Source organism: Enterobacter sp. LM3 (genome assembly GCF_046622475.1).
In the GTDB taxonomy this organism is placed as follows: domain Bacteria; phylum Pseudomonadota; class Gammaproteobacteria; order Enterobacterales; family Enterobacteriaceae; genus Enterobacter; species Enterobacter cloacae_P.
Genome location: NZ_JBJURN010000025.1, coordinates 1 through 43,588, shown reverse-complemented (window position 1 = coordinate 43,588; position 43,588 = coordinate 1). Strand labels below are relative to the sequence as shown.

Sequence of the window (43,588 nt, the reverse complement as noted above, 5' to 3'; positions counted from 1 at the left end):
TCAAGAACAATTACTTTTACCGATTCGTCCTCATCATTATTAGGGAAGTCAGCACTCCTTGAGGCACTTATTTTCGTATCTTCTTTATCTGGTACAACCACTGTAAATATAACCCTCAATATCAATGGCAGCATTCGTGATTTTGGAACAATCAATGTACCTGCTGGAACAGGTGGTCTTTGGATAACGGTAAGACATGCTGTGAGTAATATAACATCCAGTACAGTAACCGGAACTATTACAGTCGTAGGAACAGGAACGGCAGGTAAAACCATTTCGTCACCCACTTTGACGATAACGCGAGGAACAGGTTCTTTCGTCTGACGCAGATTTTCAATTTCACTTATAACCCGCTCTGCGGGTTTTTTATTACCCGGAGAAAATATGCTTTATAACACTGGCACCATCGCCATCAACGGAAATACCGCCACAGGGACGGGCACGAACTGGACTGCACCCGCGAGCCAGGTTCGTGCCGGCCAGACGATCATCGTCCTGTCTAATCCGGTTCAAATTTTCCAGATTTCAAGCGTGGACAGTGCAACATCGCTGACAGTAACGCCAGCTGCGTCGCCAGCGCTCAGCGGCCAGAAATACGGGATCCTCATTTCTGATAATGTCTCTATCGACGGACTTGCGCAGGCGATGTCGCAGCTCATCAAAGAGTATGACGAGAACATTGGCGCGTGGGAGACGTTTGCCACAACCTCAGCTAACCAGAGCATCACCGTGACAATCAACGGCATCGCCGTAACCATCCCCGCCATTGGTAAACTGGCTCAGAAAGGGACCAATGGTGCGCTGCCTGTAGACCAGGGTGGAACCGGCGCGACGACTGTGGAAGAGAGTCGCAAAAACCTCGGTTTGGGATATGGCGATAAAGCAGGTACTGTTGCCCAGGGAAATGATACCCGATTGAACACCGTTAACGGCAAAAGTGGCGGCACAATCAGTGGTGGAGTATCCATTAACGGTGACGCTTTATATGTTGATCATGCCTATGGACATACAACATTACTTGAAACTGTAAAACCGGGGGAGCAAGGTGCAGTATATGGGGGCATGAAACTAAAAAGACCCAATTCACAGGGGTTTATTGTTGCCGCTTATAGCACGAATGATTATGAGACAGAGCAAATATTAATTGGGGTTAATGCCCCAAGAGGCAATCCAGTCTGGAGTTTCAATGTTGATGGCCGTGCTGTCGGTAACTGGGTTAACTCATCTGATGCCAGAATCAAAGATAATATTAAAACTATCGAGGATGCTCTGGGTAAGATGAAATTATTCAGGGGGGTGGAATGGGATCGTAAAGATAACAGTCTGCATGGCTACGGCTTCATTGCTCAGGAGGTAAAAAAAGTTTTCCCTGAAGCCGTAAAAGAGTATGGAGAAACAAAACTTGAAGATGGTGAGGTTGTGGAAAAAACACTGGCCTTAGACACATCTGGTGTGGCTGCAGCTTTGCACCATGAAGCTATCCTGGCTCTATTGGGTAAGGTAGATGATTTGACGAGGAGGGTTGAAAAGCTGGAATCAGGAATCTGAATAAATTGCAGCCCATCATGTGTTACAACGGGAGTTGGCGAGCAGATTGATTATGAACGGCGTTGATAGAAAGCAGGTGGCGATCAGCACGCTGTAAAGAAACTCCCTGCTTCGAAGCCAGCTTAAAATTGCTCACATAGAGTTACGCCCATTAAATTTACAAAACTCATATTTCGATGAGACATAGAAACTTAGAAGCGAAACGGCGAAGCTTTAAACAACTATGTTAGATCCTCTGTCTTGCGTGCATACTCAAATAAAACTACTGTATATAAAAACAGTATTTGAGGTGTGTGTCATGGAATTCATCAGGCCAACAGAACTGCGAGAAATTATCGCTCTCCCGCTTTTCAGTGACTTAGTACAGTGTGGTTTCCCAAGCCCCGCAGCTGATTACGTTGAACAGCGCATCGATCTCAATGAGTTACTTGTCGCTCACCCGAGCTCAACATACTTCGTCAAGGCTGCCGGCGACTCAATGATTGACGCCGGGATCAGCGACGGCGATCTGTTGGTGGTGGATAGCTCGCGAACTGCTGAACATGGAGATATCGTTATCGCCGCGGTAGAAGGTGAGTTTACAGTTAAGCGCCTGCAGCTACGCCCGACAGTCCAGCTCATACCGATGAACAGCGCCTACAGTCCTATTGTTGTTGGCTGCGAAGATACACTGGACGTTTTCGGCGTTGTTACTTTCATCGTGAAATCGGCCAGCTGAATATGTTTGCGCTCTGTGATGTGAATTCGTTCTACGCATCATGCGAGACGGTGTTTCGGCCCGATTTGAAAGGGCGGCCAGTGGTTGTTCTGTCGAACAATGATGGCTGCGTAATCGCGCGCAGCGCCGAGGCCAAGGCGGCTGGAATTACTATGGGGGAGCCATTCTTCAAGCAAAAGGAGCTTTTTCGGCGCGCTGGCGTTGTCTGCTTCAGCAGCAACTATGAGCTGTATGCTGATATGTCGAACCGGGTAATGACCACGCTGGAGGAAATGAGCCCTCGCGTCGAAATTTACAGCATCGATGAAGCTTTTTGCGATCTTACTGGTGTTCGCAACTGTCGGGACCTGACTGACTTTGGGAAAGAAATCCGTGCTACGGTTCTGAAGCGTACACACCTGACGGTAGGAGTGGGCATTGCGCAGACAAAAACACTCGCAAAGCTGGCCAACCACGCCGCAAAGAAATGGCAGCGGCAGACGGGTGGGGTAGTTGACCTCTCAAATGTTGATCGCCAGCGCAGGCTACTTTCTGTGGTACCTGTAGAGGACGTCTGGGGTGTTGGTCGCCGAATCAGTAAAAAGTTAAACGCAATGGGTATTAAAACGGCCTTAGACCTTTCAGAGCAGAGTACGTGGATAATCCGGAAGCACTTTAACGTGGTACTTGAGCGCACTGTCCGGGAGCTGCGCGGCGAACCCTGTCTTGATCTGGAAGAGTTTGCCCCCGCAAAACAGGAAATCGTCTGCAGCCGGTCATTCGGCGAACGCGTTACCGACTATGAGCAGATGCGTCAGGCTATTTGCTCCTATGCCGCCCGCGGCGCTGAAAAGCTCCGCGGTGAGCACCAGTATTGCTGCTTTATCTCAGCGTTCGTGAAGACCTCTCCCTTTGCGCTTAACGAACCATATTACGGCAATAGCGCCTCAATGAAGTTTCTCACGCCCACGCAGGATAGCCGCGACATTATCAACGCCGCGGTAAAGTGTCTGGACAAAATCTGGAAGGATGGTCACCGGTACCAGAAAGCTGGCATCATGCTGGGTGACTTCTTCAGTCAGGGCGTGGCCCAGCTTAACTTGTTCGACGAGAATGCGCCGCGAGCCGGTAGCGAAAGGTTGATGGAAGTGCTCGATCACCTGAACGCAAAAGACGGAAAAGGAACACTCTACTTTGCCGGACAGGGCATTCAGCAGCAGTGGCAGATGAAGCGTGAAATGCTTTCGCCACGATATACAACAAGATATTGTGACCTTATTTGCGTAAAATAAGGTCACATTTATTTTAACCATCGTATGATATTTTAAAGTCTTGTTAATATTTCATTTAACGTACCGTTTAATCGTTTTATTGCGCCATATTTGAAATTTGGTTTTTTAGATCGTAAATAAATATATGTATGTATTTCTAGTCGTATTAAATGTGGTTTTTCTTCACTTAAATACTCTCTGATATTACTAAAGGCATATAGGTTAGCTAAGTAGGAATCAAATGATTCGATATCTATTGGTTTCCAGGATAATAATAGGTGTTTTAACAAGAACGAGCTGCCAATAATCTGCAAAGGTCTGAACCTTGAATAATCATCAAGGCTATCAATGCTTTTAGTGGTATCAATGCTGTACCATCCATCATAAGCAACTGCATGGCGTAGTGATTTAATTGTAGCTGCGGTAATGTGGCTTTCATATTTTTTCAGAAAAATATTCATGTAAGGATCTTGGTTCATCGATGATAAACCGTAGCGTCGCAGGTGATCAAAGCCACCTTTCTTATCAATGAAATCAGAGATTTCTTCAAGGCTAAATTCATTTGCCATTTGTTCAATGTAATCTTTGCTTAATAACGGATTCATCGGTAAATATTCATTTTCAGTGAGGAAGATGTAATTCCGTACCATTAACATCCATGAGTATATTGGCACAATCCTTTTCTTTGTAATTATTTCATGGAAACATTGGGATAATGAAATTTCATCAACATCATGGATATGAGGTTGATCTGCAATGGCAATATCTTCGAGAGACATTTTTTTTGGGGTTGAAAATATCACTTCTTGTGTTGATTGTGAAGATTCCAGCCCCATGCTGTAATCTCTAACAATATCGGGGATTGCATATTTTCTATATAATGCCCACAATTCTTTTTCAGAATATGAGTCGTTGTCGTCTTGATTTATGAGGTAATTTTTTGGTGAGTGCTTATGCAGTATTTCTATGCTTTTATTGTGGCTATGGTGGAGGATAATTGATGAGGTTATACAACCAATAACGTCACTTGAGCGAACATTCCATTCTTTGTCAGGATTGCTATTAATGTATTCATATAAAGGAAGGATTTTATCGATACATCTATTAATAATACGAAGATTAACTATGTCTTGATTTTTGATTATGTTCAAAAAAGCTTGTTTATCAGTTTCTGGAAGTGGTGATAACCTGGGGAGGATAATATCACAAAGCTCGTCAAAATTTGGTGTAAAAGATATAGTGTCAGAAATTAACTTTTCTTTATGAGTTATTTCAAAGTTGGCTTCTTTAGAGGTGTTCCCAACTACTATAAAATCTAATTCTCGGCTCTCTTTCTGAGAATAGAGTGTATGACAGTAATTAAGGATTAATGATGTGACTTCTTCTTTGTCGACGCGCTCAATATCATCTAAAATAAATATTCCAGAAAGGCTTGATAATACTTTTCCTTTGATGCTAGCCCCTATGGAGTTAAATAAAGATTTTATGACGCCAGAGTCATCAGGACTTCCGCGGAGTAAGCTGGCACTATCAGCTATTGAATTAATCTGATGTGTGATGTTTTCAGCGTCGGCAAGATAGTAACATTCAATAATCTTTGATTTAAAATCTTCTAGCGAAGAAATCCCCAAGAGAGAAATATAAAAATATGTGTTTTTATCATATAAATCCTTAAGCCTGGTTTTGATAAAATGCGTCTTTCCAGTACCCCAAGCACCATCAATAAATAATAAACCGTCTCGGTCTGTATCAATTAAAGGTATTAGTTTTGTGACAAAGGATGAGATTGAATTTTCCATAAAATGCCTCGGGCATAGGGAGTTCTATTAATGATATTTATAATATAATTAATAGAAAAGCTGATCAAGAATTAAAAATATTAGCTAAAACTATTGGATTTTGATTTTTCACATTCCCCACGGCACGCGTCACGGCGTGCCAGATAAACTTGTCGGCTGGCACAGCGCCGTCGGCTGCTATCTCCTCAGCTTGTTTACCGCCTAGGTCCTGACGCATCCACTCACGTGCCGCTTCTGCAGACAGAACCAAGGGGCGGCGGTCGTGAATGTCGACCAGTCCTTTATCAGCTGCAGACGTCACTATCAGAAAGCCTTCTGCTTCATCTCCGCGCTCAAACGGCGTGCTGCCGATTGCTGCCATGAAAATCGGCTGGCCGTCGTCGCGGTGAATGAAGTAGGGCTGTTTCTTGTCGCCTTCATTTTTCCACTCGAACCATCCATCGGCGAAGCATATGGCCCGGCCATGCTGCCAGAGAGGCTTAAACATTCGCCTTGTGGCCGCCGTCTCGACTCGCGCGTTAATCAGTGGCGGTTTATCCCACCACCCGGGCGCGTAGCCCCAGAACACCGGATCGAGATGCAGCTGCTCATCACGTTCGCTCAGCAGCAGGACTTTTGTGCCGGGCGCAACGTTGTAGCGTCCAATCGGCTCCGGGTCATAAGCAATGTCGCGATCTCCTTCATCGGCCAAATAAGCGAGATATTCTTCACGGGTTTGGGCTTGTGCAAAACGTCCACACATAGAAACCTCCAGTCAAAGCTATGACTGAAAGTATAGGGCAGGGAGAAAAAAATAGGTGCGCACCGAAAGCTTATGATTTTGAAACAGGGGCATGATGATGGATGTCAGCAAAGCAGTAAAGCGAGATGTTTCTAAACTGGAATGATCTACACAAAAGGGTGAATTTTGGGGGCAAATTTGGGGGCAAAACCTGTCTGGGGGCATGATTTGGGGCAGTAAAATGTCCGATATCGTCCGTTATTGTCCGAAAAGAATTTGATGTAAGTTTTTGATTTTACTGTAAGTCACTGTTTTAGCGGCTGTTTGAAAAATCGGTGTGTAGTTTAACGCTGATTATGTTGTTGTGGGGATAAACATTGAGTAAACCGGGGAAAAGCAACCCCCTTTCCGGGCGGAAAGGGGGGAGGGGAATTACTTCAGCTCGTCGACCATCGTCATTGCGCGGCCAATGTAGTTTGCTGGCGTCATCGCTTTCAGGCGCGTTTTCTCTTCTTCTGGCAGTTCGAGACCGTCGATAAACTGTTTCATGCCTTCGGCGTCAACGCGCTTACCGCGGGTCAGCTCTTTCAGTTTTTCGTACGGTTTTTCGATGCCATAACGACGCATTACGGTCTGGATCGGCTCTGCCAGAACTTCCCAGTTGTGATCCAGTTCGTCCAGCAGACGGTCACGGTTCACTTCCAGTTTGCTCACACCTTTCAGGGTGGATTGGTACGCGATCAGCGCATAACCAATGCCAACGCCCAGGTTACGCAGTACGGTGGAGTCGGTCAGGTCGCGCTGCCAGCGGGAAACCGGCAGTTTGCTCGCCATATGCTGCAGCACGGCGTTCGCCAGACCCAGGTTGCCTTCGGAGTTTTCGAAGTCAATTGGGTTCACTTTATGCGGCATGGTAGAAGAGCCGATTTCACCGGCGATGGTTTTCTGTTTGAAGTGGTTCAGCGCGATGTAACCCCACACGTCACGATCGAAGTCGATCAGAATGGTGTTGAAGCGTGCAACGCAGTCAAACAGCTCTGCGATATAGTCGTGCGGCTCAATCTGGGTGGTGTACGGGTTCCACTGAATGCCCAGAGAGGTCACGAACTCTTCGCTGAACTGGTGCCAGTCCACTTCCGGGTACGCGGCGATGTGGGCGTTATAGTTACCGACCGCGCCGTTGATTTTACCCAGAATTTCAACCTGCTCCAGCTGACGATACTGACGTTCCATACGGTACGCCACGTTCGCCATCTCTTTACCCATCGTGGATGGGGTCGCTGGCTGGCCGTGAGTACGGGAAAGCAGAGGGATGTCGCGGTATTCCACGGACAATGCTTTCACCGCATCAATGATTTTACGCCAGTATGGCAGCACCACGTCTTTGCGCGCGGTAGAGAGCATCAGCGCATGAGACAGGTTGTTGATATCTTCTGAAGTACAGGCGAAGTGAATGAATTCAGATACCGCGTGCAGCGCAGGAACGCTCGCGACTTTCTCTTTCAGGAAGTATTCAACCGCTTTCACGTCGTGGTTGGTGGTGCGCTCGATAGTCTTAATGCGTGCCGCATCTTCTTCATTAAAGTCAGCAACGATTTTATCAAGGTAATCGTTTGCCTGGGCGTCAAAAGCAGGAACTTCCTTGATTGCTGCCTGGGCGGCCAGCTTTTGCAGCCAGCGTACTTCTACCTGTACACGGAACTTCAGCAGGCCATATTCGCTGAAGATCTCGCGCAGCGCGCTGACTTTATCGCCGTAGCGTCCATCGACAGGGGATACGGCGGTCAGTGAGGATAATTCCATAATTCGCAACTCCGGGAGGTTAACAATGAGCAAGAATTTGTTTTGCCTGAGTCGTCAGGCGATTACGAGAAAACATTAACTGCAGGCGGCCACCGCCAACCTGATGCCACAGGACTGCGGCGCGAATGCCTGCCAGCAGCGAGGCGCGAACCTTCGCCTGGACCTGTGGACTTTGCAGCACGGCAGGGGAACCGGTAACCTGAATACGCGGCCCCAACGGGCTAATTACATCTACATAAATACCGGCCATTGCGCTCAGCAGCGTTTCGGACTGCAGATCAAAATGGTCGAGCTGACGCTGCAGACCGGCAATGCGGTCACCGAGCGTATCCAGCGCGCCTTTCGCTGCGCTCAGCTTACGCTCCAGCACCATCAGGCTTAACGTGTAGCGGGTCAGCTCCGCGTTTAACCCCTGACGGCTACTGGCGTTGAGCACGCCAAGCAACGTTTCAAGACCGAGGCGAAGATTGGTTTCACTCCCACCGAAGACACCCAGAGTCGAGCCAGGGTTGAGGTCGATAACGCTGTTGAGTGAAACGTGCAGCGCGTCAGCGTCGCAATGACCCTGATGCGCCAGCTGTTGCACCAGACGGGCAGACTGGCAAATTCCCGCCAGCGCCAGGGTGATGTCATAATAGTTCTTCGCCACACGCTCTCCTTTATGTGTGCAATCGTGTTAAACAGCAGGCAGCGGCAGGCGCTGTTCAATGATCCCACCACCCAGGCAGACTTCGCCACTGTAGAAGACAGCGGACTGACCCGGGGTGACGGCGGCAACCGGCTCGTCGAAATGCACTTCAATGCGATCGTCATCCAGGGCGGTGACGGTGCAGGGGATATCCGTCTGACGGTAGCGTGTTTTTACCGTGCAGCGCAGGGTGCCTTTTACCGGTTCGCGATCGACCCAGTGCAGCTGTTGCGCAATAAGCCCAACGGACATCAGACGCGGGTGGTCATGACCCTGCGCGACAATCAGAATATTGTTTTCGACATCTTTGTCGACAACGTACCACGGATCTTCGCTACCTTCTTTGGTACCACCAATGCCCAGACCTTTGCGCTGGCCGAGGGTGTGGTACATCAGCCCCTGATGCTGACCAATTTCGTCGCCATCCACGGTGACAATTTTACCTGGCTGTGCAGGCAGGTAGCGACCAAGGAATTCGCGGAATTTGCGCTCGCCGATAAAGCAGATACCGGTGGAGTCTTTTTTCTTCGCGGTGATCAGATCCAACGCTTCGGCGATTTTACGCACCTCTGGCTTTTCCAGCTCGCCAACCGGGAACAGGCTCTGGGCAATCTGTTCGTGGCTCAGCGTATAGAGGAAGTAGCTCTGATCTTTGTTGCCGTCCAGACCGCGCAGTAGCTGGCTTTTGCCATTCACATCTGCACGACGCACGTAGTGACCGGTCGCAATGTAATCTGCGCCCAGATCTTCAGCGGCGAATTCCAGGAAGGCTTTAAATTTGATCTCTTTGTTGCACAGAATATCCGGGTTCGGAGTACGGCCTGCTTTGTACTCTTCGAGGAAAAGCTCGAAGACGTTGTCCCAGTATTCTGCGGCAAAGTTAACGGTGTGCAGTTCAATACCGAGCTTATCGCACACGGCCTGCGCATCGGCGAGATCCGCTGCGGCAGTACAGTATTCCTCACCATCATCTTCCTCCCAGTTCTTCATGAACAGGCCCTCAACCTTATAACCCTGTTGTTGCAACAGGTAGGCGGAAACGGAGGAATCGACACCGCCGGACATGCCGACGATTACTTTTTTCTGGCTGTTATCTGACATGGAATACTCACGACATTGAACTTCAAGGCGGCGTATTCTATCACGCCCCCCCACCATTGACACCCTCTGTAAACGGCCAGTTAAATTCTCCGATGACATCAAGCGGTAAGCGACCGGCAGACTGCCAGCAGCGGATGCTTTCGGCAACCAGCGGCGAGCGCAGGTTTGGCGCATTCAGGATCTCTTCGGCAGTGACCCACAGGCAGCGATCGATATCGTTATCCTGCGGCTCAGTGGCGCACGTTTCGCTAAGCTCGACGGCAAATAAAAAGCGCAGGAAGGGGGTATGGTCAGGTGCAATCCACTGGTGCAGGCGAATGAAGTGTTGAGGCCGGGCGTGGATACCCGTCTCTTCCCACAGCTCGCGTGTGGCGGCCTGCAGCAGCGTTTCGTTCTCTTCGAGATGTCCGGCTGGTTGGTTCCACAGCGCCTTACCGTTGATGCTCTCTTCCACAACCAGGAATTTACCCTGCGCGTGAACCACGCAGGCGACGGTGACATGAGGTTTAAACATAGTGACTCCTTAAAGGGCAACGTCTCGCCATTCGCCGTTAGCCAGGGTATCCAGCGTGTAGCTGCCCGTGGCATAGCGGATAAGCCGCAGAGTGGGGAAGCCCACGTGTGCGGTCATCCGGCGAACCTGACGGTTGCGGCCTTCGTAAAGGGTGATTTTGAGCCAGCTTGTCGGAATCGATTTGCGTTCGCGAATAGGGGGATTGCGCGGCCATAGCCATTCAGGCTCGCTAACGCGTTCGATACCTGCAGGTAAGGTTGGACCATCGTTTAAGGTTACGCCATGACGTAATTTCGCCAGTGTCTCCTCATCAGGTTCGCCTTCAACCTGTACGAAGTAGATTTTCCCGGTGCGTTTGCCAGGCTGGGTGAGCTTCGCCTGTAACGCGCCATCGTTCGTTAACACCAGTAGCCCTTCGCTGTCCCGATCCAGACGGCCGGCTGCGTATACTCCCTGAACAGGAATGTAATCCTTCAGCGTGCTGCGCCCGGCTTCATCGGTAAACTGCGGCAAAACATCGTAGGGTTTATTGAACAAAATAACCCGCTTTTGCTGGTTTTCCGGCGATCTTTTGGTAGCTTGTCGCGAGCTGAATCGCTCAACCCGGTGATTTCTAAAAGAAGTTTTCTTCATGGTATTTTCAGGCTCTATCAATTGCCGCATTATAGCCTAATAACGAAGACCTTTCATGGCGTCGGACAATCAGGTACTATCGAAAGGCTCATTACAATTTATTAACATAAGATCAGTAACAACCAGAAGCGCTCGAAGGAGAGGTTAATGGAAAGCAAAGTAGTTGTTCCGGCGGAAGGTAAAAAGATCACCCTGCAAAACGGCAAGATTAACGTTCCTCACAACCCGATTATCCCGTTCATTGAAGGTGACGGTATCGGTGTAGACGTTACCCCGGCAATGCTGAAAGTGGTTGATGCCGCTGTTGAGAAAGCCTACAAAGGCGAGCGTAAAATTTCCTGGATGGAAATTTACACCGGTGAAAAATCTACTCAAGTTTATGGCCAGGACGTTTGGCTGCCAGCTGAAACGCTGGACCTGATTCGCGACTACCGTGTTGCTATTAAAGGCCCTCTGACCACGCCAGTTGGCGGCGGTATTCGTTCCCTGAACGTAGCGCTGCGTCAGGAGCTGGATCTGTACGTGTGTCTGCGTCCGGTTCGTTACTACCAGGGCACCCCAAGCCCGGTTAAGCACCCTGAACTGACCGACATGGTTATCTTCCGCGAAAACGCAGAAGACATCTACGCGGGTATCGAATGGAAAGCAGACTCTGCTGATGCAGAAAAAGTGATTAAATTCCTGCGTGAAGAGATGGGCGTGAAGAAAATTCGCTTCCCTGAGCATTGCGGTATCGGCATCAAGCCGTGCTCCGAAGAAGGCACCAAACGTCTGGTACGTGCAGCAATCGAATACGCTATCACCAACGACCGTGACTCTGTGACCCTGGTTCACAAAGGCAACATCATGAAGTTCACCGAAGGCGCGTTCAAAGACTGGGGTTACCAGCTGGCGGCGGAAGAGTTCGGTGGTGAGCTGATCGACGGTGGCCCGTGGCAGAAGATCAAGAACCCTAACACCGGTAAAGAGATCATCATTAAAGATGTGATCGCCGATGCGTTCCTGCAGCAGATCCTGCTGCGTCCTGCTGAATACGACGTGATCGCCTGTATGAACCTGAACGGTGACTACATCTCCGATGCTCTGGCTGCACAGGTTGGTGGTATCGGTATTGCCCCGGGCGCGAACATCGGTGACGAGTGTGCACTGTTCGAAGCGACCCACGGTACTGCACCAAAATATGCAGGCCAGGACAAAGTGAACCCGGGTTCTATCATCCTGTCCGCAGAGATGATGCTGCGTCATATGGAATGGTTCGAAGCCGCAGACCTGATCGTCAAAGGTATGGAAGGCGCAATTGCTGCCAAGACCGTGACCTATGACTTCGAACGTCTGATGGAAGGCGCTAAGCTGCTGAAATGTTCAGAGTTTGGTGACGCGATTATCGCGAACATGTAATCCAGATTCTGGGTTAAATGAGAACGGGAGCCGTAAGGCTCCCGTTTTTTTATGCTATAAAAGATCACGCCCCAAAATTCAATCAACCCGTTCCGGGTTTATGTCATTCGTTATCCAATATAGGGCAGAGTTAATGGATAAGAATAAATACATTAAAATAGCTGCTGCCAAATGAATCGGTGAAAGAAGCCAACACTCTACCCATTAAATAATGAGCTTCCGTAGCTGAGCTTGTTCGTTTTCATCAAGCTGCGCATAGGCCTCAACTTGTTTAATCAGCGACTCTTTGTTGTTCGACATCACCGACGAGATATAGTCCCCTGTGTTCGCATCAAACAAACTGGCAAGATAAACAGAGGATGATCTCGAAAATTGATAAAAAATCGAGATGTTATTGCTAATCTTTATTTTTTCCATGAAATAAATTCCTTAAATTAATGCAAAATATGACTTTTTTATTCTTTTTATATTCGTGATGTGAGGGTATTAGAGAGGAGCGTAGGTTACTTCAGAACTGCCAATAGTAGTAGGAATAATCTTAAGTGGTTGCTGTTTTTAGCACGATCTGAATAATGAGTACAACAACAAATAAAGACAACATCCTATGAATATTCAATCTATTACACTCGCTGCGCTGGTGGTTTTCTCTACGTCTTCATATTCAGCATTCCAGGAGCGGGAATACAATACCTGGTATGCAAAAAACGCCGTTCTCTATGATATGACGCAAACTTCTGAAGGGATGCCTGTCATGTTAAGTTTCTCTCAGTCGGGTCGTCGTTCAGCAAATATGCTGGTTTCCTATATATCTGAAGGGAGTTGCGGAGAGGGTGAGCAAACGTTGAATGTAAATGGCAAAGATGTGCCTGCGACGTATCGATGTATTACGATAGGGCAAAACAGGATTGAACATTTTGCCGTGAATGATGCTGACAGCGTCAATGATATGGTGCACCACCTGAATTCCGATTTCACTCTGCTACTGCAAAACGATATTAAGGTCTGGGCCTCAAATATCAAAACCCCGAAGTATGGTTTGGCTCCGCGGTTTTGAATCATTTTGAGTGCCCAGGCGTGGATACTCTCTTCACCGCAAGCTTGAACAGCTTGAAGAGAAAGAAAAGGCATTGGCTGAGCTCCGGTCGCGGCTGATAAATGCCCTTAACAAGGTTGGTCAACCGTGTGTCGATGTATTTTGAACGGTTTTATCCGATTGCCTCGTGAAATGTTTTTGCGTCTTGTTTCGTCTGAATACCTATACTCCATTTCATTCTTCCTCATTCATTAAGGACTGCCGTGTTAGCCACTACCCTTGTTACCGTTGTTGCTTTAATACATATCTACATTCTTGTTCTGGAAATGTTCCTGTGGAACACAAAAACGGGCCGCAAGGCATTTAATCTCAGTGCTGATTTTGCACGTGAAACCCGGGTGCTGGCTGCTAATCAAGGTCTGTACAACGGTTTTCTGGCTGCGGGTTTACTTTGGGGACTCTGGCTTGGGGAAAATGGTATTCAGGTAACCGTCTTCTTCCTGGCTTGTGTGCTTATCGCCGGAGTGTTTGGCGCAATGACGGCCAGTCGGAAGATACTGTATGTTCAGGCTATTCCGGCCCTGGCGGCATTGATAGCGCTGCTGAGCCGTTGATGGTTCACCACGAGCGGCCTCAAAATTTTGGTTCAGGGTGACCATCCAGATATACTGGGCGCGTTACCCACTAAAGCGCAGACAAGAGACCACTGATGAACAACGAAATCCCGCTTAAATTTTATGACATCGTTGATGAGTATTCGACGGAAGCCGCAGAGCCGGTGAGTGAACCAGAGCGCGATCCTCTGGCGTACTATTTCCAGCTGCTGATCACCCGTTTAATGAATAACGAGGAAATCAGTGAAAACGCGCAGCAAGAGATGGCTGATGAAGCAGGGATCCCTGTGCGTCGCATTGATGATATTGCGAACTTCCTGAACCAGTGGGGTAACGAGTAACCCGGAATACGCCGCGTTATCTGCCTCAGAACCCTTTGTTCTGATGTTTTGCCATACAGCTCAACATCACGTTATCAGACCACATGCATTTTTTCCGCAGTGCATGTGATGAGGGGTTATCCATGAACAGGGCGAAAACAAAGACCAGGAAAAAGAGTATCAGGGGCAGCACTAAAGAAATTTTCACGTTTTTGACCATATAAGAGACTGTTTCAGAGCAATCTACACTCTGATTGTGACGACTGTATTTTCCTGGAAGAAAAATGGAAACGGTCTGCATTAAAAAAATGCAGCCATTCATACATACGTTACCATCGGACAATATATCGTCAACGGGCAGAACCTTCGAGCTGCTGCGCCAGCTCACTGCAGGTCAGCGATTTTGAAAAATACCAGCCCTGAATCAGGGCATTGGGGTATCTGTTGGCGATAAAATTGTATTGTATTTCATTCTCCACACCTTCAAAAACAAGTGTTTTATTCAGTTTGACAAGAGCATCACTAAAAATGACGAAGATGTCCTGTTTATAGTGTTCACTGATACCATCGACCAGTGATTTATCTATTTTGATTTCATCGTATTCCAGGTTCGAAAGCCTGGCCAGATTAGAGTTCTGGACACCAAAATCATCTATTGATATTTTGACACCAATAGATTTTAGCTCCAGGCAGAACTCTTCAAGAATATCCGCGCTGGCCACTGCTTTCTCAGATAGCTCGACTTTAATCAATGACAAGGGAATGTTATTAAGCGAGCATTCACGGCGCAAAACGTGGATAAACTGTTTATCTTCGATCTCCGTTCTGCCAACGTTTAATGAAATCATCATCTGGTTTTCAACGGCAAGCGATGCGACTTCTGACAAGGATTTTTCAATAATATTGATATAGTATTTTTTATACAGGCCCAGCTTTGTAATTAACGGGATGAAGAGTTCAGGAGAGACTTCTGCGTGGTTATAATCACGCCATCTCGACAGAACTTCAACACCTACAATTTTTTTATCGTGGATGCGTACAACAGGCTGATAGTTGACGCTGAATGTCTTTGCCGTCACCGCATTGACCAGCGCCCGCTCCAGCGAGAAACGGTCTTCATGGAGGCGAATGAAGAACAGCGTAAGCGATATCCAGATGAAATACAGAATTGCTGAGAGAAGAACAAATACCACGATTGATAACGAAGCCAGCCCCGCATCATGATGTTTTACAATGACACACAAATCCCATTTGGTACTGCATAGGGTCATGTCTAACGTAAACAATCTAGAATGCAGCCAGTTCTGTTTTTTTTCAGGGGCGATGGAGAAAAATGTCTTGTCGAAATCTTTTGTGGCGGCGGTGAGTGAATAGTTTGCCGTAATCGGGGAAAATTTATCGTAAACATACCGGGAGGTGAAAATAATCACGTTGTTATAGATTGCCGCATTGCCTGTGAAAAAGCCCTTCAGATGAAATTGTGCTAAAACAAAACCATTTGGTGTTTTATGTAGCGCAGCGGGAAGTGCGACAGGCGTTTCCAGTTTCCCCCAAAAGGCGGTGCAGACTATTTTCCCATTTTTAATAAAGCCAACATCACCAAAATAGAGGCTACTGAGTTTTATTTTTCTGTAGCTATCAATACTGGTTTCATCGCATCCCTGTGTGGTAATACTTTTGAGTGTGCCCGCCACACTTTGAGATACCTCTTCGGAATAACGCAAAAGCGTGTGGGAGATTTCAAACTGTTTGTTCTTCTGCTGCCCAACGATAACAGCATTAACCACATAAAGAGACAGGATGACCAGAAGCGTTGAAACGATAGCAACGGCAATGATCTTCTTCATTTTCCTGTTGTTCCTCTGATCCCTGTTTTCATCGATCCTAACACAGACAGATGAAGGTACAAGCCTGATAATAACGGTAGGTAAGTTCCTCCAGTCTGACAAGCGCGCCGCGCATTTCACATTACGGCTCACGGTTAGTACCGGAGTACCAGGTTTTTAAGATAAATCTCAGCTAAGATTTATTTATCGAGGTAAATGACGCTGAGTTAGTCTGAATTTCTAATTCAACATGACTTAAATGCTTGTTTTTTCTTTTAAGGAAAAATCGTGCGCAACGTTATGGTTCCCTTCTTAAGTGCCTTACTGCTTTTTCTGGCCGGAATGCTGATCATCAACTGGCAGCTGTGGAATATGGCGACGTTGAACAATGCCGGGACCGCCAGTACCAGCACCCTGAAAATAGATGATATTCTCGCTGAAGCCGTGAGCGCGGCAAAAAAAGCGAAGGATGTTGCGGCAGAAGGGTGCTCCAGCACCGGACAGCAAGAATTGGGAACGGAAGCTGCGCTAAAACCCCATCTGCGCGCCATCATGATCCAGCAACAGGATAAAATCATCTGCACTTCTCTCCCGGGGAATGGAGTATTGATTGTTCATCCTGAAGCATTACCCACTGAAAAACTGATGCTGCTAGCTGGCAACCAGCTCGTGAATGGGGTGCCAGTGCTCATTTTCCAGGTGCCGATCCCTGAAGGGCGGGTTATCGTCAGTGTCAGCGACGCACATTTGCGTGATGTTATCGCGGGGGCTTCGGATAGTGCAGGCCTGGCGCTGGTCGTCGGTAAACGTATGCTTACCCGCCAGGGTGACGTAAGTGCATATCCACCGGCGACGGGGTCGGCCACGCTGACGCAATCAGCGCATTTCCCTTTCAGCATGGCATGGCAGACTCCTGCTTTCTTTAGTATGTCGCGCCTGATGCAGCAGGGGTGGAGCCTGGTGTTATTGATCTTCGTGCTGTCCGTCGCCGGGGGGATTCTTATTCGCCGGTACAGGGGAAAAAGCACCACATTTGAAGACGATCTGCGTAAGGCCATTCTGAGAGGGGAAATTATTCCTTATTACCAGCCAATCGTGAATGGCGATACCGGAGGACTGTATGGTGTTGAAGTACTGGCAAGATGGAAACACCCTAAATCTGGCTTTATTCCGCCAGATGTTTTTATCCCGATTGCGGAGCGTAGCGGTTTAATTATTCCTCTGACCAAAGGGCTGATGGCAAAAGTGGTTAGTCAGTTAAAGCCACTTTTACCTAAATTACCGGATGGATTTCATATTGGGATAAACATCAGCGCCAGGCATATTAATGCGCCGTCCTTTATTAGCGACTGCTCTGCTTTTGAAAAAGGGTTCAATGGCAAAAAAGTCAAACTGGTTCTCGAAGTGACCGAGCGAGAACCGTTGCTTGAACATCCCCACCTGGTGGAAAACCTTAATGCATTACATCAAGCCGGCTTCGTGATTGCCCTGGATGATTTTGGTACTGGCTACTCCGGGCTATCCTGCCTTCACGCGCTAGCCATTGATTACATCAAAATTGATAAGAGCTTTGTGAACCGGGTATCAGAGCAGAAAGACTCAACGATACTGCTGGACTGTGTTATTGAGCTGGCTAAAAAGCTCTCTTTACACATTGTTGCCGAGGGGGTTGAAACGAAGGAACAACGGGATTACCTCAACCGTAATGCGATCACTCTGCTGCAGGGGTATTATTTTGGGAAACCGGTCTCCTACATCGAGTTTATTAAGGTGATATTGTCTAAGCCCCGGGAGGAGGTCAGGATGGATCATCAGAGATGAATGTCAGGCCCGTAGGCAGGGTAGTCTAATCTGTGATGCCTGTCGCAAATTTCCTTTCGCTCATCCTGTGCTATCCTTGTCCGTGTCGTTGATTTAATGACAAAAACCATACAGAGAGGAAAGCTATGGGAATTATATCCTGGATTATCTTTGGGCTGATTGCGGGGATCCTTGCGAAGTGGATCATGCCAGGCAAAGATGGCGGTGGGTTTATCATCACCGTAGTACTGGGGATTGTTGGCGCGGTAGTCGGCGGCTGGATCAGTACGCAACTCGGTTTTGGCAAGGTCGATGGGTTCAACTTCGGCAGCTTTGCCGTTGCGGTGATTGGTGCGCTGGTTGTTCTGTTTATCTACAGAAAACTCAAAAGCTAAGTTTGCCATATGTTGAAAAAGGCTGCCTGATGGCGGCCTTTTTACTTCGCAGGGTTACCACCAGCCAAACTGTGTACCAGCAACCGCCACGATAGCCACAAGCAACATAATGAGGGTTGTTTTTCTCATCTATGCCCCAGGTGCCGCGTAACCACCGACAAAAAACCATGTCAAAAAAACAACCGCCGTTATAAAAATAACGACCGGGAAGAGGATTCCTATTCTCATGCCATCACCTGTTTTGGGTTTACACCATACCGTAGAGTGTACGAGGTTAATTCCTGGTGAGAAAGCGGGTTTTGCTTTTTTCTGATATATCGCGAGACCAGCGGCGCGTAATGTGCTGTTGATGAATATAAAAATTTGATTATATTCAGGAAGAAAACGCGGGGAGAAAAAAAAGCCCCGTTGTTGAGACCGGGGCAAAGACATCTTGATTACGGAATGATGTTCTCTGGTCATAACGAGAACAAGCGCACTATAGTGTTGAAAAGTGCAGTTAAGATGAAGAAATAATGGAGAATTCATCGTCGACTCGTTACCTTTACGTTTCAGGAATTCTAAAAGGATCAACAAGATGAGATATCTGTTACTGGCACTGGCATTACCACTAACCGCATGTACCACGGCGAAAACGCCCCCCGATGCCCCGAAACCCCCGCAGATTATAGGCATGGCGAACCCGGCTTCAGTCTACTGTCTGGAGAAGGGGGGAGTGCAGATCCCCGTTCAAAGTCCGCAGGGCGTTCGTACTGAGTGCAAATTACCGGGGGGAGAAGTGATTGATGAATGGGATCTCTACCGTCGCGATCACCCTCAGCCCGCCAGGTGACAGGGGTACTGTGATTGGGATACACTTCTCTTTAGGATTTTTCTTAGCCAGTAACTGGCGCACTTACCGCGAGAGAAGTATGTTTCAGCTTAAACCGGGTAGCCTGGCCATGATTGTGGGTGCCCGCACGGCATCTGGCCGTCGCAATATTGGTAAATCTGTGGAGTTGTTTGGTCTGTGCCAGCCTGGCCTGCGTTTTGTTAACCCTGTTAATGGCGTAATGACGCAACTTCCCGCCACGGCAGACCGCGCATTGTGGCTGGTGACGGGAGATGTCTACGCGTTTGATAATCAACAGGGCTTTGCATTTGTTCGCGCAGAGCATCTGATGCCGCTCACCCCGGATGACGCACCGCAAACGCTTGACGAGCTGATGATCAGTTGATTACAGCTGGCGCAGCCAGTCGGCTAACACCAGGGCGTGATTTTGTTCGGTATCTTTCGCGCCGTAAAGTAGCGTTACGGTCTGTTTGTTTGCCCGCTGCGCCAGGCGCAACCCCTCATCCTGATGTTGTGCCAGTTCGTCCTGATAGGCTTTGCTGAAGGCGGTAAAATCAATCATGTCGCTGTGAAAGGCTTTACGCAACTCGCTGGACGGCGTCAGGGTTTTACACCATTCGTCGAACATGAGATCGGTTTTTTTCACCCCACGTGGCCACAGCCTGTCGACCAGAACCCGGTAACCGTCCTCAGGGCTGGCCTGTTCATATACGCGTTTGCATTGAATCATGTTTTCTCCTCAACTCAGGCGATACGTTCAGCACGTTAACTATATCACTTTGTCTTTACCCTCCCAATTTAAGGTATTGTGATAATTGCAAAAGATCGGTAGTCTGAGGTTCCTTATGTTATCTGATAATACTCTGGCATAAGGACCCCCTCATGGAACACCTTCCGGTTAAAACCACGCTGCGTATTGCGCTGGTTGGCGATTACAACCCCAATGTCATTGCGCACCAGGCCATCCCACTCGCCATTGACGATGCTGCTGCTGTACTTGAACTCACCGCTGATTACGACTGGCTCGCCACGACGGAACTGACCAGCCCCGAAGATCTGGTCGGTTACGACGCAATCTGGCTGGTTCCGGCAAGCCCGTACAAGAACCCCGAGGCGGCATTTATTGCTGCACGTTATGCGCGTGAAAACAGCATTCCTTTCCTTGGCACGTGCGGCGGGTTTCAGCATGCGTTGATTGAGTACGCCCGTAATGTGCTGGGATGGAGCGATGCGGCACATGCTGAAACGGACACCGAAGGCTCGATGGTTATCGCACCGCTGACCTGCTCGCTGGTGGAAAAAACCGATTCGATTGAACTGCGCAGCAATACGCTTATTGCGAAAGCCTATGGCAAGCCGGAAATTGAAGAGGGATATCACTGCAACTATGGCGTGTCACCGGAATTTGCGCAGGAGCTTGAAAAGGGCGATATGCGTGTAACAGGCTGGGACGAGCAGGGAGAAGTCCGCGCGGCAGAACTGGTTACGCATCCGTTCTTTGTGATCACACTATTCCAGCACGAGCGTGCTGCGCTGGATGGTCGTCCTGTGGTGCTGGCGCAGGCGATGCTGCGCGCGGCGCGCGGATAAAAAAGGCAGACCGCCGGGTCTGCCATTGTATTTAGCGGGGCGTGATCTCCCGATTACGCCCGGCAAGCACGCCGCAAGCGGCCATCGCCACGGAGGCCAGCGCACAGGCTATAAGCGGTATCCGCCAGTCTCCGGCCGTATCGTGAATTTTCCCCATCAGCGGCGGCCCGCAGGCGGCCAGCAGATAACCAATTGACTGCGCCATACCGGACAGTGCCGCAGCCTGATGAGCTGAGCTGGCGCGCAGACCGATAAACGTCAGGCCGAGGATCATGGTTGCCCCGGACCCAAAACCAAACACCAGCGTCCACACCACGGCCATGTCAGGCACAAACCAAAATCCCGCGGCACTGACTGCACACATCAGGGCCATAGCGCCGGCGATCCCCCGCTGATCTTTCAGCCGGTGGAGGAGCAGCGGAACGGCGAGGCCCGGCACGGCAGTAGCCAGCTGCAACAGGCCGTGCATGGAGCCTGCCTGTGTTTCGCTGTAGCCGTGGCTGAGCAAAATAGCCGGTAGCCAGCCGATGATGACATAGTAAATCAGCGAGTTAAGGCCCAGAAAGAGCGTCACCTGCCAGGCAAGCGCAGAGCGCCAGATGGCGCGATTGTGTAGCGCACCCGCGCCAGTCAGCGTGGCGACAGGGGTTTGACGCCACTGTGGTAGCCAGAGCAGTAATGCTGCCAGCGGAAAGACCATCAGCATCAGCAATGCACCGTGCCAGCCAGCAGAGCCCAGCGCCAGCGGAACAATCAGCGCCGAGCCTAACGCGGCAGACGCGCCCATCGTCAGGGAGTACGCCCCTGTAAGTCTGGCGACCTGTCCCGGGAAGTCTCGTTTGATTAACCCGGGTAGCAGAACATTTCCCAGCGCAATGCCGCAGCCGATCGTCGCCGTACCCGTGAACAGAAGGGTTGCAGAAGGCAGGGAACGAATACCAATCCCGACGCAAATCAGCAGCAGGGCGATAAACAGGCTACGCTCCATGCCAATACGTCGGGCCACACCCGCAGCGAGCGGGGAGATAAGTGCGAAAGCCAGCAGAGGCAGAGTCGTGAGCAGACCGGTTTGCGCGGTACTTAAGCCATAATCCTGACGGATGGTGTCGAGCAGCGGGGCCGCTCCGGTAAAAGTTACGCGCAGCGTAGTGGCAATCATCAGGATGCCTGCAATCAGCAACGCGCCTTGCTTCCCTGAAGTTCGAATAGCAGTAGTCATTGTGTTCTCTTACGTTCAAGCGAGCGCACACGATACCGATTTTTACAGCGGTTGAAATCAGGCTAAAATGACAGTTTATCGCTAATATCGGACAACCTGATGATCGGTCTGGGACTGGATGGCTACGACCCCGATAGCCAGCACGATGCGGCAGTAGCGTTTCGCATCCGCGTAGTGGCGCAAGAACAGCACATACCCCGGCATCAGCACCGCAAAGGTCAACTGATTCTGGCGCTGGGTGGTGCAATCACCTGCGAAGTGGAAAATGCCATGCTGATGGTGCCGCCACAGTATGCGGTGTGGATCCCGGGGCAGATGCCACACAGCAATAAAGCCACGCCGGGTGCGCAGCTTTGCTTTTTGTTTATTGAACCCGGTGCTGTCGGTTTGCCCGAACGTTGCTGTACGCTGAAAATATCGCCGCTGGTGCGAGAGCTCATTTTGTCTCTGGCAGATAAATCGCGTGAGCAATTGCCACTTGCCGCCACATCACGCCTGGTCGATGTCCTTTTTGATGAATTGCCGCTGCAGCGCCAGGAGCATTTACAGTTGCCTGTCTCTCCTCATCCCAAAATTCGGCTGATGAGCGAGAAGATGGCAGAAGAGCCTGCTGCGTGGCAGACGCTGGGACAGTGGGCGAGTCATTTTGCCATGAGCGAACGCAATCTGGCGCGGCTGGTGGTGAAAGAGACGGGGCTAAGCTTTCGTCGCTGGCGACACCAGCTGCAGCTGATTGTGGCCCTGCAGCTATTGATTGGCGGGAAGTCAGTACAACAGGTGGCACAGTCACTGGGGTATGACTCTACCACCGCGTTTATCACCATGTTTAAGAAAGGGTTAGGGCAGACGCCAGCGCGCTATATCACCAGCCTGACTACGACTTCCCAATAAACAGCGAGACCAGCCCGGCGGCAATCAGCGGGCCAACCGGCACGCCGCGAAAAAGCGCCACGCCGAGCACGGTTCCCATCAGCAGGCCAGCCACCAGCGAGGGCTGGCTGCTCATCAGCGTGACGCCGCGTCCGCCCAGCCACGATACAAAAATACCCACTGCGATAGCGATCAGTGATTTCCAGTTCACGAACGAGTGCAGCAGCGTCGAGGCCGGGAGGGTTCCGCTGGCAATAGGGGCCATTACCCCAATGGTCAAAATAATAATCCCGATGGTGAGGCCTTGTTTTTCTATCCACGGGAAGAGGTTGTTTAACGGGGTCACGCGCACAATGATGAGCACCAGAATAGAGATGGCGACGGTGGTGTTATGGCTGATAAAGCCGAGTGCGGCCAGTGCCAGAAGGATGAGCAGAGTCGGGTCAAGCATGAGGAGTCCTTGCCAAAAAAAGTAAGCCTACCTACTTTACGCGCAAGCAAACAGATTTTTATAAAAAAAACGCTATTTTTTGGGGGGTTACCTGAGCACCCGACTCATCTGTTCATGCATGAGTCGGCGACATTTTTAGTGGCCCGTCAACGCCAGCAATATTCATCTGGCTGACCTGAAGCTGTCATTTCACTGTCATTATGCGGGGGTAAAAAAGGCTAAACGGGGCAAAAGGGGTTACATCATGAACGATCAAATGTTTGTTGAAACGCTGATTATCTCCTCATCGTTTTTCGCTATTGCCGCTATTCTCGTGGCATCGATTCTTTTTCTGGAAAAAAACGGCTGACAGTCGCGCCAGCCATCAGCGCTACCCTTTACGGAACATCACCAGTTCAGGACGAGCAATACGCAGATAATCCTGGGTGTCCATAATGACGGATTTTTCCAGAAGACCGGCGTTAAACGCAATTTCGTCAAAGCGCTCAAACAGCAGCGGGTCGGCAACCAGCGTGAGATCGGGGTGGAAGCTAAACGGTGGAATAGCACCAAAGACGCAGGCGGTCAGGGTATCAACTTCAGCCGGGCTTGCGAGAGAGGCTTTGAGCCCACCGAAATGGCTGGCAAGCTGGTTTAAATCGGCCTGTTGATCGGCGGCGAGGATCGCCAGAACGTGTTTTTTTACGCCATTTCCCTTCACTTTGCACACCAGTGCTTTTGCACCTTGCCCCAGATCGGTACCGCGAATTTCACTCACCGCCTCGCATTTCCCTACGGCCTCGTGCTCCACAACGCGGTATTTTGCCCCCTGGTCAGATAACAGCGAAATTAATTGCCGGTGGGTGGTAGTGCCTTTTATTTCTTCAGACATGCGTGAATGACCTGTAGCAAATGACATCAGATGTTTACAGTAGCACATCTCTATTTCACTCGCGCGCAGTAACTGATCGCAAAGTGAGTTAACTCCGGTATCGCGCCTGCATTCGATTCTTTTTTATTTGCCATAAAACAATCCCTTTTTACTGTGTGTATACAGTCGATAGGATCGGAGATATGGTCAATGGATAAGTAATCAAATTGAATTTGGAAGATGTAAGGGCTACAGTGAAAGAAAATTTGGGGGCAAAATCGTACTGGGGGCATGATTTGGGGCGATAAAATGACCATTATTGTTCGATAATGTCCGCACTGTAGTTTCTTAAGTTACTGATTGTTAAGTGGCTTGTTGTTTTTTTTTGGTGGTTGTATTTTTTCTATGTAGTCTAAGGAGATTTATAAAATGTATGAGTCGAAAGATATGCCATTAATCCCATTTTGTGCATTTTTAAAACGCATGCTGTCACATTTTGGCATTGCAAGTCTCTTGATTATCATTACGTTGATAATAGGAACTGTTGGACATATGATTTTTGATAATAGCATAAAATGGCATGATGCAGCATTGAATAGTGCATTTATAGCCAATGGAATTGGTCCTTACATTGTACCGCAGGGTATATCAGGAAAAATATTTTTTGCTATATATGGTATGTTTACCAGTCTGGTTTTTATGACTACATTGGGTGTTGTTTTGGCCCCAATTGCTCACCGTATATTACATCGATTTCACATTGAAAATGACAGTGTGCAATAGCATGACTGTTTCCACTGCAGCCTTCCTTTTAATATGGTTGAAAATATCTTTATTTTCTTTTTCAACCATTGAACATAAGCCATCCCAGGTGTTGGTGAAACATTCAGGGATACGGGAAGGGCTAACTTCCTGATAACCGGGAGTGACAGTGTCAACATATGCTCAAACATCTGATCAAGTCTTCCACTTTGTTCAGCCCAGGTTACAAGTTCGCTTGTGCTTATCTGAGAATGTCGTATAAGTGTTTGAGTGCATCCGTTTTTCTTGTACATTATAAACGGGCTGGAAAAAAGCGTAGCACTCAGGTATTACACTTGCCGGGATATGGGGGAAAATGCTGTGCCAGAAACCTCCGTTGTTGTAATATTCATTGACGGTTCATAAGTTACGCTTTCCTGCAACCTCTGACGCTTCGCTATGTACATAGCAATATCCGCGCGATGAAGTAAATGTTCAGGTAATATACCATCACGAGGTGAGCAGCTATATCCCAAAGAGACTCCAATATAAAGGATCTGACCTGAAATAATGATTGGACGTTCACTAAGCTGGGAGAAAAAAAGTTGACATTTTTGACGCATTAACGCTTCGCTGCCGGATACTACAAATGCAAATTCATCTCCTCCTATGCGTGATATTCGTTCCTTTCCTCCCATACACCCGGCCAGTCTGTTCGCTACAATCTGGAGGACTACGTCACCCGCTTCATGTCCCAGACTATCATTAATCGCTTTAAATCGATTAATGTCCAGTATTCCTATACTTAACTCTTGCCCCTTCTGCAACAAGGCGTTGCACATGTTAAAAAAACCACGGCGGTTTAAACAATCAGTAAGGGGGTCAGTATTCAGCGCCTTATCTTGTTTCTCTATTTTCCTTTTTAGACTCTCGTATAATAAATCACCATGCAAGAACAATAGCCATAGAATCTGGGTCGATATAATAACTAACAGCATCGAACCGTAATCCGTTAGTGATTTATCTTTAAGTGCGAATTCCTGTGTGATTAACGGGCCCCACAGACCAAAAACAATAACCTGACACCATGCTGAACGCCAGAGAAGGGTCAAAAACATACCTCCCCACAGGAACCAGTTGAAGGTATTGGTACTGATATCGGGTAAAATAAATACACTTAAAACCATTAGTGTTGAAAGAATGGCTTGTCCCTGATACAAACGCAAATGAAAATTAAAGCGGTTCATCCACGAAAAAAAGACAGGAACACCATACAAGAAAAATGCCAATAGTCCTCCCAGGAATAGCTGTTGTAACTCTTTTCCTGATAGCTGGCCAATGGCTCCGGCGGGAATTGCACTCAAAAATGTAACCGAGATACCGGCTGAAATTAACTTAATATAGGTCAACAGATATTGCGTATGGGTCTTTACGCTAGTTAATGAGTCTTGATTGAGATTCTTAAGAATAAGGAGCGTGCCAAAACTTATAGTGACAAATAAAATGTCATTAACAAGGTAACCATCAATTCCTGATAAGGTGCGAGTAAATATCCATGAAAAGAAGAGGTTTCCTCCTGGGAGGGCGATGATGCAGACTGAAAATGCGCTTACTAGCCTGGACTTAAGAGAGTGTTTAGATTCTGCTAAGAGCAGTAGCCAGCTGATCAAAAACACGTTTGGTGCCCATGCCAGGCTGTAAATATCCTTGTGTATCAATACCGTATAGTAAGTGACATTGTAAGTTGTCAATACCATGAAAAGTAATAAAGTGGCTATGCGCATAGAGGTCCCATACTCAATCAGAACAGAAGGATAGGGTTGTCCGCCGAATTTTTTATTGAAAATGAATAACCTTTTTTGCGTTACAACACCCCCTGAGGGTCAGTGTTAATGTGAGCCGATGCCGGGAACCCGATAACAAAAAATGGCAATTGGCCAAAAAGATGTTTTTCTACATATCTCCGGATTAAATAACAGCGAAGACCAATCGTTAAGACCCGGTGTTCGTGTTGAAATTTATCGCGTAAATGGGCTCAGCGGTTCGATGGCGGCAAACATATTTCTTTCTTAAAAATACGACGGGTATGAAATTAGCTTGAAAAAAGTGCAAGTCCTGAAAGGTGTTGCAATTGCAACCTACAAAAAACATTCCCAAAAATTAAAACGGATTTAATGAAAAACAGGGCAAAAATGAAGAAATAAATGAATGATAAATCAGCCAGTAAAAGTATCTTAACTGGCTGATTTATATTGATTAACTTGTTGTTGTCGAACCCTGTTTATGGAACAGTTCACGGAACACCGGATAGATATCATCCTGGTCGCGAATGTGCTGCATCGCAAAGTTATCGAACATGGATTGCAGATGTTCATATTCGCGCCACAGCGTCTGATGCGCACGCCGCGTAATCTCGATGTAGCTGTAGTAACGTACTACTGGCAGAATTTTCTTCGCCAGAATTTCGTGACACAACGGCGAGTCGTCCGCCCAGTTATCGCCATCGGATGCCTGCGCAGCGTAGATATTCCATTGCGCCGGGTCGTAGCGATCTTTGACCACTTCATCCATCAGCTTCAGGGCGCTCGACACGATGGTGCCACCGGTCTCTTGCGAGTAGAAGAACTCATGCTCATCGACCTCTTTTGCCTGAGTATGGTGGCGAATGTAGACCACTTCCACGTTCTTATAGGTTCTGCTCAGGAACAGGTAGAGCAGAATATAAAAACGCTTCGCCATGTCCTTGGTGGCCTGATCCATCGAACCCGAAACGTCCATCAGGCAGAACATCACCGCCTGGCTGGATGGCTCAGGACGTTTTTCGTAGTTCTTATAGCGCAGGTCGAAGGTGTCGATAAAAGGTACCCGATCGATCTTCGCCCGTAGCTCGGCAATCTCTTTACGCAGGCGCTCCTCTTCCAGCAGTTGTGCCGGCTCGGTGTTTTCCACGACTTTCAGACTGCTTTCCAGCTCGCGCAGTTCACGCCGTTTACCTGCCGTCATTGCTGTGCGTCGAGCCAGTGAGTTTTGTAGCGAACGCACAACGCTGATATTGGCAGGTACACCGTTCGCGGTATAACCCGCACGATGGGTTTTGTACTCGTTAAGCTGACGGTGCTGGTTCTTTTTCAGATTTGGCAGCGCCAGATCTTCAAAGAGCAGGTCGAGATATTCATCTTTTGAGATCTGGAAGACAAACTCATCCTGACCTTCACCGTCCTGGCTGGCCTGTCCCTGACCGCTTCCTGAACCACCGCCACCGCCTTGTGGACGCTCGATTCTGTCGTTCTGAACGAAGTGGTCATTACCTGGGTGTACGCGATGGCGCAGGCCGCCACGCCCCTGATGAAACATCGGTTCGCTGATGTCATCTGTGGGGATGGAGACAGATTCGCCGCTGTCGACGTCGGTCACCGAGCGTTTGTTGATGGCTTCGGAGATCGACTGTTTAATTTGCGCTTTATAACGACGCAAGAAGCGCTGGCGATTCACCGTGCTCTTGTTTTTGCCGTTAAGACGCCGGTCAATAAACCAGGTCATATACCCCCCGTACTGCATTTGCCAACGAGCAGTGTCCGTAAGTGCCGGACATTTTTGTCGGCCCGGTAGCGCTAGCGCTACCGGGCACTTGTGTTAAGACGATTTACGTACACGCAGATACCATTCGCAGAGCAGGCGAACCTGTTTGCGGGTATAGCCTTTCTCCATCATACGGTCGACAAAATCGTCGTGCTTTTTCTGCTCGTCGGTTGAGGTTTTGGCGTTAAACGAAATGACCGGCAACAGCTCTTCGGTATTGGAGAACATTTTCTTCTCAATAACCGTGCGCAGTTTTTCGTAGCTCGTCCAGTTCGGGTTCCGTCCACTGTTGTGTGCTCTGGCGCGCAGCACGAAGTTCACAATCTCATTACGGAAGTCTTTCGGGTTGCTGATCCCGGCAGGCTTCTCAATTTTCTCCAGTTCAGCGTTCAGGGATTCGCGGTCAAACAGCTGGCCGGTATCCGGGTCGCGGTACTCCTGATCCTGGATCCAGAAGTCAGCATACGTGACGTAACGGTCGAAAATGTTCTGTCCGTATTCCGAATAGGATTCCAGGTAGGCGGTCTGGATCTCTTTGCCAATAAACTCGGCATATTTCGGGATCAGATAGCCTTTCAGGAACTCAAGGTAACGTTCAGCCAGTTCTTGTGGGAACTGTTCACGTTCGATCTGCTGTTCCAGTACATAGAACAGGTGAACCGGGTTAGCCGCCACTTCCGCATGGTCGAAGTTAAAGACCCGGGAGAGGATCTTAAACGCGAAACGCGTGGACAGACCGTTCATCCCCTCGTCAACACCGGCGTAGTCGCGGTACTCCTGGTAAGACTTCGCTTTCGGGTCGGTATCTTTCAGGCTTTCACCGTCATACACGCGCATTTTTGAGTAGATGCTGGAGTTTTCCGGCTCTTTCAGGCGCGACAGAATGGAGAAGCGCGACAGTGTTTCCAGCGTGCCCGGGGCGCAAGGCGCATGCACCAGCTCACTATGGTTAAGCAGCTTCTCGTAAATTTTGATCTCTTCGGAGATCCGCAGGCAATAAGGCACTTTGACAATGTATACACGGTCAAGGAAGGCCTCGTTATTTTTGTTGTTACGGAACTGAACCCATTCCGATTCGTTCGAGTGGGCGAGGATAATCCCGTTAAACGGCAGGGCGGAAATACCTTCTGTCCCGTTGTAGTTCCCTTCCTGGGTCGCGGTCAGCAGCGGATGCAGCACTTTAATCGGTGCTTTAAACATCTCAACGAATTCCATAATTCCCTGGTTCGCCCGGCACAGCGCACCGGAATAGCCGTAGGCATCCGGGTCGTTTTGCGCGAAGTGTTCCAGCTTACGGATATCGACTTTACCGACCAGGGCCGAAATATCCTGGTTGTTCTCATCACCCGGCTCTGTTTTGGCGATGGCGATCTGTTCCAGGATGGACGGCCACACTTTGACGACGCGGAATTTGGTGATATCCCCACCAAATTCATACAGACGTTTCGCGGCCCACGGCGACATGATGGTGCCGAGATAGCGGTGTGGGATACCAAACTCTTTATCCAGAATCTGCGCATCTTCCTGCGGATTAAACAGGCACAGCGGGTGGTCATTCACCGGGCTGCGCTCACCGTTTGCACTCAGCACATAGATGGGCACACGCTGCATCAGTGATTTCAGTCGTTCAGCCAGCGATGATTTACCCCCACCCACAGGCCCCAGTAAATAGAGGATCTGTTTCTTCTCTTCCAGACCCTGAGCTGCGTGCTTCAGATAGGAGACAATCTGTTCAATGGCATCTTCCATACCATAGAACTCTTCAAACGCCGGGTATCGGGCGACGACCCGATTCGAAAAGAGACGGGAGAGCCGTGGCTCCAGGGCAGTATCAACCATGTTTGGCTCACCAATAGCCATCAATAGCCGTTCTGCCGCATTGGCATAGGCACTGCGATCTTGCCGACAAATGGTAAGAAACTCCTGCAGTGTGAACTCTTCGTCCTTGGCAGCTTCATAGCGCTGGCGATAGTGATCGAATATATTCATGGCATGCCGTCCTTTCGTTTTTTAGCACAGGATAAGAGCCGTTCGTATGAGTAGTGGAGGCTCCCGGAAGAGAATTTCTCACACCTCACTGCCAGAGCAGCAACCTGTGTGCCAGGTCTGGCGCTAAGAACCGCAGGGTGTCCAGAAAAACTCTTCTTAAATTAAAGCGTAGATGGCATTTGCAAAACTTGCATGCAGATAAATTCTAATTTCAATGACATATCAATAACTCATCCAAAAATTTCCACTGCCGTTATAGCGTGAAAGTACGTTTTTTATTCAGTAGTCACATAAATGAAAGCAGCCTGTCATCTGAAAAGTTAAAAATAACAGGTTAAGTAAAGCCATTAGTGGGCAAAAAGTTTTGGGATGTACGGAAATGGCGGTTACACTTCACCCGCTGATTATTTGACTACAGGAAAGAATGGATTGTGACCAAACTCAAACTTCTGGCATTGGGCGTACTTGCCGCGACCGCAATGAGCACCGCACAGGCGGAGAGTCAGTGGACTGCTGGTGCGGGTGTTGGCGTCATTAACAGCCCGTACAAACAGTATGACCGTGATGTCTATGCCGTTCCGGTTGTCACCTATGAAGGCGATAACTTCTGGTTCCGCGGTCTGGGTGGCGGCTACTATCTGTGGAACGATACGGCCGATAAGCTCTCCATCATGGCCTATTACGATCCGATGCACTTCAAGCCAGGTGACAGTGATAACCACGCGCTTCGCCAGCTCGACAAGCGTAAAAGCTCGATGATGGCAGGGCTCTCTTACGTTCATAACACCCAGTATGGCTTCCTGCGTACCGCGCTGGCGGGCGATACTCTGGATAACAGCAACGGTTTTATCTGGGATCTGGCCTGGCTCTATCGCTATACCAATGGTGCGGTGACCCTGACGCCAGGTATCGGTGTGCAGTACAGCAGTGAGAACTACAACGACTACTATTATGGCGTGTCTAAAAACGAATCCCGCCGCAGTGGTCTGAAAAGCTATAGCGCCGATGATAGCTGGGATCCGTACCTGGAGTTGACCGCAAGCTACAACTTCCTCACCGACTGGAGCGTATACGGCACAGGTCGTTATGTTCGCGTGAGTGATGAAGTAAAAGATAGCCCGATGGTCGATAAGTCCTGGTCGGGGATCTTCTCAGTGGGTGTGACCTACAAATTCTGATTGCGCACTCTTGTAGTGCAATCCGTGCATCATAACGGGGCGTTTACGCCCCGTTTGCTTTATGTTGGTGCCTGGTTGCGCAGTTTTTTTCCTCTCACCCAAAACGGGAGAGGGAAATGCGATCAGCGTTTAACAATGCTAATCGTCTGTCCTAAGCGAGACGGCTTCTCAGCGCTCGCTTTCTGCGGTGTACTGACACACGCGGTTTCCACACAGACAAACGTCTTGTAACCGTCGTCTGGGACGTCAGCCATGCTGATGGAGAGCGCAGGGCCAGGGTTCCAGCCCACCACGTTGCTGTGGTGATGGTGAACCACTTCGATACCACGGTTCAGGGCACTGTCGTGGATCACGCTGCACGCTTCCGGGTGCAGATAAACGCGGTCGGTGCGGTCAGGGAAGGTCTGTACGCCGTCGCTCAGTTTCCCTTCTTTTGCGTTATCCACTTTGTCGATAAAGGTATCACCAAGACCGCTCACTTTTACCGCGTTGATATCACCCACGTTGAAATAAGTGTGCAGGGCAGACGTGGTTTCAAACTCACCGTGCGCTTCCAGTTCAATTTCACAGGTCTTGCCCAGCTTGAAGCGGGCATACAGGGTGAAATCGTGCGGCCAGAGTTTACGGGTGTCATCATTGGCCTGAAGCTCGAAGGTCAGCACCACGTTGTGATCGTCTTCATTATGTGCTTTCAGCGTCCACTGCTGGTTACGGGCAAACCCGTGAGCAGGCAGACCCTGTTGTGCTGCCGGGCCGAACCACGGCCAGCAGATCGGTACACCACCGCGGATTGCTGCACCTTTTTTGAAGGAGGTGGCATTACTCAACCACAGACCTTCCTTTTCACCTTCTGGTTTCCAGGAGAGCAGGTGAGCGCCATTCAGGGCCACGGAGGCTTTTACGCGTGGATGGTCAACGACGACAATGTCGGCACCGTCAATCTGACGGAGGGAGAGCACAGGGGTAAGTTGTTCGACTACCGGAAGTGCAAAAATTTTATTAATCATTAAGCAATCCTCTGTCTTAGAAAATAAAAAAGGCGACCGAAGTCGCCTTTTTGGATCAGAATCTCATCTCAACTTATTTGGAGATGTGAGCGATCAGGTCCAGTACTTTGTTAGAGTAGCCAGTTTCGTTGTCGTACCAGGAAACCAGTTTAACGAAGTTGTCGTTCAGTGCGATACCAGCTTTAGCATCGAACACGGAAGTGCAGATTTCGCCGTTGAAATCGGTAGAAACAACGTCGTCTTCGGTGTAGCCCAGAACGCCTTTCATTGCGCCTTCGGAAGCAGCTTTGATTGCTTTCTTAATTTCTTCATAAGAAGCAGCTTTTTCCAGACGAACGGTCAGGTCAACAACGGATACGTTAGGAGTTGGAACGCGGAACGCCATACCAGTCAGTTTGCCATTCAGTTCTGGCAGTACTTTACCTACTGCTTTAGCAGCACCGGTAGAGGATGGGATGATGTTCTGAGCTGCGCCACGGCCGCCACGCCAGTCTTTGTGAGACGGGCCGTCAACGGTTTTCTGAGTAGCGGTGGTCGCGTGAACGGTAGTCATCAGACCTTCGATGATGCCGAAGTTGTCGTTGATAACTTTAGCCAGCGGTGCCAGGCAGTTGGTGGTGCAGGATGCGTTAGAAACGATGTCCTGGCCAGCATAAGTTTCGAAGTTTGCACCACGAACGAACATTGGGGTGTTGTCTTTGGAAGGACCAGTCAGAACAACTTTCTTCGCACCCGCAGTGATGTGTTTACGTGCAGTTTCGTCGGTCAGGAAGATACCGGTTGCTTCAGCAACAACGTCAACACCGATTTCGTTCCATTTCAGGTTAGCTGGGTCTTTTTCAGCAGTAACGCGGATGGTTTTGCCGTTAACAACCAGGTGGCCGTCTTTCACTTCAACGGTGCCGTCGAAACGACCGTGAGTTGAGTCGTACTTCAGCATGTACGCCATGTATTCAGCGTCCAGGAGATCGTTGATACCAACGATTTCGATGTCAGAACGTTTCTGAGCAGCACGGAAAACAATACGGCCAATACGGCCAAAACCGTTGATACCTACTTTGATAGTCATATATTCCACCAGCTATTTGTTAGTGAATAAAAGGTTGCCTGTAAAATTACAAAAACCTTACGCAGCGTCAAGCGGAATCGTGTCAATCATTGCGACAAATCAATCCTGTGACTAACGTTTGTGCGACTGACTCGCCTCACTTTCCCTTTGAGCTAGCAACCACATGGGGGCTGCGCCCGGAATTTTAAAGGCCTCTCAGGATAAAAATGTGAAGCAGATCACAATTGCCTGACCGCCTTTTCGCGACACATAAGTTTAGAACAAAAGTGCACGCGGTGGTGTTAATGTTTTGTTAGAATCTGGGCGAAAGTTGTCTGTTTCTACTGCGAGATGTAAGTATATGTCGAACCAACGTAACCCCGACGATCTGAAAAAAAACCTCACAGAAATGCAGTTTTATGTGACGCAGAATCACGGTACTGAACCGCCATTTACCGGGCGTTTGCTGCACAATAAGCGAGACGGCGTCTATCACTGTCTGGTGTGTGATGCACCGCTGTTCAATTCGCAGACAAAGTATGATTCTGGCTGTGGCTGGCCGAGCTTTTATGAGCCGGTGAGCGATGACGCGATCCGCTATCTGAGTGACATGTCGCACGGTATGCAGCGCACTGAAATCCGCTGTGGTAACTGTGACGCGCATCTCGGGCATGTATTCCCGGATGGCCCACAGCCAACAGGGGAGCGTTTCTGCGTGAATTCAGCATCAATGAGCTTCACTGATGATGAAAATGGCGATCAGACCAAAGGCTGAAAAAACGATTCAGCAAATTATTCCTTTGAAAGGGAGAAATCATGAATATTGATGACATGGTTAGCGGTATGACACCGGAGATTTATCAGCGTCTGGTGACGGCGGTTGAACTGGGAAAATGGCCGGATGGCGTGGCACTCACCCCGGAGCAAAAAGAGAACAGCCTGCAACTGGTGATGCTGTGGCAGGCCCGTCACAACACGGATGCCCAGCACATGACTATCGACACTCAAGGTCAGATGGTGATGAAGAGTAAGCGCGAGCTAAAAGAAGATTTTGGTATTACGCCAAAGCCAATTGCGACCTTCAAATAGCGGTCGCGTGAGTAGGCCGGGTAAGCGCAGTCGCTACCCGGCACAATATGCTCTAGTGTTTAATCCCCAGCGACTCTGCCAGCTGTTTCGCTAGCTGGTTTTCGTCATCCGCGCCGTACTCCCAGAACATCGCCCCGGCGAGACCTTTCTCCTTGATATAGTCCGCTTTGATGGCAACGGAACGTGGGTTTTCGTAGGAAAGGGCAAACAACGCCTTACCGCCTGCGGAATTCACCGACAACCACGGCACTTTCGCCTGATCGTCCCAGTGTTCGGTAAAGCGCTTCTGCGGATCGTTCAGTAGCTTCTTCACGATATCGTTGTACTTCACGTAGGTATCTTTGGTCAGGTCATAGCCGAGTGATTTGAACAAACCTGTCTCCTGAGGGCCGAAGTAGGGCTGCGTCACTGGATTTTTTTGCGCATCCGGTTTCGACCAGTCAACCCCTGGCTCCACGGAGCGTTTCGGGACGCGGCCATAGAAACCGATCCCAAGGTTCATCTGCTGTGGCTTCAGCCCGGCGGCCAGGTAGTTGTTAACCACAAAGTCGACGCTGTATTTATCGGCGGCGGCGACCGTTGGCCAGGCGCTGGAGTCATACAGGTTGGCGTTGAAGTACTGGGTACCGTAGGCCATGTCGTAGGTCATCAGGTTGATATAGTCGAGCAGCGGGGCGATCGCCTTTACATCCACCCAGCTTTTCGGACTTTCCGCATTTGCCCCCACCGCAATGGTGACCAGCTTTTTATGCCCGAATGCATCGCGCATCTCCTTCAGCAGTGCGGTGAAATTATCCCGATCGGCAGGCTGGCTTGCGACAAGCCCCCATGCGCCATTCACCGGATACTCCCAGTCGAGATCGATTCCGTCCAGGCCGTATTTATCGACGATCTCCTGCGCAGAGCGGATAAACACCGCGCGCGTCTCTTTGCTGGCCGCTGCACCGGAGAAACCACGTGCCCCCCAGCCACCAACGGAAAGCAGCACTTTGAGGTTCGGATTTTGTTTACGCAGGGCAGGGATTAACGCGAGGTCGGACGTGACTTTTGGCGATAGCCAGATTTGATGCAGTTTTGCCGGATCTTTCAGCGCGGCGTTGGTTTCGTCTTTCTCATTGTTATAGACCAGACCAAATGAGTAGTTCAGGTGGGTAATCTGGCGAACGTCGAGTTTATTGATGTCACCACCAGGCCCCGCAGTGACATCGCCACCTCCGTTAAAGTAGCCCACAGACATCATGGGGCTGGCGGAGGCAACTGACGCGCAAAGCAAGGGTAATGCTGCCAGCAATGGCAAACGTTTCATATAACTTCCTCTTTGACTTAATAAAATTAACCACGCCACGGAAAAGGCGTGGCGAAAAAACAGCCAGAAAAGAATAGCATTGCCGCTTCGCTGGTGATGCGAGGGAGTTCACTTTATGGGAGATCGAGGGGGGAGGGTTTTACCGGGGCAGGCGTTGCTGCCCCCGGCGAAAAGGCTTACGGTTGTGTCTCCAGCCAGTCTTCCAGCGTATACAGTGTTGCACCCTCTGCGGCCATATCCATAAACGCCTGAGCACTGTCCTGGGGGTGAATATTCACACCACGGCAGCCGTCGGTGATGACATTTACGTTGTAACCAAGCTGAAGTGCATCCAGCACGGTGAATTTCACGCAATAGTCCGTTGCCAGCCCCAGCACAATCAGTTCGGTGATTTCGTGATGGCGTAACCACGCGTCCAGCGCCGTTTTTTGACGATGTCCGTTATCAAAAAACGCGCTGTAGCTGTCGATAGCCGGGTTTTCCCCCTTGTGAAACACCGCGTCAATGGCCTTCTGATTCAGCAGCGGATGCAGCTCTGCGCCTTCGGTCTGCTGTATGCAGTGATCGGGCCAGAAGGTTTGCGCCAGACCATCGAGCTCCCCCTGGCTGTAGGGTTTAACGCCGTGCTGGCTGGCAAAGCTACCGTGGCTGGCGGGGTGCCAGTCCTGGCTTGCCACAACGGCGTCACCACGCGTTTTACACCAGGCGATTAGCGAATTAGCCACATCAATGGTGCTATCGCCTTCCGCCACGGCCAGCGCGCCGCCTGCACAGAAATCATTTTGCAAATCGACCAGTAACAGAGCGCGTTGCTTCATGAGGTCTCCTTATTCGTCCGGGGTCAGTTCACCGCGCAGGTTTTGCATCATTGCGCTGCGAATGGACTGGATGTCCAGGTTTTGACTCAGTAAATAATGAAGTTTAGTCAGCGTTGCCTCGACGGTCATATCGAAGCCGCTGATAACACCCGCATGTGCCAGCGCGTTACCGGTGGCATAACCGCCCATATTAACCTTGCCCGACATACACTGGGTCAGGTTAACCACCACGATCCCACGTTCGCTTGCTTCCTGCAGCTCTTTCAGGAATTCACCGTTCTGCGGGGCATTGCCCACACCGTAGGAGCGCAGGATCAGCGCTTTTACCGGCTGGCGCAGGAAGTTACGTACGACATCGGCAGAGATCCCCGGGTAAATCGTCACGACACCAATTGGCTGCGGGGTGATCGGGTGAACAATCAGCTCGCCTGCACTGTTTGGTGCAGGAGGTGTGCCCAGACGACGAATATGGATCCCCGCTTCCAGCAGGGGCTGGAGGTTTGGCGAGGCAAAGGCGTCAAAACCATCGGCGTGGGCTTTGGTGGTACGGTTACCGCGATACAGACGATTGTTGAAGAACAGCGACACTTCGTTAATCGGGTAATTCGCGGCCACATACAGGGAGTTAAGCAGATTGATCTGCCCGTCAGAGCGCAGCTCTGCCAGCGGAATTTGTGAGCCAGTCACGATGACGGGTTTACTCAGATTTTCCAGCATGAACGAGAGCGCTGAGGCGGTAAACGCCATCGTGTCGGTGCCGTGCAGGATCACGAAACCGTCGTACTGGTCATAATGGGCTTTAATATCATCCGCGATATGCTGCCAGTCTTCTGGCGTCATGTCGGAGGAGTCCATCAGCGGCTCATATTCGTGGATCGTAAAGTCAGGCATTTCCTGACGATGGAATTCAGGCATCAGCGCAAGCTGACGCTGCAGGTGGCCGGAGACAGGAATATAACCATTCTCAGAACGCTGCATACCGATGGTACCGCCGGTATACGCGACATAAATCGATTTCTTCTGCATGATAGTGAGTTCTTGTGCTTCAAAGAAAAAAATCCCCTCTTCACGGAAAGAGGGGACGGATTTTAACGGACGGAGCCGCAGGTCAGACAAAACGCGTAACGGTTTTGCGGGTCGTTAAACGCGGCGAGCTTGTCACTTTCCGCTTTTATCGCTTTTGCCGCCGTGGCGACAGGCGCAGGCAGATAGGCCTGCAGTGCCTCCGGCAACATGGCGCGAGCAGAGCCGGACATGCTGTCTATCACCAGGTCAAAGAACGACGGTTCATCCTGGTAATAGTCCACATGCCACTGCTTGAGTTTCGCCAGTTCGGCGGCTTTCTTCACCGCGTCATCAAAGTCACCCAGGCTGTCCACCAGACCGTTGTTCTTCGCATCCTGCCCGGTCCAGACGTGACCCTGAGCAATTTCATCGATCTGCTGCGGCGTTTTTTTACGGGAGTCCGCAACCAGCGTGATGAAGCGCTTATAGCCGTTCTCGATACTGAGCTGCATCATTTCCGACACTTCCGGTGGCAGAGATTTCGTCACAGAGACATCGGCCAGCGGTGAGGTGGAAACGCCATCGGTATGCACGCCCAGGTAATCAAGGCTGTTTTCCACGGTGTTGATCACCCCGAAGATACCAATCGAGCCGGTCAGGGTACTTGGGTTCGCCACAATGTAGTTTGCAGGGGTAGAGATCCAGTACCCCCCGGATGCAGCCATTCCGCCCATCGACACGACCACCGGCTTACCTGCGGCGCGCGCGGCGGCCAGCTCTGCACGGATCACCTCGGAGGCGCTGACGCTGCCACCAGGGCTGTTCACGCGCAGGACAATCGCTTTCACTTTCGGATCAAGGCGGGCATCACGGATTTGCGATGCGGTGGTATCACCGCCAACGTTCCCTGGTGTCTCCTGACCGTCCATGATGGCTCCATTAGCAATAACCACCGCGACGCTGTCACCACTGTTATCCGGTTTTTTCGTCGCGTAATCGTACATGCTGATGGCGCTGTAATTTTTATCCTCTTTGCTCCAGCCAAACTGTTTCGTCAGGGATTTCTCGATATCTGCACTCGAACCCAGCGCATCGACCAGTTTGTTATCGAGGGCATATTTCGCCGTATCACCGTCAACTTTGCGCAGGCCATCCAGCATGCCCTGTGCACCAGGGAAGACCTGTTCAGCGGTGATTTGACGGTTAGCAGCGACCGTGCCCAGATAGTTCTGCCACAGCTCACCAATCCAGCGGCTGTCTGCTTCACGGGCGGCAGGGGACATATCATCACGGATAAACGGTTCAACGGCGGATTTATAGGTACCGACGCGGAAAACGTGGGTGGTGACTTTCAGCTTGTCGAGCAGGGATTTATAGTAAAGCCCGTTCGTCGCAAAACCATGCAGATCGACTTCACCCTGTGGGGAAAGCCAGATTTTATTGGCAAAGCTGGCCAGATAATATTGACCCTGGCTGTAGCTATCACCTACCGCAATCACCGGTTTACCGCTGTCGCGGAATTCGCGCAGCGCTTTACCAATGTACTGCATTGAAGGCTGGTCACCCCCGGCAAAATTTTTCAGATCCAGCACGATACCCGTAATGTTACGGTCATCTTTTGCCTGACGAATGGTATCGACGATATCGAACAGGGAGTTTTCCTGCAGGCGGTCTGAGGTTGCACCAAACAGCTGGCGGCCAATCACCCCCAGACGATTGCTGGTGGAGGGCTTATCGACGATGACCCCGGTAATATCGAGTAACAGGGCCCCGCGCGTCGAATGCTGCGCCTGGTTTGTGCTGCTGAGGTGCATCCAGAGACCTGCGCAAACCAGAACCAGGAAGATGAAAAACAAATTCATCACCAGTTCACGAACGAAGTTGAGCAACCGCCACGTCCATTTAAAGAAACCGGCAAAGATTCGCCAAAGGGTTCGCATGTATTCTCCCTAACCAGAAAATGACTGTTTCCGTCGCCACTGGACGGTAATGTGGGGTTATCGTAATGACCCAACCGTCACTTGTCAGCAGGAATCGCCTGCCGCGCTGTAACAAAATCTGCCGTCGTGTTAATTTTGTGAGCAAATTTCAAGACAGGAGTTAATTAATGGACGCTCTTACACTGCTTGTTAACCGCCGTAGCGCTTCACGTCTGGTCGATCCTGCACCTGCGGGCGAGCAGCTGGAAAACATTGTGCGTGCCGGTATGCGCGCACCGGATCATGGCACGCTTCAGCCGTGGCATTTCTTTATTATTGAAGGCGAAGGCCGCGATCGCTTCAGTCACTTGCTGGCGGAAGGTGCGGTTGCTGCGGGTCAGGATGAGAAGGGCATTGAGAAAGCCCGCAGCGCGCCATTTCGTGCGCCGATGATCATTGCCGTGGTGGCAAAGTGTCAGGCTGAACACAAAGTACCGGTCTGGGAACAGGAGATGTCCGCAGGCTGTGCGGTAATGGCGATGCAAATGGCCGCTGTTGCACAGGGCTTTAACGGTATCTGGCGTACAGGCGCGCTGACCGAAAGCCCGTTTGTTCGCGATGGCTTCTCTTGCGGTGAACACGACAAAATCGTCGGTTTCCTCTATCTTGGCACCCCTCAGCTTAAAGCCTCCAGCACGATAAATGTGCCGGATACTACCCCTTTCGTCAGCCGTTTCTGATAACGCGCGCTAAACTGTCTGGATTCTGAGCATCTGCCGCAGAATTCAGACAGTCATACTTACCTCTTTATGGAATGAGCGCTACCATAGCGCGATTGCAATGACAGGAGATGTCCATGAGCGAGCAAACCATTCGTTTAACGCAATACAGCCACGGAGCCGGTTGCGGTTGTAAAATTTCCCCGAAAGTGCTGGAAACCATCCTGCACAGTGAACAGGCGAAGTTTGTCGACCCGAACCTGCTTGTCGGTAATGAAACGCGTGACGATGCAGCGGTTTATGACTTAGGTAACGGCACCAGCATTATCAGTACCACTGACTTCTTTATGCCGATTGTCGACAACCCGTTTGATTTCGGGCGCATTGCGGCGACTAACGCCATCAGCGATATTTTCGCGATGGGTGGCAAGCCAATCATGGCGATTGCCATTCTGGGCTGGCCGATCAACACCATTCCACCGGAAATTGCCCGCGACGTGATTGAAGGCGGCCGCTTTGCCTGCCAGCAGGCGGGGATTGCACTGGCTGGTGGTCACTCTATCGATGCGCCGGAACCGATCTTCGGCCTGGCCGTGACGGGCATCGTGCCAACCGAGCGAGTGAAGCGTAACAGCACCGCCCAGGCAGGCTGCAAACTGTTCCTCACCAAGCCGCTGGGCATTGGTGTCCTCACCACCGCAGAAAAGAAATCGCTGCTCAAGCCAGAACACGTTGGTCTGGCGACAGAGGTGATGTGCCAGATGAACCTGGCCGGAGCCGCTTTCGCCAATATTGACGGCGTGAAGGCGATGACCGACGTGACTGGCTTTGGTCTGCTGGGCCACCTGAGCGAGGTATGTCAGGGGGCTGGCGTGCAGGCGCAGGTCTGGTATCAGGATGTGCCAAAACTGCCTGGTGTGGAAGAGTACATTACCCAGGGCGCGGTACCGGGTGGTACCCAGCGTAACTTTGCCAGCTATGGTCACCTGATGGGCGATATGCCGGAAGCGTGGCGCAACCTGCTTTGTGACCCGCAAACCTCCGGCGGTCTGCTGCTGGCAGTAACGCCAGAGTCAGAAGCAGAGGTTCAGGCGACTGCCGCTGAATTCGGCATCACCCTGACGGTCATCGGTGAGCTGGTAACCGCACGCGGTGGCCGCCCGATGATTGAGATCCGTTAATTCGATGCGGTTGTTTATTGCCGAAAAGCCAAGCCTGGCCCGTGCTATCGCCGATGTACTGCCTAAACCGCATCGCAAGGGTGACGGCTTTATCGAATGCGGTAACGGGCAGGTGGTCACCTGGTGTATTGGTCACCTGCTTGAGCAGGCACAGCCGGATGTCTATGACAGCCGCTATGCCCGCTGGAACCTGAACGATTTGCCCATCGTGCCGGAAAAGTGGCGCTTGCAGCCCCGGCCCTCCGTCACCAAACAGCTCAACGTCATTAAGCGCTTCCTGCATGAGGCGTCGGAAGTCATCCACGCGGGTGACCCGGACAGAGAAGGGCAGTTGTTGGTTGATGAAGTGCTGGATTATCTGGAACTGGCACCTGAAAAGCGCCAGCAGGTTCAGCGCTGTCTGATTAACGACCTCAATCCGCAGGCTGTCGAGCGCGCAATTTCCCGCCTGCGCGCCAACAGCGAGTTTATCCCGCTGTGCGTCTCCGCGCTGGCGCGTGCCAGGGCTGACTGGCTGTACGGCATCAACATGACCCGTGCCTACACTATTCTGGGGCGCAATGCGGGGTATCAGGGTGTACTCTCCGTTGGGCGCGTACAGACCCCGGTACTGGGGCTGGTGGTGCGTCGTGACGAAGAGATTGAGAATTTCGTCGCCAAAGATTTCTTCGAAGTTAAAGCGCATATCGTCACGCCAAAAGACGAACGCTTTACCGCCGTCTGGCAGCCGAGCGATGCCTGTGAATCGTACCAGGATGAAGAGGGGCGACTGCTGCACCGCCCGCTGGCGGAGCACGTGGTCAACCGGATCACCGGCCAGCCCGCTATTGTCACCAGCTATAACGATAAACGAGAATCAGAACCCGCACCGCTGCCGTTTTCCCTTTCCGCGTTGCAGATTGAGGCCGCCAAACGCTTTGGTCTGAGTGCGCAGAACGTGCTGGACATTTGCCAGAAGCTCTATGAAACCCATAAGCTGATTACCTATCCGCGTTCGGATAGCCGTTATCTGCCGGAAGAGCATTTTGCCGGACGCCACGCGGTAATGAACGCCATAGGCGTACACGCGCCGGATCTGCTGCCGCAGCCTGCCGTAAACCCGGACACCCATAACCGCTGCTGGGACGATAAAAAGGTGGATGCCCACCATGCCATCATCCCGACGGCGCGCACCAGCAACGTCAACCTGACCGAGAACGAATCAAAGGTTTACAACCTCGTTGCCCGTCAGTATCTGATGCAGTTCTGCCCCGATGCAGTGTTCCGCAAGTGTGTCATTGAGCTGGAAATCGCTAAGGGCAAGTTTGTCGCCAAAGCGCGTTTCCTCGCGGAAGCGGGCTGGCGCACACTGCTTGGCAACAAAGAGCGTGACGAAGAGAACGACGGTACACCGTTGCCGGTGGTTGCCAAAGATGACGAACTGCTGTGTGAAAAAGGTGAAGTGGTGGAGCGTCAGACCCAGCCGCCGCGCCATTTCACCGATGCGACGCTGCTCTCGGCCATGACCGGGATCGCCCGTTTTGTGCAGGATAAAGATCTGAAGAAGATCCTGCGTGCAACGGACGGGCTGGGCACCGAAGCGACGCGTGCGGGGATCATCGAATTACTGTTTAAGCGCGGTTTTCTGGAGAAAAAAGGGCGCTATATCCACTCGACGGAGCCGGGCCGGGCATTAATTCACTCGCTGCCAGAACTGGCCGCAAGGCCGGACATGACGGCGCACTGGGAATCGGTGCTGACGCAAATCAGTGAAAAACAGTGCCGCTATCAGGACTTTATGCAGCCGCTGGTGGGAACGTTGTATGAGCTGATTAACCAGGCGCGCAGTACGCCGGTGAAGCAGTTCAGAGGGATGGTTGCACCGGGTGGCGGTGCGAAGAAACCGTTCAAAAAGAAAAAGAGCGCGGCCTGATCCGCCCGGTTTTCTCCCTCTCCCTCAAGGGAGAGGGGGATTCTGTGTGAAGTGGTCTACTTAATTTGGACACGACCTGAGGTTCTTTGTCTTTCCATCTCGGCAGGTGTTAACCCTCCGTTGT

General features: G+C 50.3%; 47 protein-coding genes. 22 read left to right on the top strand and 25 right to left on the bottom strand.

Features of this window, described 5'->3' with window-relative positions; translation table 11 throughout:
* Nucleotides 1-275, bottom strand: a 275-nt coding sequence (locus ACJ9N4_RS19545) for a hypothetical protein (protein WP_411500727.1), incomplete at its 3' end; no start/stop codon positions are given.
* Between the two features lie 109 nt (nt 276-384).
* On the opposite strand from ACJ9N4_RS19545, the gene ACJ9N4_RS19540 reads away from it, so the two are divergent.
* The 3 genes from ACJ9N4_RS19540 (at nt 385) to ACJ9N4_RS19530 (ending at nt 3,537) form a co-directional block, all read left to right on the top strand.
* Nucleotides 385-1,548 (top strand): tail fiber domain-containing protein, encoded by a 1,164-nt coding sequence (locus ACJ9N4_RS19540; RefSeq protein WP_411500726.1) that lies wholly within the window; start codon nt 385-387, stop codon nt 1,546-1,548.
* 298 nt (nt 1,549-1,846) lie between these two features.
* On the top strand, nt 1,847-2,266 hold the full coding sequence (locus tag ACJ9N4_RS19535) for a translesion error-prone DNA polymerase V autoproteolytic subunit (protein WP_411500725.1): 420 nt from the start codon (nt 1,847-1,849) through the stop codon (nt 2,264-2,266).
* Nucleotides 2,267-2,268: 2 nt separating this feature from the next.
* Nucleotides 2,269-3,537, top strand: a complete 1,269-nt coding sequence (locus ACJ9N4_RS19530) for a Y-family DNA polymerase (protein WP_411500724.1) — start codon at nt 2,269-2,271, stop codon at nt 3,535-3,537.
* A gap of 32 nt (nt 3,538-3,569) precedes the next feature.
* Here the strand turns inward: ACJ9N4_RS19530 and ACJ9N4_RS19525 are convergent, their stop codons facing one another.
* The 7 genes from ACJ9N4_RS19525 to rluE all read right to left on the bottom strand — a co-directional run bounded on the left by ACJ9N4_RS19525 (nt 3,570) and on the right by rluE (nt 10,805).
* Nucleotides 3,570-5,315 (bottom strand): P-loop NTPase fold protein, encoded by a 1,746-nt coding sequence (locus ACJ9N4_RS19525; RefSeq protein ID WP_411500723.1) that lies wholly within the window; start codon nt 5,313-5,315, stop codon nt 3,570-3,572.
* A gap of 64 nt (nt 5,316-5,379) precedes the next feature.
* Nucleotides 5,380-6,057 carry an SOS response-associated peptidase gene (locus ACJ9N4_RS19520; RefSeq protein WP_411500722.1) on the bottom strand — a complete coding sequence of 226 codons (678 nt, stop codon included), beginning with the start codon at nt 6,055-6,057 and terminating at the stop codon, nt 5,380-5,382.
* Nucleotides 6,058-6,468: 411 nt separating this feature from the next.
* Nucleotides 6,469-7,839, bottom strand: coding sequence for an adenylosuccinate lyase (gene purB / locus ACJ9N4_RS19515; RefSeq protein ID WP_182271092.1), 1,371 nt, complete (start codon nt 7,837-7,839; stop codon nt 6,469-6,471).
* Nucleotides 7,840-7,858: 19 nt separating this feature from the next.
* Nucleotides 7,859-8,488 (bottom strand): high frequency lysogenization protein HflD, encoded by a 630-nt coding sequence (hflD, locus tag ACJ9N4_RS19510; protein ID WP_014169611.1) that lies wholly within the window; start codon nt 8,486-8,488, stop codon nt 7,859-7,861.
* Nucleotides 8,489-8,515: 27 nt separating this feature from the next.
* On the bottom strand, nt 8,516-9,628 hold the full coding sequence (mnmA, locus tag ACJ9N4_RS19505; RefSeq protein ID WP_182271093.1) for a tRNA 2-thiouridine(34) synthase MnmA: 1,113 nt from the start codon (nt 9,626-9,628) through the stop codon (nt 8,516-8,518).
* Between the two features lie 40 nt (nt 9,629-9,668).
* Nucleotides 9,669-10,142 carry an NUDIX hydrolase gene (locus ACJ9N4_RS19500; protein ID WP_182271094.1) on the bottom strand — a complete coding sequence of 158 codons (474 nt, stop codon included), beginning with the start codon at nt 10,140-10,142 and terminating at the stop codon, nt 9,669-9,671.
* Between the two features lie 9 nt (nt 10,143-10,151).
* The gene (gene rluE, locus ACJ9N4_RS19495; RefSeq protein ID WP_182271095.1) at nt 10,152-10,805 is read right to left on the bottom strand and encodes a 23S rRNA pseudouridine(2457) synthase RluE; all 654 of its coding nucleotides are present in this window, start codon (nt 10,803-10,805) and stop codon (nt 10,152-10,154) included.
* Nucleotides 10,806-10,922: 117 nt separating this feature from the next.
* Here rluE and icd point away from each other — a divergent pair, with 117 nt between their 5' ends.
* The gene (gene icd, locus ACJ9N4_RS19490; RefSeq protein ID WP_182918604.1) at nt 10,923-12,173 is read left to right on the top strand and encodes an NADP-dependent isocitrate dehydrogenase; all 1,251 of its coding nucleotides are present in this window, start codon (nt 10,923-10,925) and stop codon (nt 12,171-12,173) included.
* 204 nt (nt 12,174-12,377) lie between these two features.
* On the opposite strand, the gene ACJ9N4_RS19485 is transcribed toward icd, so the two are convergent.
* Nucleotides 12,378-12,590 carry a hypothetical protein gene (locus ACJ9N4_RS19485; RefSeq protein WP_182271097.1) on the bottom strand — a complete coding sequence of 71 codons (213 nt, stop codon included), beginning with the start codon at nt 12,588-12,590 and terminating at the stop codon, nt 12,378-12,380.
* Between the two features lie 187 nt (nt 12,591-12,777).
* Here ACJ9N4_RS19485 and ACJ9N4_RS19480 point away from each other — a divergent pair, with 187 nt between their 5' ends.
* The 3 genes from ACJ9N4_RS19480 (at nt 12,778) to ACJ9N4_RS19470 (ending at nt 14,161) form a co-directional block, all read left to right on the top strand.
* The gene (locus tag ACJ9N4_RS19480; RefSeq protein WP_182918603.1) at nt 12,778-13,227 is read left to right on the top strand and encodes a hypothetical protein; all 450 of its coding nucleotides are present in this window, start codon (nt 12,778-12,780) and stop codon (nt 13,225-13,227) included.
* A gap of 242 nt (nt 13,228-13,469) precedes the next feature.
* Nucleotides 13,470-13,820 (top strand): DUF1304 domain-containing protein, encoded by a 351-nt coding sequence (locus ACJ9N4_RS19475; RefSeq protein ID WP_182271099.1) that lies wholly within the window; start codon nt 13,470-13,472, stop codon nt 13,818-13,820.
* Between the two features lie 95 nt (nt 13,821-13,915).
* Nucleotides 13,916-14,161, top strand: coding sequence for a YmjA family protein (locus tag ACJ9N4_RS19470; RefSeq protein ID WP_182271100.1), 246 nt, complete (start codon nt 13,916-13,918; stop codon nt 14,159-14,161).
* A 329-nt stretch (nt 14,162-14,490) separates the two neighbouring features.
* On the opposite strand, the gene ACJ9N4_RS19465 is transcribed toward ACJ9N4_RS19470, so the two are convergent.
* Nucleotides 14,491-15,987 (bottom strand): EAL domain-containing protein, encoded by a 1,497-nt coding sequence (locus tag ACJ9N4_RS19465; RefSeq protein WP_182918602.1) that lies wholly within the window; start codon nt 15,985-15,987, stop codon nt 14,491-14,493.
* A 267-nt stretch (nt 15,988-16,254) separates the two neighbouring features.
* On the opposite strand from ACJ9N4_RS19465, the gene ACJ9N4_RS19460 reads away from it, so the two are divergent.
* Nucleotides 16,255-17,787 carry an EAL domain-containing protein gene (locus tag ACJ9N4_RS19460; protein WP_182271102.1) on the top strand — a complete coding sequence of 511 codons (1,533 nt, stop codon included), beginning with the start codon at nt 16,255-16,257 and terminating at the stop codon, nt 17,785-17,787.
* Between the two features lie 125 nt (nt 17,788-17,912).
* Nucleotides 17,913-18,161, top strand: a complete 249-nt coding sequence (locus tag ACJ9N4_RS19455) for a GlsB/YeaQ/YmgE family stress response membrane protein (protein ID WP_182271103.1) — start codon at nt 17,913-17,915, stop codon at nt 18,159-18,161.
* A gap of 54 nt (nt 18,162-18,215) precedes the next feature.
* Here the strand turns inward: ACJ9N4_RS19455 and yoaJ are convergent, their stop codons facing one another.
* Nucleotides 18,216-18,290 (bottom strand): protein YoaJ, encoded by a 75-nt coding sequence (gene yoaJ, locus ACJ9N4_RS19450; protein ID WP_071830143.1) that lies wholly within the window; start codon nt 18,288-18,290, stop codon nt 18,216-18,218.
* Nucleotides 18,291-18,389, bottom strand: a complete 99-nt coding sequence (locus tag ACJ9N4_RS19445; RefSeq protein WP_049003319.1) for a YoaK family small membrane protein — start codon at nt 18,387-18,389, stop codon at nt 18,291-18,293. It abuts the gene before it with no gap.
* A 349-nt stretch (nt 18,390-18,738) separates the two neighbouring features.
* On the opposite strand from ACJ9N4_RS19445, the gene ACJ9N4_RS19440 reads away from it, so the two are divergent.
* Together ACJ9N4_RS19440 and ACJ9N4_RS19435 are read left to right on the top strand one after the other, a co-directional pair.
* A complete protein-coding gene (locus tag ACJ9N4_RS19440; protein WP_182271104.1) occupies nt 18,739-18,993 on the top strand; it encodes a DUF333 domain-containing protein in 255 nt (84 codons plus the stop codon).
* Nucleotides 18,994-19,072: 79 nt separating this feature from the next.
* The gene (locus ACJ9N4_RS19435; protein WP_182271105.1) at nt 19,073-19,378 is read left to right on the top strand and encodes a hypothetical protein; all 306 of its coding nucleotides are present in this window, start codon (nt 19,073-19,075) and stop codon (nt 19,376-19,378) included.
* On the opposite strand, the gene ACJ9N4_RS19430 is transcribed toward ACJ9N4_RS19435, so the two are convergent.
* The gene (locus ACJ9N4_RS19430; protein WP_182271106.1) at nt 19,379-19,723 is read right to left on the bottom strand and encodes a DUF488 domain-containing protein; all 345 of its coding nucleotides are present in this window, start codon (nt 19,721-19,723) and stop codon (nt 19,379-19,381) included. It lies immediately after the preceding gene.
* A gap of 152 nt (nt 19,724-19,875) precedes the next feature.
* Between ACJ9N4_RS19430 and ACJ9N4_RS19425 the strand changes: the two genes are divergently transcribed.
* Nucleotides 19,876-20,583, top strand: a complete 708-nt coding sequence (locus tag ACJ9N4_RS19425; protein WP_182918601.1) for a CTP synthase — start codon at nt 19,876-19,878, stop codon at nt 20,581-20,583.
* Between the two features lie 31 nt (nt 20,584-20,614).
* Here the strand turns inward: ACJ9N4_RS19425 and ACJ9N4_RS19420 are convergent, their stop codons facing one another.
* Nucleotides 20,615-21,802: a CynX/NimT family MFS transporter gene (locus ACJ9N4_RS19420; RefSeq protein WP_182918600.1), complete on the bottom strand. Its 1,188-nt coding sequence runs from the start codon at nt 21,800-21,802 to the stop codon at nt 20,615-20,617.
* A gap of 99 nt (nt 21,803-21,901) precedes the next feature.
* Here ACJ9N4_RS19420 and ACJ9N4_RS19415 point away from each other — a divergent pair, with 99 nt between their 5' ends.
* Entirely contained in the window at nt 21,902-22,693 is a 792-nt protein-coding gene (locus tag ACJ9N4_RS19415) for an AraC family transcriptional regulator (protein ID WP_269475508.1), read from the top strand.
* On the opposite strand, the gene ACJ9N4_RS19410 is transcribed toward ACJ9N4_RS19415, so the two are convergent.
* Nucleotides 22,677-23,123: a DUF441 domain-containing protein gene (locus ACJ9N4_RS19410; RefSeq protein ID WP_182918599.1), complete on the bottom strand. Its 447-nt coding sequence runs from the start codon at nt 23,121-23,123 to the stop codon at nt 22,677-22,679. The genes ACJ9N4_RS19415 and ACJ9N4_RS19410 overlap by 17 nt on opposite strands.
* A 244-nt stretch (nt 23,124-23,367) precedes the next feature.
* Here ACJ9N4_RS19410 and yoaI point away from each other — a divergent pair, with 244 nt between their 5' ends.
* Entirely contained in the window at nt 23,368-23,472 is a 105-nt protein-coding gene (gene yoaI, locus ACJ9N4_RS19405; RefSeq protein ID WP_232105423.1) for a small membrane protein YoaI, read from the top strand.
* A gap of 21 nt (nt 23,473-23,493) precedes the next feature.
* On the opposite strand, the gene ACJ9N4_RS19400 is transcribed toward yoaI, so the two are convergent.
* Nucleotides 23,494-23,994, bottom strand: coding sequence for a YbaK/prolyl-tRNA synthetase associated domain-containing protein (locus tag ACJ9N4_RS19400; RefSeq protein ID WP_182918598.1), 501 nt, complete (start codon nt 23,992-23,994; stop codon nt 23,494-23,496).
* A 408-nt stretch (nt 23,995-24,402) separates the two neighbouring features.
* Between ACJ9N4_RS19400 and ACJ9N4_RS19395 the strand changes: the two genes are divergently transcribed.
* Nucleotides 24,403-24,756 (top strand): two pore domain potassium channel family protein, encoded by a 354-nt coding sequence (locus tag ACJ9N4_RS19395; protein ID WP_182271112.1) that lies wholly within the window; start codon nt 24,403-24,405, stop codon nt 24,754-24,756.
* A gap of 308 nt (nt 24,757-25,064) precedes the next feature.
* Here the strand turns inward: ACJ9N4_RS19395 and ACJ9N4_RS19390 are convergent, their stop codons facing one another.
* Nucleotides 25,065-26,498 carry a GGDEF domain-containing protein gene (locus tag ACJ9N4_RS19390; protein WP_411500721.1) on the bottom strand — a complete coding sequence of 478 codons (1,434 nt, stop codon included), beginning with the start codon at nt 26,496-26,498 and terminating at the stop codon, nt 25,065-25,067.
* A gap of 142 nt (nt 26,499-26,640) precedes the next feature.
* On the opposite strand from ACJ9N4_RS19390, the gene ACJ9N4_RS19385 reads away from it, so the two are divergent.
* Nucleotides 26,641-26,787 (top strand): cold shock domain-containing protein, encoded by a 147-nt coding sequence (locus ACJ9N4_RS19385; RefSeq protein WP_182918595.1) that lies wholly within the window; start codon nt 26,641-26,643, stop codon nt 26,785-26,787.
* A gap of 183 nt (nt 26,788-26,970) precedes the next feature.
* On the opposite strand, the gene ACJ9N4_RS19380 is transcribed toward ACJ9N4_RS19385, so the two are convergent.
* Both ACJ9N4_RS19380 and yeaG read right to left on the bottom strand, forming a co-directional pair.
* A complete protein-coding gene (locus tag ACJ9N4_RS19380) occupies nt 26,971-28,254 on the bottom strand; it encodes a YeaH/YhbH family protein (RefSeq protein WP_182271115.1) in 1,284 nt (427 codons plus the stop codon).
* A 93-nt stretch (nt 28,255-28,347) separates the two neighbouring features.
* Nucleotides 28,348-30,282, bottom strand: coding sequence for a protein kinase YeaG (yeaG, locus tag ACJ9N4_RS19375; protein ID WP_182918594.1), 1,935 nt, complete (start codon nt 30,280-30,282; stop codon nt 28,348-28,350).
* A 431-nt stretch (nt 30,283-30,713) separates the two neighbouring features.
* Between yeaG and ACJ9N4_RS19370 the strand changes: the two genes are divergently transcribed.
* Nucleotides 30,714-31,460 (top strand): MipA/OmpV family protein, encoded by a 747-nt coding sequence (locus ACJ9N4_RS19370; RefSeq protein WP_182271117.1) that lies wholly within the window; start codon nt 30,714-30,716, stop codon nt 31,458-31,460.
* Between the two features lie 122 nt (nt 31,461-31,582).
* On the opposite strand, the gene ACJ9N4_RS19365 is transcribed toward ACJ9N4_RS19370, so the two are convergent.
* Both ACJ9N4_RS19365 and gapA read right to left on the bottom strand, forming a co-directional pair.
* Nucleotides 31,583-32,467, bottom strand: a complete 885-nt coding sequence (locus ACJ9N4_RS19365) for a D-hexose-6-phosphate mutarotase (RefSeq protein ID WP_182271118.1) — start codon at nt 32,465-32,467, stop codon at nt 31,583-31,585.
* Nucleotides 32,468-32,540: 73 nt separating this feature from the next.
* Complete coding sequence (gene gapA / locus ACJ9N4_RS19360; RefSeq protein ID WP_023311257.1) at nt 32,541-33,536, bottom strand: glyceraldehyde-3-phosphate dehydrogenase; 996 nt, start codon at nt 33,534-33,536, stop codon at nt 32,541-32,543.
* Between the two features lie 340 nt (nt 33,537-33,876).
* On the opposite strand from gapA, the gene msrB reads away from it, so the two are divergent.
* Together msrB and ACJ9N4_RS19350 are read left to right on the top strand one after the other, a co-directional pair.
* Complete coding sequence (gene msrB, locus ACJ9N4_RS19355; RefSeq protein WP_182271119.1) at nt 33,877-34,290, top strand: peptide-methionine (R)-S-oxide reductase MsrB; 414 nt, start codon at nt 33,877-33,879, stop codon at nt 34,288-34,290.
* A 41-nt stretch (nt 34,291-34,331) separates the two neighbouring features.
* Complete coding sequence (locus ACJ9N4_RS19350; RefSeq protein ID WP_182918593.1) at nt 34,332-34,604, top strand: YeaC family protein; 273 nt, start codon at nt 34,332-34,334, stop codon at nt 34,602-34,604.
* A 52-nt stretch (nt 34,605-34,656) separates the two neighbouring features.
* Here the strand turns inward: ACJ9N4_RS19350 and ACJ9N4_RS19345 are convergent, their stop codons facing one another.
* The 4 genes from ACJ9N4_RS19345 to sppA form a co-directional block, all read right to left on the bottom strand.
* Nucleotides 34,657-35,910, bottom strand: coding sequence for a glycoside hydrolase family 18 protein (locus ACJ9N4_RS19345; protein WP_182918592.1), 1,254 nt, complete (start codon nt 35,908-35,910; stop codon nt 34,657-34,659).
* A 176-nt stretch (nt 35,911-36,086) separates the two neighbouring features.
* Entirely contained in the window at nt 36,087-36,728 is a 642-nt protein-coding gene (gene pncA / locus ACJ9N4_RS19340) for a bifunctional nicotinamidase/pyrazinamidase (RefSeq protein WP_182271122.1), read from the bottom strand.
* A 9-nt stretch (nt 36,729-36,737) separates the two neighbouring features.
* Nucleotides 36,738-37,754 (bottom strand): asparaginase, encoded by a 1,017-nt coding sequence (gene ansA, locus ACJ9N4_RS19335; protein ID WP_182271123.1) that lies wholly within the window; start codon nt 37,752-37,754, stop codon nt 36,738-36,740.
* Between the two features lie 62 nt (nt 37,755-37,816).
* A complete protein-coding gene (gene sppA / locus ACJ9N4_RS19330) occupies nt 37,817-39,673 on the bottom strand; it encodes a signal peptide peptidase SppA (RefSeq protein WP_182918591.1) in 1,857 nt (618 codons plus the stop codon).
* Nucleotides 39,674-39,840: 167 nt separating this feature from the next.
* Between sppA and ACJ9N4_RS19325 the strand changes: the two genes are divergently transcribed.
* The 3 genes from ACJ9N4_RS19325 to ACJ9N4_RS19315 all read left to right on the top strand — a co-directional run bounded on the left by ACJ9N4_RS19325 (nt 39,841) and on the right by ACJ9N4_RS19315 (nt 43,464).
* Nucleotides 39,841-40,392, top strand: coding sequence for an NAD(P)H nitroreductase (locus ACJ9N4_RS19325; protein ID WP_182918590.1), 552 nt, complete (start codon nt 39,841-39,843; stop codon nt 40,390-40,392).
* Between the two features lie 116 nt (nt 40,393-40,508).
* Nucleotides 40,509-41,552 carry a selenide, water dikinase SelD gene (gene selD, locus ACJ9N4_RS19320; protein ID WP_182918589.1) on the top strand — a complete coding sequence of 348 codons (1,044 nt, stop codon included), beginning with the start codon at nt 40,509-40,511 and terminating at the stop codon, nt 41,550-41,552.
* A gap of 4 nt (nt 41,553-41,556) precedes the next feature.
* A complete protein-coding gene (locus ACJ9N4_RS19315; RefSeq protein WP_182920044.1) occupies nt 41,557-43,464 on the top strand; it encodes a DNA topoisomerase III in 1,908 nt (635 codons plus the stop codon).
* Nucleotides 43,465-43,588 lie beyond the last annotated feature (124 nt).

Coding starts and splice junctions, on each gene's coding strand:
- ACJ9N4_RS19445 (WP_049003319.1), bottom strand. CDS start 18,389: ATGAGAATAGGAATCCTCTTCCCGGTCGTTATTTTTATAACGGCGGTT.
- ACJ9N4_RS19435 (WP_182271105.1), top strand. CDS start 19,073: ATGTTTCAGCTTAAACCGGGTAGCCTGGCCATGATTGTGGGTGCCCGC.
- ACJ9N4_RS19520 (WP_411500722.1), bottom strand. CDS start 6,057: ATGTGTGGACGTTTTGCACAAGCCCAAACCCGTGAAGAATATCTCGCT.
- ACJ9N4_RS19395 (WP_182271112.1), top strand. CDS start 24,403: ATGTATGAGTCGAAAGATATGCCATTAATCCCATTTTGTGCATTTTTA.
- msrB (WP_182271119.1), top strand. CDS start 33,877: ATGTCGAACCAACGTAACCCCGACGATCTGAAAAAAAACCTCACAGAA.
- ansA (WP_182271123.1), bottom strand. CDS start 37,754: ATGCAGAAGAAATCGATTTATGTCGCGTATACCGGCGGTACCATCGGT.
- ACJ9N4_RS19350 (WP_182918593.1), top strand. CDS start 34,332: ATGAATATTGATGACATGGTTAGCGGTATGACACCGGAGATTTATCAG.
- ACJ9N4_RS19470 (WP_182271100.1), top strand. CDS start 13,916: ATGAACAACGAAATCCCGCTTAAATTTTATGACATCGTTGATGAGTAT.
- ACJ9N4_RS19380 (WP_182271115.1), bottom strand. CDS start 28,254: ATGACCTGGTTTATTGACCGGCGTCTTAACGGCAAAAACAAGAGCACG.
- ACJ9N4_RS19525 (WP_411500723.1), bottom strand. CDS start 5,315: ATGGAAAATTCAATCTCATCCTTTGTCACAAAACTAATACCTTTAATT.
- mnmA (WP_182271093.1), bottom strand. CDS start 9,628: ATGTCAGATAACAGCCAGAAAAAAGTAATCGTCGGCATGTCCGGCGGT.
- ACJ9N4_RS19420 (WP_182918600.1), bottom strand. CDS start 21,802: ATGACTACTGCTATTCGAACTTCAGGGAAGCAAGGCGCGTTGCTGATT.
- ACJ9N4_RS19400 (WP_182918598.1), bottom strand. CDS start 23,994: ATGTCTGAAGAAATAAAAGGCACTACCACCCACCGGCAATTAATTTCG.
- icd (WP_182918604.1), top strand. CDS start 10,923: ATGGAAAGCAAAGTAGTTGTTCCGGCGGAAGGTAAAAAGATCACCCTG.
- ACJ9N4_RS19365 (WP_182271118.1), bottom strand. CDS start 32,467: ATGATTAATAAAATTTTTGCACTTCCGGTAGTCGAACAACTTACCCCT.
- ACJ9N4_RS19540 (WP_411500726.1), top strand. CDS start 385: ATGCTTTATAACACTGGCACCATCGCCATCAACGGAAATACCGCCACA.
- ACJ9N4_RS19535 (WP_411500725.1), top strand. CDS start 1,847: ATGGAATTCATCAGGCCAACAGAACTGCGAGAAATTATCGCTCTCCCG.
- ACJ9N4_RS19485 (WP_182271097.1), bottom strand. CDS start 12,590: ATGGAAAAAATAAAGATTAGCAATAACATCTCGATTTTTTATCAATTT.
- ACJ9N4_RS19415 (WP_269475508.1), top strand. CDS start 21,902: ATGATCGGTCTGGGACTGGATGGCTACGACCCCGATAGCCAGCACGAT.
- yeaG (WP_182918594.1), bottom strand. CDS start 30,282: ATGAATATATTCGATCACTATCGCCAGCGCTATGAAGCTGCCAAGGAC.
- ACJ9N4_RS19480 (WP_182918603.1), top strand. CDS start 12,778: ATGAATATTCAATCTATTACACTCGCTGCGCTGGTGGTTTTCTCTACG.
- ACJ9N4_RS19390 (WP_411500721.1), bottom strand. CDS start 26,498: ATGCGCATAGCCACTTTATTACTTTTCATGGTATTGACAACTTACAAT.
- ACJ9N4_RS19325 (WP_182918590.1), top strand. CDS start 39,841: ATGGACGCTCTTACACTGCTTGTTAACCGCCGTAGCGCTTCACGTCTG.
- purB (WP_182271092.1), bottom strand. CDS start 7,839: ATGGAATTATCCTCACTGACCGCCGTATCCCCTGTCGATGGACGCTAC.
- ACJ9N4_RS19530 (WP_411500724.1), top strand. CDS start 2,269: ATGTTTGCGCTCTGTGATGTGAATTCGTTCTACGCATCATGCGAGACG.
- rluE (WP_182271095.1), bottom strand. CDS start 10,805: ATGCGGCAATTGATAGAGCCTGAAAATACCATGAAGAAAACTTCTTTT.
- ACJ9N4_RS19315 (WP_182920044.1), top strand. CDS start 41,557: ATGCGGTTGTTTATTGCCGAAAAGCCAAGCCTGGCCCGTGCTATCGCC.
- sppA (WP_182918591.1), bottom strand. CDS start 39,673: ATGCGAACCCTTTGGCGAATCTTTGCCGGTTTCTTTAAATGGACGTGG.
- ACJ9N4_RS19465 (WP_182918602.1), bottom strand. CDS start 15,987: ATGAAGAAGATCATTGCCGTTGCTATCGTTTCAACGCTTCTGGTCATC.
- yoaI (WP_232105423.1), top strand. CDS start 23,368: ATGAACGATCAAATGTTTGTTGAAACGCTGATTATCTCCTCATCGTTT.
- ACJ9N4_RS19440 (WP_182271104.1), top strand. CDS start 18,739: ATGAGATATCTGTTACTGGCACTGGCATTACCACTAACCGCATGTACC.
- ACJ9N4_RS19500 (WP_182271094.1), bottom strand. CDS start 10,142: ATGTTTAAACCTCATGTCACCGTCGCCTGCGTGGTTCACGCGCAGGGT.
- ACJ9N4_RS19455 (WP_182271103.1), top strand. CDS start 17,913: ATGGGAATTATATCCTGGATTATCTTTGGGCTGATTGCGGGGATCCTT.
- ACJ9N4_RS19430 (WP_182271106.1), bottom strand. CDS start 19,723: ATGATTCAATGCAAACGCGTATATGAACAGGCCAGCCCTGAGGACGGT.
- ACJ9N4_RS19410 (WP_182918599.1), bottom strand. CDS start 23,123: ATGCTTGACCCGACTCTGCTCATCCTTCTGGCACTGGCCGCACTCGGC.
- ACJ9N4_RS19345 (WP_182918592.1), bottom strand. CDS start 35,910: ATGAAACGTTTGCCATTGCTGGCAGCATTACCCTTGCTTTGCGCGTCA.
- gapA (WP_023311257.1), bottom strand. CDS start 33,536: ATGACTATCAAAGTAGGTATCAACGGTTTTGGCCGTATTGGCCGTATT.
- selD (WP_182918589.1), top strand. CDS start 40,509: ATGAGCGAGCAAACCATTCGTTTAACGCAATACAGCCACGGAGCCGGT.
- ACJ9N4_RS19425 (WP_182918601.1), top strand. CDS start 19,876: ATGGAACACCTTCCGGTTAAAACCACGCTGCGTATTGCGCTGGTTGGC.
- pncA (WP_182271122.1), bottom strand. CDS start 36,728: ATGAAGCAACGCGCTCTGTTACTGGTCGATTTGCAAAATGATTTCTGT.
- ACJ9N4_RS19385 (WP_182918595.1), top strand. CDS start 26,641: ATGGCAATTGGCCAAAAAGATGTTTTTCTACATATCTCCGGATTAAAT.